Source organism: Micromonospora sp. DT31 (assembly GCF_049841795.1).
Lineage (GTDB): Bacteria > Actinomycetota > Actinomycetes > Mycobacteriales > Micromonosporaceae > Micromonospora.
The window spans coordinates 58,310-110,642 of record NZ_JBNCKZ010000009.1 but is presented as its reverse complement, the minus strand read 5'-3'; the positions used below and the strand labels follow the sequence as shown (position 1 = coordinate 110,642).

Genomic DNA, 52,333 nt, shown 5'->3' with positions numbered 1-52,333 from the left:
GGTGCGGGGCGCCGGGGGGGGGGGGGCCCCCCCGGCGCGGTTGGGGCGCCCCCCCCCCGGCGCGGACCCCATGATCGAGGCACTCCCCCCGCCCCCGGCCCCCGACCCCCCGGGGGGCCACGGCGTTCGCGCATCCGCTGCCGGTGACTCTCCGGTCGCGTAACGTCCGGGCCATGCCGAAGTCGCTCTTCTGGACCCGGACCGACACGGCCGGCTCCGAGCATGTCGTGCTCGACGACCGTCAGGGGCTGACCGCGCGGGGCGTGGCGCTGGCCGTGGACCCGATCCCCTACACCTGCCGCTACCACCTGACGCTCGCGCCGGACTGGTCGACCACCCGGTTCGAGGTCGAGGTCGACGGCGCCGGCTGGGCGCGGAGCGTACGCCTGGAACGGGGTGGTGACGGGTGGCGGGTGCGCACCGGTGAGGAGGGTGACCTGGACGCGGCGTTGCGGGCGGCCGGGCATCCGCCGGCTGGTCTGCCGGGCACGGACGACCCGGGCCGGCTGGCCGAGGCGCTCGACGTGGACCTGGGCGGTTCCCCGCTGACAAACACGCTGCCGATCCGCCGGATCGGGTTGGGGCGGCTCCCCGCCGACCTGGCCACCGGCGTGACGGTGGCCTGGGTGCTGTTGCCCGGCCTGGTCGTGGTGCCCGCCGAGCAGGTCTACACCTCACTCGGTCCGGGACGGGTCCGGTATGCCAGCGGCAGCTTCAGCGCCGACCTGGAGGTCGATCCGGAGGGTTTCGTGGTGCGCTACCCGGGGCTGGCCGAACGGGCCGAGCCGCGCTGACCGCTCAGGCCGGCCAGACGCCGTCGCTCAGGAACCGGTCGACGGTGGCGAGCGGCGGGGCGAGGTCGAGGCCCTGCGCGGCCACCCACTCGTCGGAGTAGTAGGTGTCCCCGTAGCGGTCGCCCGGGTCGCAGATCAGCGTGACCACCGAGCCGGTGCGGCCGGCGGCGAGCATCTGCGCGATCAGCCCGAAGGCCCCCCACAGGTTGGTGCCGGTGGAGCCGCCCACCAGGCGGCCGAGCACCGCCGAGCCGGCCCGCATGGCGGCCAGCGACGCGGCGTCGGGCACCTGGACCATCCGGTCGACCACGCTGGGCAGGAAGGACGGCTCGACGGTGGGCCGGCCGATACCCTCGATCCGGGAGCCGCGGCCGGTGTGCACCGACCAGTCGCCGGCCTGCCAGGCCGGGTAGAAGGCGGAGTTCTCCGGGTCCACCACGCACAGCTTGGTGGGCAGGCGGCGGTAGCGGATGTACCTGCCGATGGTGGCGCTGGTGCCGCCGGTGCCGGCGCCCACCACGACCCAGGCCGGCACCGGGTGCCGTTCCAGCGCCAACTGCGCGTAGATCGACTCGGCGATGTTGTTGTTGCCGCGCCAGTCGGTGGCCCGCTCGGCGTAGGTGAACTGGTCCATGTAGTGGCCGCCGGTGTCCTCGGCGAGCCAGCGCGCCTCGATCACCACCTTGGCCGGGTCCTGGACCAGGTGGCAGCGCCCGCCCTGGAACTCGATCTGGCTGATCTTCTCGGGTGAGGTGGACGCGGGCATGACCGCGATGAACGGCAGCCCGAGCATCCGGGCGAAGTAGGCCTCGGAGACCGCCGTCGACCCGGACGACGCCTCGATGATCGTGGTCTCCGGGCCGATCCAGCCGTTGCAGAGCCCGTAGAGGAACAGCGAGCGGGCCAGCCGGTGCTTGAGCGAGCCGGTCGGGTGCACCGACTCGTCCTTCAGGTAGAGGTCGATCCCCCACGCCCTGGGCAGCGGGAACGGCAGCAGGTGGGTGTCGGCGGACCGGTTGGCGTCCGCCTCGACCGCCGCGATCGCCTCGGTCACCCAGCGGCGGCTGGTCTCGTCGCACCGGTCGAGATGAGTCACGCCGGCAACGTTACAAGCGAGGATGGTTCGGGTTGCCCCGGACCTGCCGCGCCTGCCGGCGTTGCCCGGCCAACCCGGCGGCGCGGATCAGCGGCGTCAGTGCCAGGGCGAGCCGCGGATACGCGTCGAGGAGCCGCACCTGGGCGCCGCGCCAGCGCGGCAGGCTGACCACCGGGCGGGGCCGCCGGGCCAGCCGCGCGGCCCGCGCGGCCACCCGCTGCGGCGTGAGCAGCGAACCGGTGAAGGAGGCCAGCGCCCCGGGGTCGTCCAGCTTGTCGTGCAGCATCGGCGTCCAGATCCCGTCCGGGCACAGACACGACACGTGTACGCCCCGGAGCCCGGCCATCCGCAGGTCGGCCAGGGTGCCGAGGCTGAACGCGAGCAGGGCGTGCTTGCTGGCCGCGTAGACGGTCTCCCCGGGCGCGGCGATCAGCCCGGCCAGCGAGATGACGTTGAGCACGTGGCCGTGGCCCTGCTCCCGCATCACGTCCAGCGCGGCGAGGGTGCCGTTCATGGCGCCGAGCGTGTTCACCTCGACGACCCGGCGGCGGGCGGGGGCGTCGTGCGTCCAGGACGGGCCGGTGACCAGGATGCCGGCGTTGTTCACCCACAGCCCCAGCCCACCGGGGGTGCCGGCCGCCTCGGCGGCGACCGCCGCGCAGGCGGCTTCGTCGCGTACGTCCAGGGGGCGGGCCCAGCCACCGAGCGTAGCGGCTGCCGCGGTCACCGCCGCCGCGTCGACGTCGGTGAGCAGCACCGGCCACCCGTCGGCGTGCAGCGCGGCGGCGATTGCCCGGCCCAGCCCGCCGGCCGCCCCGGTCACCACGGCGGCACCCTTCTCCGCGCTCGTCATCGGCGCACGGTATCCGCCCGCGCGCTGCCGCGCGAGCCGGAGGCGGCGGGCGTCAGGTGGTGGGCGGTTCCAGCGGCTGGGGGCGGTTCTCCCACTTGGTCGACAGCGCGATGCTGGTGCGGGTGGACGCGACGCCCGGGGTCCGGTTCAGCCGGACGATCAGCTGTTCCAGCTCGGCGATCGTGCCCACCCGCGCCTTGAGCAGGAAGGATTCGACGCCGGCCATGAAGTAGCAGGACTCGATCTCGGCGATGCGGCGGAACGACTCCAGCACGTCGTCGGTGTCCGCGTCGGAGTCCTCGACGATGCCGATCAGCGCGGTGACCCCGAGGCCGATGGACTCCGGCTCGACCTCGGCCCGGTACGCGCGGATCACGCCGCTGGACTCCAGCTTGCCGACCCGCTCGTGCACGGCCGGCGCGGAGAGGCCGACCTGACGGGCCAGCTCGGCGTACGACAGGCGGGCGTTGCCCCGCAACAGCTCCACGAGGCTCAGGTCGATCGTGTCCACGGAGAGTGACCCTATCCGTTGCGCCGTGACCCGACACGGTGGGCACCGTTGGACATGGCGTCGCGCTTCCCAAAGGTGCGGTCGCGGGGTTTCTCCGCCGGTACCATTTACTAACTTCTCAGTGTGTGCGTTTTTCGCGTTTGGCGGACACGTCCGATCCTCGGTGCTGTAATTGCCATACGTCCCTCATGACGGCTCTGGGCTCGCACCGGCCGGGGGCAGTGTGTTCAGCCGGGGGCTTCGTCGACGCGAGGAGGGGGCTGTGGACACTGGAGATCGCCTGCTGACGCCGGGTGAGGTCGCTGCGCTGTTTCGGGTTGACCCGAAGACCGTGACCAGATGGGCAGCGGCCGGCCGGATCGGCAGTATCCGAACTCCAGGAGGGCACCGCCGGTTTCGGGAATCCGAGGTGCGGGCCCTGCTCGAGGGGGAGGGCATGTTGGACGAGGCGGAGGACATGGGCAAGGCCCGTAACGTGGGCTCGCCCGCTGCCTCCGGTTCGGGTCCGGCGAACGCCGGCATGTACTGAATCGGGTGGGGCGCGGTCCGGCTGACGGGCCGCGTCCCACCCGGCGCCGGGCGGCCCGTCAGCGGGGTTCCGTTTCCCGGCGGGCGACGGCCAGTTCGCCGGACCAGCGCCGGAACAGGGTGTGCGGCACGCCGAGCGCGTCGAGCACCTTGCCGGCCACGAAGTCGACAAGTTGTGCGGCGGACGCCGCCGCACCGGCGCCGTAGAACCCGGGGCTGGCCGGCAGCACCACGGCACCGGCGTCGTGCAGTGCGATGAGGTGTTCCAGGTGGCTGCGGGTCACCGGCGTCTCCCGGGGCACCACGACGACCGGCCGGCGCTCCTTGAGGTTCACCTCGGCGGCCCGCTGGAGCAGGTCCTTGGACAGCCCGATGGCGATGCCGGCGCAGGCCGCGGTGCTGGCCGGCACCACCGCCATGCCGCGTACCCGGTAGGAGCCGCTGCTCGGGCCGGCGGCCAGGTCGCCGGCGGGCCAGTGCCGCAGGTCCGCGTCGGTGAGGTCGCGGTCGAGCCAGGCGGCGAGGTCCTCGGTCCAGTGCGCGTCCCGGAACGGACGGCCGGTCTCGTCCAGGACGGTGAGCCGGGCCGCCCGGGACACGATCAGGTCCACCGCCTGGTCGGCGTCGAGCAGGCCCCGGACGACCGCCGCCGCGTACGGCGTGCCGGAGGCGCCGGAGACACCCACCACCCATGGTTCGCGCATGTCGTCAAGCCTGCCTGGTGGGCGGGGTGTACGGCCACGACCCCCGCAGGTGGGCCCCAAAGGCGGGGGTTTGTCCCTGATTACCGGAGTGTCCTGCACGGCGTGTCGGATCCGCCGGGGGTGTGCGATTCTGCGATCTCCACCCCACCTCCAGTGAAGGACCCGGCGATGACGGCGGTGTTGCGGGCGCTGCGCGCCGACTGCCCCATCGTGCCCCGGCTCTCCCCGCACGCCGACGCGGTGCAGGGCTGGCTCGTGGAGCAGGTCGACCGCCTCGGGCTGACGCCTGACCCGGCCGCCCGGCACCGGTTGGCACGCGCCGGTTTCGCCAGGTACGCCGGCCGGCTCTACCCGGCCGCCACCGAGCCCGACCTGCGGGTGCTGACCCTGCTGTTCACCTGGTTCTTCCTGGTCGACGACGCCTGTGACGGGCCGGACCGGCTCGCACCGCAACACATCCGCGCGGTGCGCGACGGCGCGCTCGCGCTGCTGCGCGACGGCCCCCGGGTCCGGCGCAGCGGCTTCTCCGGCCCGCTGCGCCGACTTCTGGTGCAGGCGTGGCGGGAGCCGCGCCGCCGGATGCCCGCCCGGTGGCGGCTGCGCTTCGCCGACGCGGTCGCCGACCACCTCGACGGGGTGGGCCGGGAGGCCGTCGCCACCTCCGCCGGACGCCCGCCCGGCGTCGCCGAGTACGTGCGGCTGCGCCGGGCCACCTCGGCGGCGTACGTGTCGTATCCGCTCATCGAGTTCGCGTCCGGCCGGCCGCTGCCCGAGGCGGTCTACCGGCACCCGGCACTGCGCCGGCTCGCCGACCTCGCCAACGACCTGCTCTCCTGGTTCAACGACATCGCCTCCCTGGAGCGGGACCACGCCACCGGCGGCGGGCACAACCTGGTGCTGGCGGTGGCCACCGAACGGGGTGTGCCGCTGCCCGTCGCGGTCGACCTGGTGGCCGGGCACTGGCGCACCGAGATGGCCCGCTTCGCGGCGCTGCACGCGACGGCGCCGTCATTCGGCCCGGCACTCGACGAGGCGGTCGCCGCCCACCTCGACGGGTTGGCCGCCGCCGTGCGGGGCACCGTCGACTGGACGCTGGAGAGCGCCCGCTACCCGGCCGCCGCCGCGTCCTGATCGGGTCGCCCGGCCCGACGCCGCGTCAGGGACGCAGGCCGAGCCGGGTCACCAGGTCGAGCAACGCGAGGACGAACAGCGCGATGCCGACGAAGCCGTTGGCGGTGAAGAACGCCCGGTTGACCTTGCTCAGGTCGGTGGGCGTGACCACCAGGTGCTGGTAGGCGAAGGCCACCCCGGTGAGCGCGAGCCCGACCCACCACAGCCAGCCGAACCCGACCCACGCGCCGAACCAGATGAACAGCGCGAACGTCACCACGTGCGCGACGGTGGAGGCGTGCAGGGCGAACCGCAGCCCGTACCGGGCGGGCACGCTGTGCACCCCGATCTCCCGGTCCACGTCGGCGTCCTGGCACGCGTAGATCAGGTCGAAGCCGCCGATCCACAGGCCGACCGCGGCGCCGAGCAGCCAGGCCGGGCCGGAGCCGTCGAGCGTGCCGGTGACCGCCAGCCAGGCGCCGACCGGGCCGACCGCCTGGGCCACCGCGAGGATGGCGTGCGGCCAGTTGGTGAACCGCTTGCCGTACGGGTAGACCACCAGCGGCACCACGGCCAGCGGCGCGAGCACCAGACAGAGCGGGTTGAGCAGGGCGGCGGCGGCCAGGAACACCACGAGCGCGACGGCCGCGCCGGTCCAGGCCGTCCGCACGCTCACCGCGCCGGTGACCAGTTCCCGGTTCGCGGTACGCGGGTTCCGCGCGTCGATCCGCCTGTCGAGGATGCGGTTGGCGGCCATCGCGAACGTCCGCGCCCCGACCATCGCCACGGTGATCAGCAGCAGGTCTCCCCAGCGCACCCGCCCGCCGTGGAGCTGCATGGCGGTCAGTGCCGACAGGTACGCGAACGGCAACGCGAAGACGGAGTGCTCGATGGCGACGAGTTTGAGGAAGGAGGTGACCCGGCCGGGCCGTTCCTGCACCGCCGTCATCAGATCCCGTACTCCTTCCACCGCTTGTCCACGAGCGACACCACCTCGGGCGACATCCGCATCTCCTCCGGCCAGCCCCGGGTGTAGCCCTCCTCGGGCAGCTTGCGGGTCGCGTCGATGCCGGCCTTGCCGCCCCAGAACTGCTGGTACGAGGCGTGGTCCAAATGGTCCACCGGCCCCTCGGTGAGCAGCAGGTCGCGGGCGTAGTCGACGTTGCCGAAGGCACGGAACGCGACCTCGTTGTAGTCGTGCACGTCGCAGTCCTCGTCCACGATCACGACCAACTTGGTCAGCGACATCATGTGCGCGCCCCAGATCGCGTTCATCACCTTCTGCGCGTGCTTCGGGTAGCGCTTGCGGATCGACACGATCGCGCAGTTGTGGAAGACCCCGGCGGCGGGCAGGTCGTAGTCGACGATGTCCGGGATCAGGAAGCGCAGCAGCGGTGCGAAGATCCGCTCGGTGGCCTTGCCGAGCCCGTGGTCCTCCTGCGGCGGCTGCGAGGTGACGATCGAGTGGTAGACCGGGTCGCGCTGCATGGTCATGCACTCGACGTGCATCACCGGGAACGGCTCGACCGGCGTGTAGAAGCCGGTGTGGTCGCCGAACGGCCCCTCGGGCAGCCGCTCGCCCGGCTCGATGTAGCCCTCCAGCACGATCTGCGCGTGCGCCGGCACCTGCAGCGGGACGGTCAGGCAGTCCACCATCTCGACCCGCTCACCGGCGAGGAAGCCGGCGAACAGGTATTCGTCGATGTCGGCGGGCAGCGGCGCGCTGGCCGAGTATGCCACCACCGGGTCGGCGCCGATCGCGATCGCCACCGGCAGCCGCTGCCCGAGCCGCTCGGCGACCGCGTGGTGCGCGGTGGAGTTCTTGTGGATCTGCCAGTGCATGCCGACGGCGTTGCGCGAGTGCTGCTGGAGCCGGTAGAGCCCGAGGTTGCGCTTGCCGGTCTCCGGGTGCTTGGTGTGGGTCAACCCGAAGTTGTGGAAGATCCCGCCGTCGCCCGGCCACACCTGCAACCCGGGCAGGCGGTTCAGGTCGACGTCGTCGCCCCGGTAGACCACCTGCTGGCAGGGGGCCGTCTTGACCTTCTTCGGCGGCATCGACTTGAGCTGCATGACCTTGCCGAGGCCGCCCATCATCCCGGAGAAGCCCTGCGGCAGCTCCGGCTTCAGCATGTCGCCGATCCGCGCGCCGATCTCGTCGAGGTGTTCCACCCCGAGTGCCATCGCCATCCGCTTCTCGGTGCCGAACAGGTTGATCGCCACCGGCATCTCGCCCCGGGTGGGCCGCTCGAACAGCAGCGCCGGCCCGCCCTCGCGGACCGTCCGGGTGACCACCTCGCTGATCTCCAGTGTGGGGTCGACCGGGACGGTGACCCGTCGCAACTCCCCGGCGCGTTCCAGCGCCTTGAGGAAGTCCTTCAGATCGGTGTACGGAAAGCGAGCCGCCATGCTCTCATCCTCCCGCACCCTCCTGCGCAGGTAAGGCCGGGCCCCCTGTTAACGCCTCCGGTAGTGAAGGGGCCCCTTCCTAACACCCGCAGCTCAGGCCGCGGGCTGCCACGCGTACGGGGCCAGGGGCGCGTCGAGCGGGGCGTCGGTGAGCCGGTTGGCGAACGTCGAGATCGTGTAGGTGCCGACGCCGAGCACCACGTCCAGCGCGTGCCGGGGCTGCCATCCGGCGGCGAGCAGGGCGTCCAGGTCGGCGTCGGGCACGGCACCCCGATGGTCGAGCACGGCGACGGTGAACCGCCGTAGCGCCTCCAGCCGGGCGTCGGGCAACGTCCCACCGGTCCGCAGCGCGTCGGTCAGCTCGGGCGCGGCGGCGTGCCTGACGAGCGTCGCGGTGTGCATGGCCACGCAGAGGTGGCAGCCGTTGCGGGTGGCGACGGTGAGCACGACCACCTCCCGGGCGATCGGGTCGAGGTCGGTGGCCTCGAAGGCGGCGTTGGCGGCGAGGAAGCCCGTGAGCAGTTGCGGCGAGCCGGCCATCAGGCCGACGGCGGCGGGCAGGTGGCCCAGCGCGCGGCGGACGCCGGCCATGACCGGGCGGGCGGCGGCCGGTGCGGTGTCCGGCTCGTACGCGGTGAAGCGGGACATGGCAGAACCCCTCTCGTAAGATAGTCAACGTGGTTGACCGAATAGTAAACATGGTTGTCGAAGATGGCAATGGCTGACCGCCCTGGCTTCGCGCTGCCCCTGCTCCTGCTCGCCGGCTTCCGGACGCTCGTGGACGACCTGCACGCCGAGCTGGCCCGCCGGGGGCACCCCGAGCTGCGCCCGGCCCACGGCTTCGTCCTGCAGGCCGTCGGCCCGGCCGGCACCACCGCCTCCGACCTCGGCCAACGCCTCGGGGTCTCCAAGCAGGCCGCAGGCAAGACCGTGGACCGGCTGGTCGCGCTCGGCTACCTGGAACGCGTGGACGACCCCGCCGACGCCCGCCGCAAGCTGGTCCGGATGACCGCGCGGGGGCACGACGGACTGCACCGCTCCGCCGTGGTCTTCGACGAGCTGCGCGACAGGTGGGCGGCCACGCTGGGCGCGGACCGGGTCGCGGCCATCGAGGACGACCTGCGGCGGATGGTTCCCGCCGACGTGTTCCGCCTCGACGTACCCGGCTGGTTCGGCGGCTGAGGTGCCCGCTCAGCGCCGGCCGGCCCGCTGATCTCCGACCCGCCTCCCACCGGGCCGCCGGGGATCACGTCCCGGACGGGGAAGCCGCCGACCGCGGCGGAGTCGACGCCGGCGTGGGCAGGGCGCGGATCGGCAGGAGGAAGGCGGTGGTGGGCAGGGCCGAGGCCCCGAAGCGGAAGTACGCGAAGAGGACCGCGTGCACCCAGGCGGTCGGCCCGGTCAGGCGCAGCGGTTCGGTGTCGCCGAACACGAGCACCACACCGTGCTGGTCGAGGTGGTATTCCAGGACGCCGCTGTGGTGGAACGACAACCACCGCCCGCCGGTCTGGCACCAGGTCCTGGTGGGTGTGAGGACGACCCGGGCGAGCTGGTGCTCGCGCCACTGCGGCCGGGCCATCCGCTCGGCCCGGGAGCGGGCGCTGCTGTTGCCGATGGCGTTGGCGACCAGGGCGCCGGTCACGAAGGCCGTCGACCCGAAAGCCACAGTCGAGGTCTGGGTGTAGGTGACCGCCGAGCCGTAGTGACGCGCGTAGTGCAGCCGGGCGTCCAGATGCACCGACTCGTCGGTGAGGAACCCCTGGGCGGGCACGGCGTCCGGCTCCCCACCCGCGGAGAGGAAGTCGAGGGTACGGCGCGCCGCGTCGCACCCGTCCGCCCACGTGGTGTCGACGGGAGGCGGCGGCACGAGCCGACCGATGCCGTAACCGGCGGCGTAGAGGAGCAACGCCCACGGGGCGGCGACCCCGACGACGACCACGGCGACCCGGCGCCGGTGGCCGAAGCCACGCCGGCGCTTCCCCTCCACCACACCCACGCACAGGCCGGTGACCGTCGTCGCGGCGACGTAGCCGATGGCGGCCAGCCCCAGCACACCCACCAGGGCGGTGACGTTCGAGCAGGCGTCGGGAAGCTCCGGATCGCTGAGCCGTGCTCCGTACGCGCCGAGGCAGCTCTGCATCGACCGGTAGGCCCGCTCAAGGCCGAACAGGAGGGCCGGGGTGGCCAGCCCGGTGGCAACGGCGGTGAAGGTCCAGTGCGGGCTCCTCGGTGCCGCGGGCACGAACGACATGACCGACCACCGCCCCCCGTGTCAGCGCCCCGACAGCTTCCGCCGGCAGAGCCTACCGGCCGATGATCCACGATGGAGGCCGGCCGCCGGGTGGACGAGGTGCTGAGCGCCCGCCCGGTCACTACACCCCGGCGTACGAGTGCATACCGGTGAAGAAGAAGTTCACGCCGAACAGGTTCATCATCACGGTCAGGAAGCCCACGATGGCGATCCAGGTCGCCACGTTGCGCTTCACGCTCGGGGTCGCCCGCGCGTGCAGGTAGCCCGCGTACACCACCCAGGAGATGAACGCCCAGGTCTCCTTCGGGTCCCAGCCCCAGGCGCGACCCCAGGCCGCCTCGGCCCAGATCGCCCCCGCGATCACCGCGAACGTGAAGATCGGGAACGAGAAGGCGTGCAGCGTGAAGGTCAGCCGTTCCAACCCGGCCGCCGGGGGCAGCCGACGGGCCAGGGTGTACGGGAAACTGCGCCGCCCCTGCTCCCAACCCGACCGCATCAGGTATGCGGCGGCGGGCACCACGCCCAGCAGGAAGATGCCCGACGAGAAGATGATCGTCGACACGTGGATGATGAACCACCACGACTGCAACGCCGGCATCAGCGGCTCGACCTGCACGTAGAGCTTCAGCTCGGCGAACGCCAGCAACAGCACCATCACCAGCGTCAGGAACAGCCCGAGCCGACGCAGCGACGGCTGCTTCCACAGCACCACGACCCAGGCGGCCATCGCGATCCAGGTGCCGGTCAGCACGAACTCGTACATGTTGCCCCAGGGCATCCGATCCGCGGCGAGACCCCGGGTGACCACGGCGCCCAGGTGCAGCGCGGCGGCGAGCAGGGTGAGCCAGGCGGCGATCACGCCGGCCAGCGCGGCCCGCGCTGCGGTGCGGTCCGGCCGCTCGGTGGCCTCCGGCGCGGCCGGCCCGTCGGTCGTCCCGCCGCCCCCGCCGACGCCCGCGCCGACCAGTTCCCGGGCCGGGGCTGCGGACGCCTTCCGGGCGTCGCCCAGCGCGTACTCCACGGCGTGGCTGATCATCGCGATCAGGTACGCCAGGATCGCGAACGTGACCAGCTGGTCGGAGAGTGCGGACATCACTCGTCTCCTTCTCGCGCCCGCCGCTGGTCCGGACCGCCGCCGCTGACCGCGGCGACGAGCTGCGCGAACTCGTCGGCGAACCCTGGGTGCTCGGTGCGCGGCAGCCCACCGGCCTCGACCAAACTACTACCGCTCGTCGGAGATCCACCCGCGGGGGGCGAAACCCGGAACCAGACCCGCCGCCGCCGGGCGAACAGCGAGCCCATCAGGCCGAGCAACAACGTACCGCTCGCCACCAGCAACAACGTCTGCCCCGGCGCGTGCCGCACCGAGATGGTGATGTACGGCTCGGTGCCGAGGAACTCCAGCGTGCCGCCGTCGTCGAGCGTCCACTTCTCGCCCGGCCGCAGGAGCTTGGTGCCGATCTCCTTGAGCTTGCCGTTGTCGACCTGCCGCCTGTCCAGCTCGTAGACCGAGCCGGGGATACCGGCGTCCATCCCCAGGTTGCCCCGGTAGGCGGTCAGGTTGACCGCCGGGTTCCGCTCGGCCGGGAACTGCGACGCGACGTACGGCGCGCTCTGCGGCGCGGTGGGCAGGTAGAGCCCGTCGAAGGCGACCTGCTGGTCCGGGGAGCGGGCGCCGGTCTTCGGGTCGACGTTCGTGTCGGGGAAGAACGCCACCCCTTCCTCGGTCGCGTTGGCGTCGCCGGTGCGCAGGAACGGTGCGGCGCTGGTCTGGCTCTTTCCGTACTTGTCGGTGTACCTGAGGATCGGCGCGTAGCCGTTGCCGAGCAGGTAGACGTTCGCCGGACCGAGCCGCAGCGGGGAGTTGACCGAGAAACCCGCGGTCCGCTCCGGGCCGTCTGGCTGTTCCACGGTCACGGTGGCCCAGAAGCGCGACGCCTGCCCGGACGGCAGGTAGTCCGCCTCGAACTTCTCCAGCGTCAGGCAGAACGGCGGCAGGTCGGCGCTGTCCACCCGCGGGCCGAGTGACGCCTCGGCGTACTGCTGGCGGGTGTTGCAGAACGCGTTGTCCTCGCCGGCGACCAGGATGCGGTTGCCGTGCCACCCGTACCAGGAACCGAGCGCGACCCCGAACAGGACGGCGACAAGCGAGACGTGGAACAGCAGGTTGCCGGTCTCCTTGAGGTAGCCCTTCTCGGCGGAGACCTCGTTGCCGCGCACGGTGACCCGCCACCGCCGGCGGCGCAGCACCGCCGCGATCGCCTCCGGGTCAGCGGCCGCCGGGGCTTCCAGCACCGCGTGCTGGGGCAGCCGGTTGAGCCGCTGCGGCGCGGCCGGCGGGCGCATCCGCAACGCGCGCACGTGGTCGCGGGCGCGGGGCAGGATGCAGCCGACGAGCGACGTGAACAGCAGCAGGTAGATCGCGGAGAACCAGACCGAGCCGAAGACCTCGAACGCGCCGATCCGGTCCAGTTGGGGGGCCAGGTCGGGGTGGTCGACGAACCACTGGTTGACCCGTTCCGGGCTGACCCCGCGCTGCGGCAGCACCGAACCGGGGATGGCGGCGACCGCGAGCAGGAACAGCAGGACCAACGCGGTACGCATGCTGGTGAGCTGCCGCCACGAGTTGCGCAGCAGGGCCAGCACCGGGTTGACCCGTCGCCGGGGTGCTTCGGGCGGGCTGGTCGGCCGGTCGTCAACGGTCGTCATCAGATGCTCACCTCGCCCACGCCCACGGTGGTCTGCAACCAGATCACCACGTTCACCCAGCCTCCGGTGACAAGCGCCAGGCCGATGGCGATCAGCAGTGCGCCGCCAAGACGGGTGACCCAGCGGCTGTTGCGCCGCACGGCGCGGAACACCCCGAGCAGGCGCTGGAAGCCCAGCCCGAAGACGACGAACGGTATCCCCAGCCCGAGGCAGTACGCCACGGCGAGCACCACGGCCCGGTCGGTGCCGCCCTCGGTGGCCGCCATGCCGAGCACCGCGCCGAGCGTGGGACCGGTGCAGGGCAGCCAGCTGAGCGCGAAGACCGCACCGAGCACGGGCGCGCCGAGCAGACCGGCGGCGGGTAGCCAGCGGATGCGGAACTCGCGCTGCATGCCGGGGATCACGCCGAGGTAGCCGAGCCCGAGCACCACCACGAGCGAGCCGATGACGATCTCCAGCGTGCGCTCGTACTGGAAGAAGAGCTTGCCGACGCCGGAGAAGAGGATCGCGGTGGCGACGAACACGATTGTGAAGCCGGCGATGAACAGCAGCGTCCCGGCGAGCACCCGCCCCTTGACGGCGGCGGTGGTCCACTCCGGTGCCGTCCGCTCCGCGACGTCCACGCCGCCGGCGCCTTCGCGCGTGCCGCCGGCGCCTTCGCGCGTGCCGCCGGCGCCTTCGCGCGTGCCGCCGGCGCCTTCGCGCGTGCCGCCGGTGTTAAGAAGGGGCCCTTCCGCTACCGGAGGCGTTAAGCGGGGGCCCTTCCTTGCACCCTCCAGGTCGCTGCCGGCCAGGCCGGTGACGTACGACAGGTAGCCGGGCATCAGCGGGAGCACGCAGGGGGACAGGAAGCTCACCAGGCCGGCCAGCGCCGCCGCACCGACCGCGAGCAGCAGCGGACCGGACTCGGCGAGCTGCCGGAACGTCTCGCCCATCAGCGCGGGCCGTCGGGCGGTGGCGCCTCGGCGGCGACCTTCGCCACGATCGGGCGCAGCTCGTCGCGGGTGACGGCCCGCCGGATCACCACGGCGATCCGGCCCTCCCGGTCCAGCACGACCGTGGCCGGGGTGCTGTTGGGCGGGATGTCGAAGTTCAGCGCCTGCCGGCTGGCCGGGTCGAAGATGCTCTGGTACGTGACCCGGCCCTCCTCGAAGGCGATGGCCTTGTCCCGGCTGTCCTGCACGTTGATGCCGAGGAACCGCACGCCCGAGTCCTTGGTGGCCTGGTAGGTGGCCTCCAGGTCGTCCGCCTCGGCGCGGCAGGGCGCGCACCAGGAACCCCAGAAGTTGACCACCACGACCTGGCCGCGGTCGCGGGAGATGTCGTAGTCACCACCGGCGAGCAGCTTCCCGCTGACCTTCGGGGTCGTCGACCGCTGGTCCGCCGCGCAGGTGACGGTGGAGCCGTCGGCGTCGCATCGGCTCTCCTGGTTCCCGGAGGAGCAGCCGACAAGCGCCGTGCCGGCGGTGACGGCGGCGAGCAGGGTGGCGGCGAGCCTCCGGGCGAGCATCAGGCCCCCTTGGCCGTTCGGGCGGTCGGCGAGATCGAGACCAGGTGGGCCGCCGGCTCGGAGTAGCCGATGCCGGCGATCTTGGCACCGTCGAAGTGGAACGAGGTGAGGCTGGCCAGGCCGCACTGCCGGCGACGCGGGTCGTGCCACAGCCGCTTGCGCTCGACGTGCCGGCGCAGCGTCCAGATCGGCAGCTGGTGCGACACCAGCACCGCCTCGCGGCCCTCCGCGGCGACCCGCGCGGCGTGCAACGCGGCGAACATCCGCTCCGCGATCACCCGGTAGGCCTCACCCCAGGACGGGGTCATCGGGTCGCGCAGCACCCACCAGTTGCGCGGGTCGCGGAACGACCCGTCGCCCGGGGAGACCTTCTTGCCCTCGAACCAGTTCGCGCTCTCGATCAGCCGCTCGTCGACACCGACGGAGAGGCCGAACTGCGCGGCGATCGGCTCGGCGGTCTGCTGGGCGCGCTCCAGCGGGCTGGCGACCACGTGCACGACGGTCCGCTCGGCGAGGGCCTGGGCTGCCGCCTTCGCCATCTGCACGCCCAGCTCGGAGAGGCGGAACCCGGGCAGGCGGCCGTAGAGGATGCCGTCCGGGTTGTGCACCTCGCCGTGCCGCAGCACGTGCACCACCGTCTCCGCCATGGTCAGGCCCCCCTCGTTCGCGACTGCGGGGCTCGCAAACCCGGCTCACTCCTCGCGTTCACCGTCACCCCAGTGTCCCCGCGGCTGCCGCTGCCCGCGCCGCCACCGGGAGGGCGGCGGCGATCTGCTCCCAGGCGGCGTCGTCGATGGCCGTCGAGACGAACCACGACTCGAACGCGCTCGGCGGCAGGTAGACGCCACCGGCGAGCATCGCGTGGAAGAACGCACTGAACGCCGGCACCACCTGGGTGCGGGCACTGTCGTAGTCGCGCACCTCGGCGTCGGTGAAGAAGATCGAGAACATGTTGCCCGCGGTGGAGAGGCGGTGCGGCACCCCGGCGGCGGACAACGCCTCGGTGGCGAGCTTGCCCAGCGTGGCGGAGGTCTCGTCGAGCCGCCGGTACAGCGCGTCGTCGGCCAGTCGCAGCGTGGCCAGCCCGGCCGCGCAGGCCAGCGGGTTACCGGAGAGCGTGCCGGCCTGGTAGACCGGCCCGGCCGGGGCCAGCCTCGCCATGATCTCCGCGCGCCCGCCGAACGCCGCCGCGGGCAGGCCACCGCCCATGACCTTCCCGTACGTCCACAGGTCGGCGTCGGTGGGGTCGAGGCCGTGCCAGCCGGCCCGGGAGACCCGGAACCCGGTCATCACCTCGTCGACGATGAGCAGCGCGCCGTTGGCGTGCGCGATCCGGGCCAGTTCGGCGTTGAAGCCGTCGCGCGGGGCGATCACGCCCATGTTGCCGGCCGCGGCCTCGGTGATGATCGCGGCGATGTGCGGGCCCTCGGCGGCGAAGGCCGCCTCGACCGCGCGCAGGTCGTTGTAGGGCAGCACGATGGTGTCCCCGGCCGCCGCCCCGGTAACGCCGGGCGAGTCGGGCAGGCCGAAGGTGGCCACGCCGGAGCCGGCGGCGGCGAGAAGTCCGTCGGAGTGGCCGTGGTAGCAGCCGGCGAACTTGATGATCTTGGCGCGACCGGTGAAGCCACGGGCCAACCGGATCGCCGACATGGTCGCCTCGGTGCCGGAGTTGACCAGGCGCACCTGCTCCACAGGCGTACGGGCGACGATCTCCTCGGCCAGGTCCACCTCACCCGGCGTGGGCGTGCCGAAGCTGGTGCCCAGCGCGGCGGCCGCACGCAGCGCCTCCACCACCGCGGGGTGCGCGTGGCCGAGGATCAGCGGCCCCCAGGAGCAGACCAGGTCGACGTAGCGACGACCGTCGGCGTCGTGGAGCCAGGGACCCTCCCCCCGGACCATGAAGCGCGGCGTGCCGCCGACGGCGCCGAACGCGCGCACGGGAGAGTTGACCCCGCCGGGCACGACGGCCCTGGCGCGGTCGAACAGGGCCTCGGAGGCCGGGGCGTCGGCCGGGTAACGGCCGGATCCGGCGGAAAAGGTCTCGGTCACGATGGGGCCATTGTGTCAGCGCCGGACGGCGGCCTGGCAGCCACCCCGCGACGTGGGTTACCAGGCTCACCCCCGTGACCGGCGCGGAAGCGTCCACGGCGGTCCGCTCGACGGGCCCGTGGGTCGAGATCGCGATAGGCTGGCCGGGTGGATCGTGCCGAACTGTCCATCACCGTGCACCGGACGGGGGACGAAGCCGTGCTTCGCCTGGCCGGTGAGATCGACATGCTCACGGCCGCCCAGCTCTCGACGGTGGTCAACGAGGTGCTGGCGGATCCGCCCCCACGGATCGTGCTCGACCTCGGTGGCGTCACGTTCTGCGACTCCCAGGGTCTCGGCACGTTGGTGGTGCTCAGCCGCAAGGCCAGTCACGCGCGGAGCCTGCTGATGCTGAGCAATGTGGGCGACTTCCTGCTCCGTGTGCTGGACATCACCGGCCTGCGCAGCGCCCTGATGATCCGCAACGCCCCCACCGGCTGACCCGGGCGGTCACAGCACCGGCACGTCCCGCCTCCGGAACGCCAGCAGACCGGTCGCGGTCAGCGCGGCGGCCAGCACGGCCAGCAGGTAGAGCGGAGTGGGACTCCAGGCGTCCCGCAGCACCTGCGGGGTGTGCGTGTACGGGGACAGGTCCAGCAACCACCGGTCGAGTTCCAGCACCGCGCCGAGCTGGCCGAGCAGCACACAGACCGCGAGCACCACCCAGGCGGCCGGCGCCAGCCGGGGCAGCAGCCCGTAGAGCAGCACGGCGAGCCCGGCCAGCACCCAGACGGCCGGCACCTGGGCCAGGCCCACCCCGAGCATCCGGCCCAGCTGTCGGGGCACGTCACCGGTGCTCAGGCCGTACGTCAGACCGGTGCCCAGCCCGGCCATCGCGAGCACCACCGCCGGGCCGAGCAACGCGAACACCACGTGCGAGAACAGCCAGGTCGAGCGGCGGGTGCCGGCGCCGAGCACCGGCTCCGCCCGGCCGGCGGACTCCTCCGTCCGCATGCGCAGCGCGGCCTGGATGCCGTACCCGGTGGCGGCCAGCCCGGCCAGGCTCAGCGTGACGCCGAGGTACGCGTCGGCCATCCCGGCGGCCCCGCCGACCCGGGCGATGATCTCCTCCATCCGCCCGTTGTCCCCGACCGCCCGGCCGGCCGCCTCGGCCGCGCCGCCGAGGATCAGCCCGAGCAGGCCGAACCCGACCGACCACCAGAGGATCTGCCCCCGGTGCAGCCGCCAGGCCAGGCCGAACGGGCCGGACAGCGCGGCGCCGGCGGTCGCCGGGCCGGGCCGCGGCGGCAGCACACCGGCGCCCAGGTCACGCCGGACCGAGATCGGGTACGCGAGCGCCGCGAGCAGCACCGTGGCGGCCAGTGGCAGCGCCAGGACCCACCACCGCTCCCCCTCGTACGGCCGGACCCGGGCGGCCCAGCCCAGCGGGGACAACCAGCTCGGCCAGTCGTTGCCGGCGGTGTCCCCGGCCAGGCGCAGCGCGAACGCGATGCCCAACGCGGCGAGGCCGACGCCCCGCGCCCCGCCGGCGGTGGTGGTGAGCTGGGCGGCCAGCCCGCCGAGCGTGGCGAAGGCCACGCCGGTCAGCACGGTGGCCAGACCGTACGCGACCGAGCCGGCGGCCGGCAGCCCGGTCGAGAGGAGCCCGGCGGTGGTGAGCAGCCCGAGCAGCAGGTCGGCCGCGTACGTGACGACAAGTGCCGCGGTCAGCCCGGCGTACCGCCCGAGCACGCTGCCGCCGAGCAGTTCCCGGCGGCCGGCTTCCTCCTCGGTGCGGGTGTGCCGGATGGCGGTGAGCAGGCTGGCCAGCGCGACGATGAGCAGCAGGAAGCCGCTGCGCTGGGCGGTGAGCGCGCCGACGCTGTCGCCGTAGGCCGGTCCGAGCAGCGCCACGATGGACGGGTTGCGGGCGGTGCCGTCGAGGTAGGCGGCCCGGTCGGCGGCGGTCGGGAACAGTTCGAGGAAACTGGCCGCGTACGTCATCGGCAGCACCGCGAGGACGACGAGCCACAGCGGCAGCAGGAGGCGGTCCCGGCGCAGGATCAGCCGAACCAGGTGGCGGGTGCCGGTGAGGGTGCTCATGACCGGTCGGCCCCCTGCGCCTCGTAGTGCCGCAGGAACAGTTCCTCAAGTGTCGGCGGCGTGCTGACCAGGCTGCGTACGCCCAGTTCGGTGAGGCAGCGCAGCGCGGCGTCGAGCGCGGCGGTGTCCACGTCGAAGCGCACCCGCCGCCCGTCCACCCGCAGGTCGTGCACGCCGGGCAGGCCGGCCAGTCCGTCGGCCGGCGCGGTGACCTCGGCGTCGATCGCGGTGCGGTGCAGGTGGCGCAGGTCGCCGAGGGTGCCGGACTCGACCGTGCGGCCGGCGCGGATGATCGTCACCCGGTCGCAGAGCGCCTCCACCTCGGCGAGGATGTGGCTGGACAGCAGCACGGTACGGCCGTCGTGCCGGGCCCGGCGGACCCACTGCTGGAAGACGTCTTCCATCAGCGGGTCGAGGCCGGAGGTCGGCTCGTCGAGGATGAGCAGTTCGACGTCGGAGGCGAGCGCGGCGACCAGCCCGACCTTCTGCCGGTTGCCCTTGGAGTAGGTGCGGCCCTTCTTGCGCGGGTCCAGCTCGAAGGACTCCAGCAACTCGGCGCGGCGTTTCGGGTCGAGCCCGCCGCGCAGCCGGCCGAGCAGGTCGATCACCTCGCCACCGCTCAGGTTGGGCCAGAGCGTCACGTCACCGGGGACGTACGCGAGGCGGCGGTGCAGTGCGACCGCGTCCCGCCACGGGTCGCCGGCCAGCAGTCGGACGGCCCCCGCGTCCGCCCGAAGCAGGCCGAGCAGCACCCGGATCGTGGTCGACTTGCCGGAGCCGTTCGGCCCGAGGAAGCCGTGCACCTCGCCGGTGCGGACGGTGAGGTCGAGCCCGTCGAGCGCCCGGCTGCGCCCGAATGTCTTCACCAGCCCGGACACCTCAATGGTGTTTTCCATGTTTCAGACGCTACGCTGATTTCATAATATTGTGAATACCGTGAAGCTGCGGCACCATCGCCGGATGAGCACCGAGGAGACGACCATGGGCGAGCCGGCCCACCGCGACGAGGAGGAGCTCCACCTCTTCATCGAGCGGATGGCGATGGCCTTCGCCGACGTCGGCTTCCCCCGGATGGCCGCCCGGGTCCTGTTCACCGTGATGAGCGCCGACGACCCGCTCACCGCCGGCGAGATCGCCGAACGACTCGGGGTCAGCGCCGCCGCCGTCTCCGGCGCGGTGCGCCACCTCACCCAGTTCGCCATGCTGGTCCGCGAGCCGGTCAAGGGCTCCCGGCGCGACCGCTACCGGATGCCCGACAACCCCTGGTACGAGGTGACGATCACCAAGACCACGTTCTACCGGAACTTCATCGACATCGCCGGCCGCGGGGTCCGCGCGCTCGACGGCCGGAACACCCCGGCCGGCGAACGGGTCACCGAGATGCGCGACTTCTTCGTCTTCGTCCAGGAGGAGCTGGAATCGCTCGGCGACCGCTGGCGGGCCCGGCGCGCCGCGACCGGCCACGGCGGCCCGGCCGGCGGCTGAACACTCAGCGGTTGCCCCAGCGGGCCTGCTCCAGCAGGTGCACCGCCCGGTCCCGAGCCGACGGGTCGTCGTCGGCCCGCAGCAACGCGGTCGCCTCGTCCACCGCGTCGGTCAGGTGCCGCCACTGCTGGTCCCGCTCCCGCACCAGATCCGACTGGGCGGCGAGCTGCCGCGTCTTCACCCACAGGTCGACGAAGACCGTCACCTTCGCCCGCAGCACCCACGGATCGAACGGCTTGGTCAGGTAGTCGACCGCGCCGGCCGCGTAGCCGCGCAACGCGAGCTGCGCGTCCCGGTCCGCCGCGGTGAGGAAGATGATCGGCACGTGCCGGGTGCGCTCCCGCCGCTTGATGTGGGTGGCGGTCTCGAAACCGTCCATGTCCGGCATCTGGGCGTCCAGCAGGATCACCGCGAAGTCGTCCACCAGCAACTGCTTCAGGGCCGCCTCGCCGCTCTCCACCGCGACCGACTGCACCGGGAGACCCTGGAGGATGGCCTCCAACGCCATCAGGTTCTCCCGCCGGTCGTCCACCAGCAGGGCCTTGGCCGTCTGTGTCACGCGTCCTCCTCGCCTCGGCTGCGGCCGATCCAGGACGCCATCAGCTCGATCAGTTCATCCAGGTCCACCGGCTTGGTGATGTAGTCACTGCCACCGGCGCCGAGCGCCGACTCCCGGTCGCCCGGCATCGCCTTGGCGGTCAGGAAGACGATAGGCAGGTCCGCGAAGCGGTGGTTGCGGCGGATCTGCCCGGTCGTCTCGTACCCGTCCTGGTCCGGCATCATGGCATCCATCAGGACGATGTCCACCTCCGGGTGCTCGGCGAGCTGGCGGACGCCGTCCACCCCGTTGTCCGAGTACAACACGGTCATCCCGTGCAACTCCAAGGCGGACGTCAACGCGAACACGTTCCGCACGTCGTCGTCGATGATCAGCACGGTGACCCCGTCCAGCCGCCGGGTCGTCGGCGTCTCCTGCGGCTGCGGCAGCTCCATCGGCATCAGCAGCGACGACGGCAGGCCCGCGCGGCTCGGCGACGGCGGTGACGGCGCCACCACCGCGTCCGGCGCCAGCACATCGGGTACGAACAGCGTGAACGTCGACCCCTGCCCGGGCGCGGACGACACGGTGATCGTGCCGCCGAGCAGGCGAGCCAGGTCCCGGCTGATGGACAGGCCGAGGCCGGTGCCTCCGTAGCGCCGGCTGGTCGTGCCGTCCGCCTGCTGGAACGCCTCGAAGATCAGCGACAGCTTGTCGTCGGAGACGCCGATCCCGGTGTCGATCACGGTGAACGCGATCACCCGCTGCGCGTTGACAAGTGCCGGCACGTCGAACACCGCGTTGTCCGCGGCCGGGCCGATCCGCAACGTCACCGCGCCGTTGTCGGTGAACTTCACCGCATTGGAGAGCAGGTTGCGCAGGATCTGCTGCAACCGCTGGGCGTCGGTGACAAGTGCCGGCGGCAGGTCCTGGCTCACCCGGACCTGGAAGTCCAGGCCCTTCTCCTCGGCCTGGGGCGCGAACGCCTGCTCGACGTAGCCGCGGATGTCGGAGAAGTGGACCGCGGTGGGCTCCACGTCCATCCGACCCGCCTCGATCTTGGACAGGTCGAGGATGTCGTCGATGAGCGACAACAGGTCGGAACCGGCGCTGTGGATCGTCCGGGCGAACTCGATCTGCTTCGCGCTGAGGTTCCGCTCCGGGTTCTCCGCCAGCAGTCGGGCCAGCAGCAGCAACGAGTTCAGCGGCGTACGCAGCTCGTGGCTCATGTTCGCCAGGAACTCCGACTTGTACGCCGACGCCCGGGTGAGCTGCTGCGCCTTCTCCTCCAGGCCGAGCCGGGCCAGCTCGATCTCCCGGTTCTGCGTCTCGATGTTGGCCTTCTGCTCCGACAGCAGCTTGGCCTTGTCCTCCAACTCGGCGTTGGTCCGCTGCAACTCCGCCGACTGGTCCTGCATCTCGTGCGCCAGCCGCTGCGACTGCGCCAGCAACTCCTCCGTACGCCGGTTGGCCTGGATGGTGTTGACCGCCACCCCGATGGTGAGCACCAACCGCTCCAGGAACGCCAGGTGCAGCTCGGAGAAGGTGGCCACGCCGGCGAACTCGATCACGGCGAGCAGTTCGCCCTCGAACAGCACCGGCAGCACCACCAGGTCGGCCGGCGGCGTGTCGGCCAGACCGGAGCGCACCATCAGCCGCCCGTCCGGCTGGGCCTTGACCCGGATGGTGCGCCGGGACAACGCGGCCTGCCCGACCAGCCCCTCACCGGGGCCGAACGTGACGTCGTGGCCGCGCGCCACGTACCCGTAGGAGGCGGTGAGCCGCAGCCGCATGCTGCCCTCGGAGCTGTCCGCCAGGAAGAACGCGCCGAGCTGCGCGTCCACCAGCGGGGTCACCTCCTGCATGATCATGCGGCACACCTCGCCCAGGTCCCGCTGGCCCTGGAGCAGTCCGCCGATCCGGGCCAGGTTGGAGTCGAGCCAGCCCTGCTCGGCGTTCTTCTTGGTCGTCTCCCGGAGGGTGACGATCATCTGGTTGATGTTGTCCTTCAGCTCGGCGACCTCGCCCTGCGCCTTGACGTTGATCCGCTGGGTCAGGTCGCCGCGGGTCACCGACGTGGAGACCTGCGCGATGGCGCGCAGCTGCGTGGTCAGGGTGGAGGCGAGCTGGTTGACGTTCTCGGTGAGGTCCCGCCAGGTGCCGGAGACGCCCTTGACCTGCGCCTGGCCGCCCAGCTTGCCCTCGGTGCCCACCTCGCGGGCCACCCGCGTCACCTCGTCGGCGAACGACGAGAGCTGGTCCACCATCGTGTTGACGGTGTTCTTCAGCTCCAGGATCTCGCCCTGCGCGTCCACAGTGATCTTCTGACCCAGGTCGCCGTTCGCCACCGCCGTGGTCACCGAGGCGATGTTGCGGACCTGACTGGTCAGGTTCGACGCCATCGAGTTCACGTTGTCCGTCAGGTCCCGCCAGGTGCCGGAGACGCCCTTGACCTGCGCCTGACCGCCCAGCTTGCCCTCGGTGCCCACCTCGCGGGCCACCCGCGTCACCTCATCGGCGAACGACGAGAGCTGATCCACCATCGTGTTCACGGTGGACTTCAACTCCAGGATCTCGCCCTGCGCGTCCACAGTGATCTTCTGGCTCAGGTCGCCCTTCGCCACCGCGGTCGACACCTGGGCGATGTTGCGCACCTGCGCGGTCAGGTTCGACGCCATCGAGTTCACGTTGTCCGTCAGGTCCCGCCAGGTGCCGGCCACGCCACGCACCTGCGCCTGCCCACCGAGCTTGCCCTCGGTGCCCACCTCGCGGGCCACCCGCGTCACCTCGTCGGCGAACGACGACAACTGGTCCACCATCGTGTTCACGGTGGACTTCAACTCCAGGATCTCGCCCCGGGCGTCCACGGTGATCTTCTGCGACAGGTCACCCTTCGCCACCGCCGTGGTCACCGAGGCGATGTTGCGCACCTGACTGGTCAGGTTCGACGCCATCGAGTTCACGTTGTCCGTCAGGTCCCGCCACGTACCGGACACGCCCTTGACCTGCGCCTGACCACCAAGCTTGCCCTCGGTGCCCACCTCGCGGGCCACCCGGGTCACCTCGTCGGCGAACGACGAGAGCTGGTCCACCATCGTGTTCACGGTGTTCTTCAGCTCCAGGATCTCGCCCTGCGCGTCCACCGTGATCTTCTGACCCAGGTCACCCTTGGCGACCGCCGTGGAGACCTGGGAGATGTTGCGGACCTGGCTCGTCAGGTTGCCGGCGAGCTGGTTGACGTTCTCGGTGAGGTCCCGCCAGGTGCCGGACACCCCGCGCACCTGCGCCTGACCGCCCAGCTTGCCCTCGATGCCCACCTCGCGGGCCACCCGGGTCACCTCGTCGGCGAACGACGACAACTGGTCCACCATCGTGTTGACGGTGTCCTTCAGCTCCAGTATCTCGCCCTGCGCCGCCACGGTGATCTTCTGCGACAGGTCGCCCTTCGCCACCGCCGTCGACACCTGGGCGATGTTGCGCACCTGCGCGGTCAGGTTCGACGCCATCGAGTTGACGTTGTCCGTCAGGTCCTTCCAGGTGCCGGCCACACCCGGCACCTCGGCCTGCCCGCCGAGCTTGCCCTCGGTGCCCACCTCGCGGGCCACCCGCGTCACCTGCTCGGCGAACAGCCGCAGCGTGTCGGTGAGCGAGTTCATCGTGTCGGCCAGCTCGGCCACCTCGCCGCGCGCCCCGACCGTGATCTTCTGCGACAGGTCGCCCTTCGCCACCGCCGTCGCCATCTGGGAGATCGAACGCACCTGGCCGGTCAGGTTCGACGCCATGGTGTTCACCGAGTCGGTGAGGTCCTTCCAGGTGCCGGCGACCCCGCGCACGTCGGCCTGGCCGCCCAGCTTGCCCTCGGTGCCCACCTCCCGGGCCACCCGGGTCACCTCGTCGGCGAACGACGACAGCTGATCCACCATCGTGTTCACGGTCCGGCCGATCCGCAGGTACTCGCCGCGCAGCGGGCGCCCGTCTATCTCCAGCGCCATGTGCTGGGAGAGGTCGCCGTCGGCCACCGCCACGATCACCCGGGCGATCTCCGTGGTCGGCCGGCCCAGGTCGTCGATGAGCGAGTTGACCGCCCGCTGCCCCTCCGCCCAGGAGCCGTCCAGGCCCTCGTCGTCCAGGCGCTCGGTCAGCCGCCCGTCCCGGCCGACGATCCGGCTGATCCGGCGCAGGTCGAGGTGCTGACGTTCCTGCAACGACACCACGTCGTTGAAGGCGTCCGCCACCTCGCCCGGCAGACCCGCCCGACGCGGCAGGCGTACCCGCAGGTCGCCGCGGGCCACCCGGTGCAACGCCTCGACCAGCTCGCCGAGCAGCACCTCGTGGTCGGACGCGGCCGGGTCCGCGGTCGCCGACTGTTTCGCCGTGGTCATCGTTCCTCGCTCAGCTCGGGCTCGTGCCGACACGCGGCCATCCCATCATTGTGCCGCGCCATCCGTCGAGGTCACCCCGCGCCGTGACGTGCCACCGCCGGTATCGGTCCGGATCGCCGGTTCTCCGGACCGCTTGGCACCGGGGGTGGGGGCAGTGGAGGATACGAGCGTGTCAGCGGAGGCGGGGCCGACCCGAAGCGGCGGCCGGACCGAGCACGTCCGGCGGATCCGCCTCCCCGCCGACCGCCGCACCCCGGCGGCGGCCCGCGCACTGGTCCGCACCATGCTGCTCGAGACCCGGCTGCCCGAACTCCTGAACGAGGCGCTGCTGCTCACCACCGAGCTGACCACCAACGCCGTCGAACACGCGCAGACCGAACTGGACATCGAGGTCGAAACCGACCGGGATGGCCTCACCGTCACCGTCACCGACTTCGCCTCCGGGCCGGTCGACGAACTGACCGTCGGCGTGCGCAACCTCACCTCCGACATCACCGAGGTCGCCGCGCGCGGCCGAGGGCTGCTCCTCGTCGACCACTTCGCCAGCCGCTGGGGCACCACCTACCTGCCCACCGGCAAGGGGGTCTGGTTCCGACTGGACCGTACCGACCCGAGCGGACCGGCCCGACCGTTGGCCCCGGTGCGGACGGTCGCCCCGGAGCCGGCCGCCGAGGGCACGCCGAGCGCCGCGGCGATGAGCGACCTGATGCAGATCACCCCCGAGGCGTACGCCGACGACCCGCTTCCGGAGTTCGCCACCGGCCTGCTGACCCGGGTCGCCGAGATGGTGGGCGCCGCCGGTGGCGCCGTCCGACTCGATCGCGGCGACGGGCTGGGCACCCAGGTGTTCGCCCGCTACGGCCGGCCGCCCCGGGAGGACAACGAGCTGCTCCGCGTGCCGCTCGCCGTGCACCGCCCGTACACCGGCGAGCTGGAGCTGGACGCGGCGCCCTCCACGTACGCCCGACCGCTCGCCGTGCTGGTCGCCGAGCGGCTCTCGCTGCACCTGGAGAACGACCGGCTCCGCCGGGCCGACGTCCGCCGCTCCACCTGGTTGACGTTCCTGGCCGAGGCGAGCGAACTTCTCGCCCAGTCGCTGGACGTCGAGCTGACCATGGCACTCGTCCCGCAGCTCGTGGTCCCCCGGCTCGGCCAGTGGTGCGCCGTGCACACCACCGACGAGTGGGGCCGGCTCCGCCTCGCCGCGTCCAGCCACGCCGACGAGGCGATGCTGCCCCAGCTGCACCGGATCCTGCAGGAGACCGGGCCGGACTCGGTCCAGTCCCGGCTGCGCGAGGCGTCCCGCAACCGCACCCAGGTGCTGTTGGGCGGCCCGATGGAGGGTTTCGCCGTGCCGCTGATCGCCCGCGGGCAACGACTCGGCACGCTCGCCGTCGGCCGGCACCAGCGGCAGCGGCACGACCCGGACGAGGTCTCGGTGCTGGAGGACGTAGCCCGCCGGGCCGCCCTCGCCATCGAGAACGCCCGCATCCACGCGGAGCGCCGCCGGGTGGCCCAGACGCTCCAGCAGTCGCTGCTGCCACCGGTGCTCCCGGTGGTCGACGGCATCGGCTTCGCCGCCGAGTACGTCCCGACCGGCGACGACGCCGAGGTCGGCGGCGACTTCTACGACGTGGTCCCGCTGCCGGACAGCCGTTGGCTGGTGGTGGTCGGCGACGTGTCCGGCAAGGGCGTGCAGGCCGCCGCCGTGACCGGGCTGGTCCGGGACGTGATCCGGGTCCTCGTCGGCGACGGCAAGCCGCTGCCCGAGGTGCTCAGCCGGCTCAACGAGACCCTCGTCGAACGCGGAGGCGGGCGCTACTGCACGCTGGCGCTCGCGGCCGTCGCACCCGGCGACGGCGACCAACTGGACGTCTCGCTGCACCTGGCCGGCCACGACCGGCCGGTGCTGCTGCACGGCGCCGGCGGCGCCACCTTCGTCGGCACCGGCGGCACCGCGCTCGGCCTGCTCGACACGATCACCACTCCCACCGCCGAACTGGCGCTCAAACCCGGGGACGCACTCATCTTCTATACCGACGGGGTCACCGAACGGCGGCGCGGACGCGAGCTGTTCGGCACCGAGCGGCTGCGCGACGCGGCGGCGCCGCTGGCCGGATATTCCGCCGACGTGGTGGCCGCCCGACTCCGCGCCGCCACCATCGCCTTCTCCGCCGAACGCCCGCGCGACGACATCGCCCTCCTGGTCCTGCGCAACGACACCCCCTGACGCGGTCCTTCCCCACGCCGCCGGCCGGCCACCCGGGCCTTCGAGTCCTGCGCCGCCGACAGCCCGGCCTCAGAGACCGCCGGGGAGGCGACCGGGGGCGAGGCGGTGGTGCGGGTCCAGGTGTGCCTTGGCGCTGCGCAGTCGCGGCAACGTCGGCAGGTCGCCCCACAGGTCGACGGTCCGGCGTACCGGGGTGGGCGCGGCCACCACCACGCACCGGCCCTGCCGGGCGATCAGCACGCCTCGGACCGCGCTGAGGATCGACGCGACCCGCTCGGGCGGCAGCGCGCCGGGCAGGGCGGCGTGCACCGAGCCCGAGCCGACCGAGCCGCGTACCGGCACGGGTGCGCCGGCGGCGTCACGCAACGCGTACACGGCCGCGTGCAGGTCGGTGATCGGCACCTCGATGCGCAGCGCCGTGTCGCCCGGGGCGAACGGGTAGCACCCCCACCACTGCGGCGCGTGGTGGTCGACCACCGCTTCGGCGCCGAGGACCTCGGTCAACCGCTCGGCGCGCTCCGCCACGTCGGCCGGGCCACCCTCCACCAGCGCCACCAGGCGGCCCGCCGCGGGCCGTCCGGTGACCGCGGGATGGTCGGGGCGGCCGGCCACCGAGGGATGCGACGCCGGAATCCGACGGCGGGGCAGCGGAAGCGGCACCGGCAGGTCGAGCTCGACCGCGGCGGGTTCGACGCCGGCGGCGAGCACGGCGCGGACCAGGTCGTGCACCTCGAGCGGGGTCCATACCGGGCGGGACACCCACAGTCGGCCCGCCGGCACGGCCTGCACCCGCATGGTGGCGGAGATCAGCACGCCGAGCCCGCCCTGCGAGCCGCAGAGGAGCCGGGCCACGTCCAGCCCCGGCGTACCGGCGGCCAGGTCGCCGGACCGGGCGTCGCCGAACAGGCCGCCGTTGCCGCCCGGAGCGGCCCGGCCGAGCCGCGCCGTGCCGGACTCGCCCACGCTGACCAGCTCGCCGTCGGCATCGAGGTAGCGCACGCCGACGAGTTGGGTGCACGGGTTGCCGTAGCGGTGGCGCAGCGGGCCGGCCTCGTCGGCGGCGAGGACCCCGCCGAGGGTGGCTCCGGGCGAGGGCGCGTCGACCGGGAGGCGTCGGTTGGTGCGGGCCAGGGTGGCCTGCACCGCCCGCAGGGGTGTGCCGGCGCCCACCTCGGCCACCGCGACCGCGTGCGGCTCGTGCCAGATCCCGGCCAGCCGGCCGGTGTCGAGCATGATGTCGACCTGCGCCGGGGCGGCACCCCAGTCGATCTTCGTGCCGGCGCCGCGGGGCACCACGGTCAGGTCGTACGCGGCAGCCAGGCGCACCACCTCGGCGGCGGCGTGCGGGCCGCCGGGCACGGCCACCCACCGGGCGGTGCGGCCCGCCACCTCGTCGGCGGGACCGGCGGACCGGGCGAACGGGCGACCGCAGATCGCGGCCAGCTCGCGGGTGACGTCGTGGGCTCCGGGACGATCGGGGGAACGCGCTGCAGCCGCCATGGCAGTTATCGTACACATGTTCGAAAGACCTGGCGGCGAGTCATCGATGTCGGGCGGCGGTGGCACCCGGCGGCGGCCCGGCGAACGGTAACGTGGCGCCGTGACCGAAACCCCACAGCCGGCCGCCAAGCGCGTCCCGACGGAGCGGATCCACCACGGCGACACCGTCCTCGACGAGTACGCCTGGCTCGCCACCAGGGACGACCCGGACACGATCGCCTACCTGGACGCCGAGAACGCGTACACCGAGGCGCGCACCGCGCACCTGGCCGGGCTGCGTACGGCACTGTTCGAGGAGACGCGGCAGCGCACCCAGGAGACCGACCTGTCGGTGCCCACCCGCAAGGGCGGCTACTGGTACTACACCCGGACGGTCGAGGGGCAGCAGTACGGCGTGCACTGCCGGCGCGCGGTCCGCGCGGGCGAGACCACGCCCCCGGTCAGTGCGGACGGCGCCCCGCTCGACGGCGAGGAGGTGCTGCTAGACGGCAACCAGCTCGCCCAGGGGCACGACTTCTTCTCCTTCGGCGCGTTCGACGTCAGCCCGGACGGGCGGTGGCTGGCCTACTCCACCGACTTCTCCGGCGACGAGCGCTTCAGCCTGCGGATCAAGGACCTGACCACCGGCGAGGTGCTGCCCGACGAGATCCCGGACACGTTCTACGGCACGGCCTGGTCACGCGACGCCACCACGCTGTTCTACGTCACCGTCGACGAGGCGTGGCGACCGAACCGGGTGTGGCGGCACACCATCGGCACCCGGTCGGGCGAGGACGTGGTGGTCCACCAGGAGGACGACGAGCGGTTCTGGGTGGGCGTCGAGCTGACCCGCTCGGAGCGCTTCGTGGTCATCGACATCAACAGCAAGATCACCAGCGAGGTCCGGGTGATCCCGGCGGCCAACCCGACCGGTGAGCCGGCCGTCGTGGCCCCGCGCCGCCAGGGCATCGAGTACGCGATCGAGCACCACGGCCACCGCTTCCTGATCCTGCACAACGACGGCGCGGAGGACTTCGCGCTCGCGTACACCTCGGCGGACGCGCCCGGCGAGTGGACGCCGCTGATCCCGCACACCCCCGGCACCCGGCTGGAAGCGGTCGACGCGTTCGAGAGCCACCTCGTGGTGTCGCTGCGCAGCAACGGGTTGACCGGGTTGCGGGTCCTGCCGGTGGGCAGCGACGACACGTGGGACATCGGCTTCCCCGAGCCGATCTACAGCGTCGGGCTGGACGCGAACCCGGAATACCGGACCGACCGGGTGCGGCTGCGTTACACCTCGCTCGTCACGCCCGACTCGATCTACGACTACGACCTGTCCACCCGGGAGTTGACGCTGCTGCGGCGCAAGCCGGTGCGTCCCGGGCCGGACGGGCGGGAGTACGACCCGGACGACTACGAGCAGCACCGGGACTGGGCGCTCGCCGACGACGGGACCCGGGTGCCGATCTCGCTCGTGTGCCGCCGAGGCACCCCGCGCGACGGCTCCGCGCCCGCGGTCATCTACGGCTACGGGTCGTACGAGGCCAGCATGGACCCGTGGTTCTCCATCACCCGGCTCAGCCTGCTCGACCGCGGCGTGATCTTCGCGGTCGCGCACATCCGGGGCGGCGGCGAGCTGGGCCGGCGCTGGTACGACGAGGGCAAGCTGCTGGCCAAGAAGAACACGTTCACCGACTTCGTGGCCTGCGCCCGGCACCTGGTGAAGGCCGGCTGGACGGCGAGCGACCGGCTGGTGGCCCGGGGCGCCTCGGCCGGCGGCCTGCTGATGGGCGCGGTGGCGAACCTCGCCCCGGACGCGTTCACCGGGATCGTCGCGCAGGTGCCGTTCGTGGACGCGCTGACCTCGATCCTCGACCCGTCGCTGCCGTTGACGGTCACCGAGTGGGAGGAGTGGGGCAACCCGCTGGATGACCCGGAGGTGTACGCGTACATGAAGTCGTACACCCCGTACGAGAACGTGACCACCGCCGAGTACCCGGCCATCCTGGCGGTTACCAGCCTCAACGACACCCGCGTGCTCTACCACGAGCCGGCCAAGTGGATCGCCCGGCTGCGGTCGCTCGCGCCGGCCGGCGACTACCTGCTCAAGACCGAGATGGGCGCGGGCCACGGCGGCCCGAGCGGCCGGTACGACGCCTGGCGCGAGGAGGCGTTCGTCACCGCCTGGATCCTGGATCGCCTCGACCGGGCTTAGGGGCCGCGGACAGCACCCTGCCTCCACCTAAACTGCCGGGATGACCGAGGAGGAGCAGCCGGCGGCGCGACGCGGACCGACCTGGCTGATCCTCCTGGCGGTGAGCGCCGCACTTGCCGTGTGCTGCTGCTCGACGGTGATCGGGTTGGCCGTCGCCGGCTCCAGCGGGCTGTTCGACGCCCGCTGAGCCGGCGACCCGCTCAGCGGGCCCGGTCCGCCGGCTGCGGCAGCGCGGTTTCGCCCGGTCAGCGCGCCCAGGCCGGGTCGCGGCCCGTCCGGCCGAGCAGTGCTTCCACTGTGTCGGGGTGCGCGTCGGTGGCCACCGGCGGGCCGAACGCGCCCATCTTCTGCCCCGTGTCGCCCATCCGGTCCATGAACTCGTGCCCCGCCGCCACCACCGCCGGGTCCACGGTCAGTTCCTGGCCGGTGGTCCGGGCCAGGTCCCACCCGTGCACGGTGAGATCGATCAGGGCCATCCACCCGAGCGTCTCCTGGGGCAGCCCCATCCCCGGCGAGATTCCCTCCAGCGCGGCCGGGTCGGACCATGCCTCGGTCAGCCGGGCGGCCTCGGTGGCGAACCGGGCCCGCCAGTCGCCGACCAGACGGTCTGCCTTGCGCGTCCAGTCGACCTCTTCCCGGCGGGCCAGCGCCTGGAAGTTGACCACCACGTCGAAGAGGTGGTTGAGCAGGTCGCGCACGGTGTAGTCGGCACAGGGCGTGGGCAGGCCGAGTTGGTCGTCGGCGATGCCGCGCACCACTGCGGCCGTGCGCGGCGCCGTGACGGCGAGGAGCTCGCTGGTCTTCGTGGTCATCGGGTCAGCGTATGAGGACGGCCCGACACATTCGCGATACGACCCGCAGTGGACGTCCGCTCGCCGGGCACACCCACAGTGACGGAAGCGTCTCGGCAGCACCGGGCATGATCCACCCGGAATGCCTGCTCAAGTGCCCGATGCGTGAATGGCTGCAGAGCAAAGGCGGCACGGAGTCGGCATGCCTTCCGGCAGTGCCGGTAACACTGGGTGAGACATGCGTTGTGGCACGTCAACGGCGACGGACGGCGACCACCGCGACGTCGTCGTTGATCTCCGGCGGGGCCAGCTCCACCAGCAGCCGCTGGCAGAACTCGTCCAGGTCGTCATCCACCCGCGCGGCGGCCACGCTGAGCGCCGCCATGCCGTCGTCGATGGTGGCGTCCCGCCGCTCGATCAACCCGTCGGTGTAGAGCACCAGCGTGGTCCCGGCGAGCAGCACGAACTCCAGGTCGGGCGGGCGCGGCGCGCGCACCCCGAGCAACGGCGCGGAATGGGTCACGAACTCGACCCGACCATCGCGGCTCAGCAGCGCCGGCAGATGCCCGGCGCTGGCCAGTCGCACCAGCCCGCTGGGCGGATGGAGCAGCAGCACGCAGATGGTGGCCAGTTCGTTCGGCAGCAGCGTACGCATCAACTCGTTGACCCGGTCCAGGATGACACCGGGCTGGTGCCCCTCGACCGCGTATGCCCGGACCGCGTGCCGCAACTCGGCCATCACGGTCGCGGCGTGCAGCGAGTGCCCCGCCACGTCCCCGATCGCCACCAGCAGGTGCCCGTCCAGCATCACCAGCTCGTAGAAGTCGCCGCCGACCTCGGTCTGCGCGCTCGCCGGTTCGTACCGGACGGCCAGGTCCAGGCCGACGACGTCGGGCAGCCGCTGCGGCAACAGGCTGCGCTGCAACGTCACCGCGATGCGGTGTTCCTCGTCGAAGGACCGCTGCGCCTCCACCGCCGACGCGACGGCCTGGGCGAGCTGCACCAGCACCGGCGTGCGGACGGTCTGGGTGGCTGTCGGCACCACCACGTAGAGCGGGGCCCGGTCCTCGCGCAGCCGGGACGCGGCGACGGTCACCGTGTCGCCGGCCGGCCAGTCCGCCAGCGGCCACTTGGCCGGCTCGTGCACCCACACCCGGGTGCCGAGCGGCACGCCTGTGTCGTCCACCACCCACGGCACGATCCTGGCCGGCGTGTGCGGGTCCGCCGCCACCCCGGCCAGGCAGTCCCCGTCGAACGTCTCCGCGACCACCGCCGCCGGCGCGTTGAAGATCCGCGCCGCCCCGCTCGCCGCCGCCTCCAGCAGCCGGACGAAGTTGGGCGTCGCGTGCATCTCCACGGTGGCGTCGGCGAGCGCGGCGAGCCGCTCCGCGAGCTGTTCGGCCCGCCGCCGCGCCTGGTAGTAGCGCAGCACCGCGTGCGCGGTGGCGACCAACTCCTCCGGCTCGATCGGCTCCGCCAGGTAGGCGTCCGCGCCCCGGGTCAGACCCTGCGCCCGGTCGACCACGTCGACCGCGTGCGCCGAGACGTGGATGACCGGGATCGAGGGGTGCACCTCCTTGATCCGCTCGCACACCTCGAAGCCGCTCATGTCCGGCAGCCGCACGTCGAGCACCACGAGGTCGATCGGCTCGCGGGCCACCCGGTCCAGCGCCGCCGTGCCGTTCTCGGCCTCGATGGTGGTGAAACCGGCCCGGGTCAGCCAGTTCACCAGCAGGTAGCGCTTCGGACCGCTGTCGTCGACCACCAGCACGGTCACCGGCCCGCTGTCCACCTTCACGCTCCGCCCACGGGAAGCAGCACGGTGAAGGTGCTGCCCTGGCCGGGTGCGCTGGACAGCTCCAGCGTCCCGCCGAGCAGCGTGACCAGCCGTCGCGCGTACGGCAGGCCGAGCCCGGTGCCACCCACCCGGGTCGTGCCGGGCACCTGGTAGAACTCCTCGAAGACCCGTTCGTGCAGCTCCGGCGGCACACCGACGCCGGTGTCGGTGACCGACAGCGACCACTGGTCGTCGTGGCGCTCGGCGCGCAGCCGCACCTCGCCCCGCTCGGTGAACTTCAGACCGTTGTGCAGCAGGTTGCGCAGCACCTGCGCGAGCAGCACCTGGTCCGAGCGGATCGTCGCCGGGGCCGGCGGCTCCTCCACCACCAGGTCCACCTCGGGGCGGGTGGCCAACGCCCGCAACGTGCCGCGCAACTGCCCGAACACCGCACGCAGGTCGACCTCGGACCAGTCCGGCTCGATCCGGCCCGACTCGGCCTTGGCCAGGTCGAGCAGCTCGTTGACCAGGCCAAGCAGGTCGCCCGCGGAGGAGCGGATCAGCCCCACCTGGCGGGCCTGCTCGCCGGTGAGCGGGTCGGAAGCGGAGTCGGCCAGCAGCCGGGCCAGGCCGATGATCGCGGTCACCGGGGCGCGCAGCTCATGGCTCACGTTCGCCAGGAACCGGCTCTTCGACTCGCTGGCGGCCCGCAGCTGGGCGGACTTCTCGTCCAGCTCGGCGTAGAGCGCCACCACACCGCGGTTGGTCTCCTCCAGCTCCTCGGTGAGCTGGTTGTAGAGCGCCATCACACCCTGGTTGGTGTCCTGGAGCTCGGCGTTGAGCACCGCCAGCTCGTCGCGCTGACTGCGCACCTCGTCGAGGGCGGCGATGAGCTGGGCGTTCTGCGCGGCCAACTCGTCAAGCGCCGAGCCCGGAGCGCGCTCGGCCAGCTCGTTGCGCAGCTCGGCGGCGCGTTCCGGCGTCAACTCGGCGGCGTGGTCCGGCACTCGTCGGGACATCCTCACGACCGTATCGCCCTCGACCGACACCGTCTGCAACGCGTCGACCAGACGCGCGACCGCGCCGGACTGTGGCTCGTAGCGTCCGCCGGGGAGCGGACGGACCGGGGACAGGTCGATCTGGAGGATCACCCGGCCGGCGGCGTCCCGGCCGAGGGCGAACGTCACGTCCGCCCCGTCGACCCCGTGCAGCAGTTCCCGGGCCACCTCGCTGAGCGCGGTGGCGATCCGTACCTGGTCCTGGTGTTCCAGGCCGACCGCGGCGGCGACCTCCCGGCCGCGCTGGCGGACCAGGAAGATGTCCTGCTCCACCCGGAGCGCGAGGTGCAGGAGCGGCCCGGTCACACCATCCCCCGGGCGACCAGGACACATGCGTCGTCGCGACGGGTACCGGCGTCGCGCAGCAGGGTCGCCGCGGCCAGCAGCGGGCTACGGCCGGCGAGTCCGGGATAGCCGTCGAGGTCCCAGCGGTCCACCACCCCGTCGCTGTGCATGACGAGCGTCGCGTCGGCGGAGAACGGGTAGTCGTATCCGCGGATCGACGGGCGCTGGTGCCCGGCGATGCCCGGCAGCGACACCAACCCGCGCCGCCGTTCGCCAGGTGCCACGATCATCGCGGAGATATTACCCAGGCCGGCGTAGCGGAGCAGGCCGGACGCGGGTTCCGGTTCGGCCACCGCGAGCGCCGCGCCGCGGGTGTGCGAGATCCCGGCGTGCAGGTGCCGCACCACCACGTCGGGCGGCCCGGCCGGTGCGGAGCGGAACGCGGACATGGCGGCCGTGGTGGCGGCGGCGGCCAGCGGACCGTGTCCGAGGCCGTCGCAGACCAGGACCTGCCGTCGCCCGTCGACCTCCCGGACGGCGTACCCGTCGCCGCTGCTCTCCTCCCCGGTGATCGGCCGGGTCAGCCCGGCGGCCCAGTCCGGCGGCGGCGGTGGCACGTCCCAGACCTGGGCGACCAGGACCGTGCCCCGGCCGGACAGGGAGTAGCCCTCGAACCGGGTGGCCTGCCGCGCGATCGCGCCGAGGCCGATGCCGAGCGTGCCGACCGTGGAGTGCCCGTCGGTCGAGGAGAGCGTCAGGTCGGCCATACCCGGGCCGGAGTCGATGGCCACCAGTTCCACCCCGGCCAGCCCGGTCCGTCGCACCGGACGCAGCAGGAGCGTGCCCTCGCGGGCGTGCTTGACCAGGTTGGTGACGAGTTCGGTGGCGACGATGGCCAGGTCGGCGATGCGTGGTGCGCTCAGTCCGAGCTGCCGGCCGAGACGCTCGGCGGCCCGCCGTACGCCGCCTGCGGTGGCGCCGCTCTCGACCCGGAACCACACGCCGTGGTCGGGGACCACCTCGTCGGTCATCGCGACCACTTGGTGACGGTGATCCGCGTACCCTCCCCGACCGCCGTCTGGATGTCGAAGGCGTCGACGAGCCGGCGGGCGCCGCTGAGCCCGAGGCCGAGCCCGCCGCCGGTGGTGTAGCCGTCGGTGAGTGCCAGGTCGAGGTCGACGATGCCCGGTCCCTCGTCCGCGAAGACGATCCGCACCCCGCGCCGGCGCCCGTCCTCGACGGTGCTCACCTCGGCGTGGCCCCCACCGCCGTAGATCAGGGTGTTCCGGGCCAGCTCGCTCGCGGCCGTCACCAGCTTGGTCTGGTCCACCAGGGAGAGCCGGACCGCGACCGCGGTGCTACGCACCAACTGCCGGACCCGCACCACGTCCTCGTCGCTGCGGATCAGCTGCGTCGCCGGCACTCCCAGGTCGACGCCCACGGTCATGCCTTCGCCGTCGTCTCGGTGTCCTCGTCGTAGGCCGCGTCGTCCCAGTCGTCGGCGCGGCTGGCCGCGACCAGTTCCATGCCCCGCTCGACGTTCAACGCGGTACGGATGCCGTTGAGGGACAGCCCCAGCTCGACCAGGGTGATGGCGACGGCGGGGCGCATGCCGACCACCACCGTTTCGGCGTCCAGCACCTTGGAGATGGACGCGATGGTGGAGAGCATCCGGCCGACGAACGAGTCGACGATGTCCAGCGCCGTGAGGTCGATGATCACACCGTGGCAGCCGGTGGCGACGATCCGCTCGGCCAGGTCCTCCTGGAGCTGGACCGCCGTCTGGTCGGACATGTCCACCTGGATGGAGACGAGCAGGATGTCGCCGATCTTGAGGATCGGCACCCGCTCCATCAGGACTCCCGGCGCGGGCGGCGAGCGGTGGTCTCGACCCCGGTCAGGCGCAGTACGTGCCGCAGCGCGTCGGCCAGGCTGGCCTTGGTCGCGATGTCGCCGAACTCGATGCCGAGGGCGACGATCGTCTGGGCGATCTGCGGCCGGATGCCGGAGATGATGCAGTCGGCGCCCATCAGCCGGGCGGCCACAACGGTCTTGAGGATGTGCTGGGCGACCTGGGTGTCCACCGCCGGTACGCCGGTGATGTCGATGATCGCGTACGGGGAGCCGGTGTCGACGAGCGTCTGCAGCAGCCGCTCCATCACCACCTGGGCACGGGCCGAGTCCAGCGTCCCGACCAGCGGGACGGCGACCACGCCCTCCCACAGTTTGACCACAGGCGTGGAGAGCTCCAGAAGCTGCTCCGCCTGGTCGGCGATCAGGCTCTCCCGGGCCCGGACGAACGTCTCGATGGTGAACAGGCCCATCTGGTCGACGAGCGCGGAGAAGGCGACGAAGTCGCGCAGCGTGTCCTCACCCCGCTCCTCCTCCATCAGCTCCAGCAGCGCCTCCTTGAAGGCGAACACGCTGATCGCGGTCTCGGTGGCGGAGAACCCCTGCCGGGCGCGGTTGGTGGACAGCTCGGACAACACCGCCCGCAACTCCCCGCCGTGCTCGCCGGACAGGTCGGCGATCCCCTGCTGGCCGGCGTCGACCAGAGCACGGTGCAGCTCCTGCGCCTGTCGGGCCAGTTCGGCCCGGCTCAACCGCCCGCGCACCGAGGCGGCGACGATCTCCGTCCAGCGGTTGGTCAGCCGGTCCGCGTGCTCACTGAGCAGGTGGGCGAGCCGACCACCCTGTTGTTCGCTCAACGCCATGGTGACCTCCCTGTTTTGAACGGGCGGACTCTATCACCGGCGGCTGACGGGCTACTTGTCCAGGAGCAAAGAAATGATCGACGGCGGCGGGGACCACTCCCGTTCTGCGCGGCGCGCCCTTCGTGGGATACCGTTCCTCCGAACACAGGAGGTCGACGAATGTCCTTGACGGTGCATACGGAACAGCGCGGCGACGTGGTCGTCGTGTCGGTCGCGGGCGAGCTGGACATGGCCACGGCACCGCAGTTGCAGGACCAGATCACGGATCTGCTGGACAAGGGGCGCAGCCGCCTCGTCTTCGACCTGGCCGAGGTGTCGTTCTGCGACTCGACCGGGCTCTCGGTGTTCGTCCGCGCCAAGAACAACTGCGACGAGGTGGGCGGCGTTGTCCGGCTGGCCGCCCCGCAGCGCGGGGTGCTGCGCATCCTCGAGGTCAGCGGGCTGGTCGAGGTGCTGCACACCTATCCGACGGTGGAGCAGGCCGTCGCGGGCGAACCCACCCCCACCGCCTCCTCCTGACCGACAGGCGTCATCGCTCGTCCTCGATGTAGCGGGGACGGGCGATCGCCATGCCCGCCGCCGTCTGCACGACGAGCGCGCCGAGCAGGAAGCCGATCGGGGCGGTCCAGCCGCCGGTCGCCTCGTAGAGGATGCCCACCAGCAGCGGGCCGAGCGCGGCGATGACGTACCCGGTGCTCTGCGCGAACGCGGACAGCGCCACGGTGCCCTCGGCGGTGCGGGCGCGCAGCCCGATCGTGGTCAGGATGAGCGGGAACGCGCCCTGGCCGAGCGCCAGCAGCAGCACCCACAGCGGCGCCAGGCCGCGCGGGGCGAGCGCCAGGCCGACGTACGCGGCGGTGGAGAACGCGGTGAGCGTCAGCACCAGCGGGCGCAGGGTGGCCAGCCGCCCGGCCAGCGTCGGCATCATCAGCGCCACCGGCACGCCCAGCGCGGTCACCCCGGCGAGCAGCAGTCCGGCCGTCTCCGGCCGGTAACCGGCGTCCCGGAAGAGCTGGGCCAGCCAGCCCATGATCGCGTACCCGCTGAGCGACTGCGCCCCGAAGTAGAGCGCCATGGCCCAGCCGAGCCGGGTCCGCGCCGGCTGCACCCGCCTCGGGGCGGCGGCGACCGTCGTCGCGGTGGCGGTCCGCCGGGCGGCACGGGCCCGCAGCGCCAGCGGCACCCACGGGAGTACGGCAAGCGCGGCCAGCCCGGCCCAGATGCCGAGCCCGGCCCGCCAGGAGCCGAAGGCGTGGGCCACCGGCACGGCGGAGGCGGCGGCGACCGTGGTGCCCACCGTCAAGGCCATCGTGTACGCCCCGGTGACCAGCCCGGTGCGGTGCGGGAAGTGCTGCTTGACCAGCATCGGCAGCATGATGTTCGCCACCGCGATGCCGGCCAGCGCGAGCGCGCTGGTGAGCACGAAGACGGCGGCGGAGTCGGTGACCGCCCGCAGCACCTGCCCGACGGTGAGCGCGAGCATGGCCAGCACCAGCAGCCGGGGCGCGGCCCAGCGGCGGACCAGCCAGGGGGTGAGCGCGCCCAGCGCGGCGAACGCGACGGTGGGCAGCGTGGTGACCAGGCCGGCCATGGCGCCGGAGAGGCCCAGTCCGACGCGGATCTCGTCGAGCAGGGCGCCGAGGCTGGTCACCGCGGCGCGCAGGTTCAGCGCGACCAGCAGCATCCCGGCCAGCACGAGCAGGCCGCCCCGGGCCGGGCCGACCGTCCGGCCACCGGCCGGTGTGGGTGTGACGGGAGGGGCCGGCACGGTCGCGGCGGGCGTCGGTGGCGGAGTCATGACCTCGAACCTACAATCATGGGATGAATTTCGGCAGCAGGTGTAACCGGTGACACCGGCCGTCAATTCCGTCGCCGTGCCTCCGCGCGGCCACCGGGTCCGGCAGACCATCGAGCAGCTCCGGGAACGCATCCTCGGCGGCGAGTGGCCGGTGGGCGGGCGCATCCCCACCGAGCCGCAACTGGTCGCCGCGCTCGGGGTGGGACGCAACACCGTCCGCGAGGCGGTCCGGGCCCTGGTGCACGCCGGGGTGCTGGAGTGCCGGCAGGGCTCCGGCACCTACGTGGTGTCGACCGACGAGCTGGCCCCGGTGGTGGCCCGCCGGCTCACCGACGACCGGATGGCCGAGGTGGTCGAGGTCCGGCGCGCGTTCGAGGTGGAGGCCGCCCGGCTCGCCGCGCTGCGGCGTACACCTGCGGACCTGGCGGCGCTCGACGGCGCGCTCGCGGCCCGGGAGGCCGCCTGGCGCACCGGCCGGGTCGACGAGTTCGTCGAGGCGGACGCCGCGCTGCACACGGTGGTGGTCGCCGCCGCGCACAACGCCATGCTCGCCGAGCTGTACGCCTCGGTCGGCGCCGCGCTGCGCAGCACCGTCGCGCAGGCCATGGGCGAGACGCTGACCCCCGAGCGGTACGTCGACCACGGCCGTCTGGTCGAGGCGATCCGGGCCGGCGACCCGCACCGGGCGGCGATCGAGGCCGGCGCTTTTCTCGAAGTGCCGGCCGGGGCATAGGTTGTCCCGGACGCAGACTCGGACAGCACGGGAGTACGGATGCTCAAGGGCTTCAAGGACTTCATCATGCGCGGCAACGTCGTCGACCTGGCGGTCGGCGTCGTCATCGGTGCCGCGTTCACCGGCGTGGTCACCCAACTCACCAAGTCGTTCCTGGAACCGCTGGTCCGGGCATTCATCGCCCTGATCACCGGCAGCAACGACGGGCTCACCGGCTCGACGCCGGAGTTCCGGGGCATCCCGTTCGACTGGGTGGCCTTCGTCAACGCGGTGATCACGTTCGCGCTCACCGCGGCGGCGCTCTACTTCCTGGTCGTCTACCCGATGAACCGGCTCGCCGAGCGGCGCAGGCGCGGCGAGGAGCCACCCCCCTCGGCCCCGAGCGAGGAGGTCAAGCTGCTCACCGAGATCCGGGACGCGCTCGTCGCCGGCGGCCACGGCACGCCGGGCCAGCGCGGCGCGCTCGACGACGTGCTCGGCCGCCGGCAGGAACCGCCAGCCCCGCGCTGACGCCATACCCGATCGGCCCCGGGGGATTTCCCTCGGGGGCCGACGCGTATCGTACACATGTTCGATAGGGTCCGGGCATGGAGCAGCGCAGGCACTTGTGGAACGGGAAGTGGGGGCGGCTCGCGCGGCGGGACGTCTTCCTCCGGGTGGACGGCGACCGCTGGCACGTGGAGCAGCGGGCCGGCGGCGCCGAAGGGGTCTCCCGCTTCTACGAGCACGCAAGTGTCGAGGAGGCCGAGGAGACGGTCCGCGCGCTGCTGGACGGGCCGGACACCTGGCGTGAGCTGTCCCCCCGACCGCCCGGCGGCTGGACTCCGTCCGTTTAGCGTCCGCGCGCACCGGGAACCGCTGCGGCATGAGCCAGCAGCAGGACACCGTCTCCCGGGTCGCGACCGGCATGCGGGTGGTCGACTCCACAGGCGTCGACGTGGGCACCGTGGATCTCGTCCAACGCGGCGACCCGGCCGCGGTGACCGTGCAGGCGTCCGCCCCGGTGGACCCGGGCAGCAGCCTCGACGAGCTGATCGAGTCGGCGGCCGTCGAGGAACCGGACGTACCGGCCGACCTGGCCGCCCGGTTGCTGCGCGACGGCTACCTCAAGGTCTCCACCGAGCTGGTCCGCACCGGCGCGGTCTACGTGCTGGCCGACCGGATCGCCACGGTGGCCGACGGCACGGTCCGCCTCACCGTCCCGGCCGCGGAGCTTCCCGCCGAGGAGTGACGGTCATCCGGTCCGGGCGGGAAGCGACGGGACGGTCCCCTCGGCTTCCTCCTTCGCCGGCGACCCGGCCACCGGACCGGCCGCCGCGCGGCGGCGGAACAGCAGCAGCATCAGGCAGCCGGCGACCAGCCCCCAGAACGCGCCGCCCACCCCGAGCAGGCTGACCCCCGAGGCGGTGACCACGAACGTGACCACGGCCGCCTCCCGCGCCTGCGGCCGGGCGACCGCCGCCGCCACCGCACCGGCCAGCGCGCCGAGCAGGGCCAGCCCGGCGACCGCCTCGACCAGCACCGGCGGGGAGAGCAGCACCAGCGCGGTGGCCACGCCGGCGCTCAGGCCGAGCAGCGCCAGACCGATCCCGGCGGTGACCGAGGCGATCCAGCGCCGCTGCGGGTCCGGGTGCGCGTCCGGGCCGGCGGCCAGGGCTGCGGTGATCGCGGCCAGGTTCACGGCGTGACCGCCGGCGGGGGCGCCGAGCGCGGTGGCGAGCCCGGTCACCCGCAACGCGGAACCGAGCGGGGCCCGGTAGCCGTAGCCGGCGAGCACGGCGGTGCCGGGCACGTTCTGCGCGGCCATGGTGACCAGGAACAGCGGCAGCGCGAGCCCGACGACGGCGGGCAGCGTCCACGTCGGCGCGGTCAGTGCCACGACCGGCGCGGCATCGAGCCGGGTCGGCCCGTCCGTGGTCAGCGCGATCGCCACCACGGCCACGGCGAGCGCCCCCGGCACCGCCCAGCGGCGGGCGAACCGGTGCAGCAGCAACCAGACCAGCACCACCGGCCCGGCCAGCCGGGGCACCTCGACCAGGGCACGTACCGGGGCGGTGCACAGCGGCAGCAGCACCCCGGCCAGCATGGCCGAGGCGATCGGCGCAGGGATCGCGGCGACCGCGCGACCGAGCGCGGGGATCAGCCCGGCCGCGACGATCAGCAGGCCGGTGAGCAGGAAGGCACCCACCGCCGCCGGCCAACCCCCGGGGACCGGCCCGGTGGCCACGAGCAGCGCCGCGCCCGGCGTGGACCAGGCGATGGCGAGCGGCAGCCGGTGCCGCAGGCCGAGCCAGACGGCGCAGCACCCGCTGGCCACACAGAGCGCCAGCAGGCCGGAGGCGGCCTGGGCCTGGTCGGCGCCGACCGCGCGTAACCCGGCCAGGACGACGGTGAACGAGCTGGCGAAGCCGACCAGCGCGGTCACCACCCCGGCCAGCACGGGTTGAAGTCGACCGGCTGTTGTTTCTCCCCCGCCGGGTGGGTTCCGGTCACGCAACGGCACGGTGTAGCACCATAGCCCTATGACAACCATCCCAGAGCCGTGTGACCGGACACCCCCGCGCCCACCGACTCCGTCCACAACGGACGGTGCCCGCGCGCCCGGGAGGCAGGCGGACGACATTTCTTTCCGCAGACCCGCTGGCGCGTGCAGACGCGAGGCCGTAGTTCTTGGCAAGCTTGTCCCATGACGCTCATCCTCCGCTCGGCCATCCTCAACGACGTCGGCCTCGTCCGGACCAACAACGAGGACTCCGCCCTCGCCGGTGACCGCCTCGTGGCGGTGGCCGACGGCATGGGCGGGCTCCCCGCCGGCGAGGTGGCCAGCGAGATCGTCATCCGCATCCTGGACGAGCTGACCCCGCCCACCGTCGCCGACGAAGCGGCCGACGCGCTGCGCGCCGTGGTCAGCACCGCCAACCAGCGCATCCGCGCGGCCATCACGGTGGACCCGGCCCGCGACGGCATGGGTACGACGCTGACCGCCGCCCTGCTCGCCGGCGACACCCTGGTCCTCGCCCAGGTCGGCGACTCCCGCTGCTATCTGCTGCGCGACCACGAGCTGACCCAGCTCACCCGGGACGACACGTTCGTGCAGGCGCTCGTCGACCAGGGGGCGCTCTCCCGCGACGAGGCCCGCCACCACCCGCAGCGTTCCCTGGTGACCCGCGCGGTGCAGGGCTCCGACGCGCCCCCGGCGGTCGGGGCGCTCACCGTCTTTCCCGGCGACCGGCTGCTGCTGTGCAGCGACGGCCTCTCCGACTACGTGGAGGACGCCGCCATCGCCGCCGCGCTCGCCACCTACGGCGACCGCCAGCAGTGCGGCGAGCAGTTGGTGAAGCTGGCCCACCAGGCCGGCGCGCCGGACAACGTGACGGTGGTCATCTCCGACGTCACCGATGCCTGACCCGCCGGCTTTCCGGTTGCGGACCGCGCCCGGGGCGGTTGGGATGAACGGATGCGTATTCGCCGGCTGGCCGCCGAGGAACGACTGACGACCAGCTTCCCCCTCCAGGCGTACGCCTTCGAGGCCTCACCGCTGGAGGCGGCGCGCACCGACGAGTTCCGCGCCTACCTGGCGTACAACGCCGGGAACACCACGCTGGTGGCCGAGGAGGACGGGATCACCGCCGCGGCCGTGTCGGCGATCCCGATGCGGCAGAACCTACGCGGCGCGGTGCTGCCGATGGCCGGGATCGCCGGCGTGGCCACCCACCCCCTGGCCCGTCGGCGCGGGCACGTCCGCACGCTGATGCACCAGGTCCTCGACGGTATGCGGGACGAGGGCCACCAGCTCAGCGCGCTGCACCCGTTCCGGGCCTCGTTCTACGAGCGCTTCGGCTACGTCGGGCTGCCCCGGCGGCGTACCGCGATCTTCACCCCCGCGGACCTGGCGCCGCTGGTGCGTGCCGAACTGCCCGACGAGGTGGTGTGGGAGCGGATCGGGGTGGGCTACGGACGGTGGCGCGCATACACCGAACGCTGCCTGCGCGAACGGCACGGCTTCGCGGTCTTCCCCGAGTTCCGGGCGGTCGGCCTGCGCGACCGCGACGACCGCTGGCTGGTCAGCGTGGTGCGCGACGGGGAGACAGTCGGCGCGGTCACCTACCGGATCGACAACCACGCCGGCACGCTGATCGCCGACGACCTGCTCGTCGACGACCCGTATGCCCGGACGTCGGTGCTCCAGTTCTTCGCCCGGCACGTCGACCAGGTGGCCCGGATCAGCGTCCACGTCCTCCCGGAGGAGCTGCCGGAGCTGTGGCTGACCGACCTGGACGTGCAGGTCGAGGCGCGGGTGGCCCGGCCGGACCCGACCGCGCCGATGGCCCGGCTGCTCAGCCTGGACGCGCTCGCCGACCAGCCGGTCGGGGGCGGGCGCGTCCTGGTCGAGGTGGTCGGTGACCGTTGGCTCGCCGGCCGCCACCTGTTCGACGGCACCTCCGGCAAGCTGGCCGTGGAGCCGGCGGGGGCCTCCGCCGAGGGCGCCGTACCGGCCGCCCGGCTCACCGCCGCCGGCCTGTCCGCACTGGCGTACGGGGTGCTGGACCCGGTCGAGGTGGGTGTACGCGGACTGGGCGAGGTGCCGGTGGACGCCGCCCGGGAGCTGCGTCGGCTGTTCCCGCGGGAACTGCCGCACCTGTTCGCCGACTTCTGACCCCCGGCGGCGGCGTGCGTCGTCAGGGGTGGGGCCGGATCGGGGAGCCGACGGTGTTGGCCTCCGTGTCGGTGGGATTGAGCGTCGCCCAGCGGGCCGTGCCCTGGGAGATGACCGTGATCTGGGAGGGGCCGATCCGGGTCATCCACGGCCCGGCTGTGGCACACCGCAGTGCGGTCGCGGCGATCGCCGCCTCGTCGGGGGTGAGGGGCTGCAGGACAGCGATGTCCGAGACCGAGAGGAGAGCCACGTCGGCCACCGTGACCTCCTGGCGTACGACAACCGTGCTCTGCCCCGGTGCCTGCCAGTTGGTGTGTCGCCAGTCGACCGGACCGGCGTCCACGACGACGACCCGGGGGCGTCCCGCCGCCGCGGGTGCCGCGGGCTCGCCGAGGGGGGCGAAGGAGATGATGCTCTGATCGACGCCGGCACGTCGCGCGAACGCCGACCACGGCTCTGGTCGGGTGGTCTGCAACGTGATCTTCACGCCGAGGGCAAGCCAGCGGTAGACGAGCAGCTGGGCGAAGGCGATGCCGCCGACGGCGACGATCCGGGTCGGGGAGGTCCGCGCCACCCGGAGGACCACCGGCTGGCCCTGACGGTCACGGCCGACGGTCAGGCCGGCGCCACCGGCCACCTGGGTCAGCGTGCCGACGTTCACCGGCCGGGTGGTCCCGCGACGCGCCGGAAGGGCCCGGCCCCGCTTCGGTGTCCAGCCCAGTGGCGCGGTCGCGGCGACGCCGGGGCGGTGCCGGGCGTCGAAGGGTTCGAGCGTCCCGCCGCAGGAGCCCATCAGCCGGTGCAGGGACGCACCGCTGGCGAGCAGGGTGCCCTGGTCGGCGGCGGACAGGCCGATCGTCGACTCCACCATGACCTCACCGTCGCGGCCCCCACGGGCGGGATCGGAGACTGCGAGGGCGGACACGGCGACGGTGCAGCCGGCGTGGGCGGGGTGTGGCCACCAGGGACGCCCCGGCCAGCCGGTTACCCGGAAAGCGGTGCGCAGCCGCGTGCCGGAGTGCCACCCACGCCACGTCTCCCGGGGTGCGCCGCCGTCGGCGAGGTCACGGGAGTCGATCTGGGACACGACCGAGGCGGCGGACAGGACCTGCGTGGCGGACAGTGGCGTGCTGCTCAGATGTTCGTCCCGCAGCCGCCTGCGGGTGCGGTTGACGACGTTGAGCAGCACCGGGCGAAGGGTCTCGTCCCGGAAGGCCGCCGGGGTGCGCAGCACCTGGATCGCGAGCCAGCAGTATCGCCCGGCCGGCACGTCGCCGCCGCTGACGAGGCGGTACGACGCCGCGATGGCCCCGGCGGGCCCGGGCAGGGCGGCCGGCGTGTCCGTCACCACAACGAGCTGGAGGCAGGTCGGCAGCGGGCTGGTCTCCGCCGAGGGCAGGAGGGTCAGCAGATTCGGCAGCGGTCGCCGTTGCGTGGCGAAGAAGGCGTGGTCGTCGGGTTGCACCTCCAGGATGGCGGTCACGCCGGCCGGCTGGCTGACCAACGCCATCGCATCGTCGGCCCGCCCTTGGGGCTCGACGTCGCGCAGGACCGCGCCGGGGGCGAGAAAGTCGAGGAGGTCCGCGCCGTCACCGGCCGGCCTCGACGGCTCGCGCCGTCGAAGGAGGTAGCGGACGCCGAGAGCCAGCCACTGGTACAGCCAACGGCCGCGCCATGGCAGGACGCTCACCGCCACGGCCACCACCGCGAGGGTCACGCCGGTGACGGCGAGGGCCAGCGGGCCACGCAGGGACAGCAGGGCCAGGCAGCAGGAGAACTGCCAGCAGATCACCTGGCCCAGCCCGATCCGCAGACCCGTCGTGCCCATGAGGCGTCCGGTCGGCTCGTCCGGGCGTGGCGGATGCGGAGGGAGAACGGTCACTGGGTTCCTCTCTGCTCACGGGGGATGGTACGGACACTTCCACCAACTACGCTGCACCGGATGGACGACAAAGACACCCACGACGATCCGTGGGCCGTTCCGGACGGTGGCGTCCCACCGGTGGTGGGGCGTCGCGACCCGGCCACGAGACAGCCCATGATGGCGTACGACACCCGCGGAGAGATCTCGGGACCGCCCGACGGCGAGCTCGTCGACCACTACCAGACCGATGACGGCGTCGACGTGAGCGTCACTTTTTGATCTCATCCACCCCCCGAATCCACACTGATCGTCCTAATTGCCTCCGCGAATTCTCCGACAGGGCCCGGTTGGGGCAGCCTTAGTGGACACATGGGGCTAGTGTCAGACATCGACAGCTCGGCGCGGTCTTGCTGACTGGCTGAGGCATCTATCCCGGCGGGGGTGACGTGTTTTGGCACTCAATGCGGTAACACCAGAGCTTCAGGCAGCGGCCAGGAAGGCCGATGATGCCGGTGGCCAGATCTCCCAGATGCTCAGCGCGCTGCTGGCCAATCTGGAGCCGATGGCACAGGGTCTGATCGGTCAGACCGGTGGGACGTTCCAGAAGGTCAAGGCTGACATCAACAGCGATCTCGTGATCATCACGAACAGTCTCGCCGAGGTGGCCGAGGGAATCCGGTCGTCCGGCCGCGACTTCGACGCCGCAGACTCCGAGTCGCAGAGTGAAGTGTCCAGGGCCGCTCAGGACGCGGGCAACATCGTCGGCCGCCTTCGCGGCTGATCGAGCGAGAGGACAACCGACCATGGCACCCGTTGACGGGCAGATCGTCTACAACTTCGGCACCATCAGCGAGGCGGTGGCCTCGATCGACACCGCCGTTCGATCCATGAACGGCACGCTCGACCAGCTCGCTCGCGACCTCAGCCCGCTGGAGAGCAGCGCGTGGAGTTCGGAGGCGCAGGCCGCGTACAAGATCCGTAAGGATCGCTGGACCACCGCTTCCAACCACATCGTCATGATTCTCGGGCAGGTCAAGGTGTCGCTCGCGGCCGGTGCGGACCGGATGCAGCAGACCGACCGCAGAGCGGTCAACTACTTCTGATCGGCCCGAACACCACGCTCCACGCAGGACAGTGGCCAGGGTCCCGCCGCAATCGGCTGGGTCCCTGGCTACTCTGTGTGCCAGGGCCGACCGGGTCGACGCACAGGCTCAGGTTGGCCGGCGCCTCCTACGGAACAGCATCGAAAACGTGAGGAGCACCCGTGCCGAGCCGCCGGGACCAACTGGTCAGCCACCAGTTCATGATGCAGCGGGTGGTGTCGGCGTTCGCCTACCGGGACGCGGATGCGGCACGGGTGCCGTTTCCCCGGGCCGCCAGCACCTTTTTCATCGGCACCATGGTCGCGGTCCTGGCCCTCGCCGCGGTCGGCATCTACGGCGTGCTGTTCCCCGGTGGCAAGAAGACGTGGCGCAGCGGCGAGGTGCTCATCCTCGAGAAGGAGACGGGCGCCCGCTACGTCTACCTCGACGACAAGCTGCATCCGGTGCTCAACTACACGTCTGCCCGCCTGATCCTGAAACGCCAGTCGTTCTCGGTGGTCAGCGTCGCGCGGACCTCGCTGCGCGGTGCCGCGCGCGGCGAGCCCCTCGGCATCGTGGACGCCCCCGACAGCCTGCCCGAGTCGAAGCGACTGCGCCGCGACGGGTGGTCGCTGTGCTCCCGGCCGGTGACGACCGCCACCGGCAACTCGCTGCCCGCGGCCGTCCTGCACGTGGCCTCGGACACCCGCCCGGGTCGTGACGTCGGCGACGAGGCTCTGCTGGTGCGCCACCCGGACAACTCGCTGCACCTGGTCTGGCAGAGCCGCCGGTTCCTCATCCGCCAGCCCCAGATGGTGCTCAGCGCCCTCGCGCTGACCCCGACGCAGGCGATCCCGGTGGCGGCCTCCTTCCTCAACGCCCTCCCCCAGGGGGCGGACATCGGCCCGATCGCGATCGCCGGGCGCGGTGGTCGCTCCGCCCTGCCCGATGCCCGGGTCGGCCAGGTCGTGGCGACGCGCTCGCAGAGCGGCGACCTGCAATACTCCGTCGTCCTCCGCGACGGCATCGCGGACATCACCCAGCTCCAAGCCGACCTGATCATCAACGACCCGGCCACCGCCACCGCCTACCGCGGCAAGAAGGTGGAGCCTCTCATCCGCAACGATCTCGGTGCCGCCAGGCGTTCGCCCCGCGGGCTGGAGACCTCGACAGGTCAGGAAGGCCACCCGCAGCGCCGCCCGCGCATCGTCGAGGGCCCCGCGGCACGCAACTCGCTCTGCCTGGTCTTCGGCGACATCACCACGCCGACGCGGCTGGTGGTCGGCGCGGCTCTCCCGCGACCCGGTGCCGGCGTGCGGTCCGCGCAGTCCGGCACGTCGGCCACCCCGGACGAGATCGTCGTCCCCTCCGGCGACGGCATCCTGGTCGAGTCGGTCTCCGGGCCGGAGGCACCGACGGGGACCTTCGCCCTCGTCACCGACATGGGCGTGCGCTACTCGCTCGCCTCCTCCGAGGTCATCGGCTACCTCGGCTACCGCCCGGACCAGGCGAAGCGACTGCCGTCCACCCTGGTCGCGATGCTGCGGGAAGGGCCGGCGCTCGACCCGAAGCAGGCGCGGACACCCGGCGGCCCCACGTGAGGGCGCTGATCCGCCGATCCGCCGTCGCGCTGCTGCTCGCGGCGGGTACGACGCTCGGCGCGGCAGTCGGCGGTGGCTCACCCGCGAGCGCGGTCCAGTGCCAGGAGCCGGGGGACGTCATCCGGCCGGTGCCGTGGGCCCAGCAGGCACTGCTACCCCAGCGCGCCTTCCCGCTCGCGACCGGCGCCGGCGTCGTCGTCGCGGTCCTGGACTCCGGTGTGGATGCGGTGCACCCGCAGCTCGCCGGGCAGGTGTCGACCGGGCGGGACTACCTGTACAGCAAGAACGGCCCCGGTAACCGGGACTGCGTCGGGCACGGCACCGCGGTAGGCAGCATCATCGCGGCGCGTCAGGTCGACGGGACTGGTTTCCACGGGGTGGCGCCCGGCGCCAGGCTCCTACCGATGACCGTGAGCGAGCGACGCGCCGATGGTGACCGGGCCTCGGGTGCCGCGGTCAGCCCGAACGAGTTCGCCGCGGTCGTCCGCGACTCGGTGCAGCGGGGCGCCAAGGTCATCAACATCTCCGCTGTCTTCACCACCGATCATCCGGCCGTCCGGGCGGCGATCAGGAACGCGGTCGAAGCGGACGTCGTGGTCGTGGCAGCGGTCGGCAACTCAGCCGAGGACGGCAATCCGACGCCCTATCCGGCCGCCTACCCGGATGTGCTCGGGGTGGGTGCGGTCGACCAGCAGGGCCGGGTGCTTCCCCAATCCGGCCGGGGCGCCTTCGTCGACCTGGTGGCCCCCGGTGACGGGATCACCGCGGCGACGCCCCGACGGGGGCACGCCACCTGGCGCGGCACGAGCTTCGCCGCACCGTTCGTGTCCGGCGCGGCGGCGCTCGTACGGCAGTACCACCCGAAACTGACGGCGCGCGAGGTGACGCAGCGCCTGACGGCGACGGCGAGTCCCAGCCCCGGCGGCGCGCGCAGCGACAGCTACGGCTTCGGCATGGTCGACCCGTACCGCGCGGTTGCCGAACGGTTCGTCCAGGCGGTCCCGACGGTCGCTCCGACACCCGTGGAGCCGGTGCTCGATCCCGCGGTGGTGGCCCGGGAGGCGGAGCGTCGCCGGTTGGCGACTGCCGCGCTGACAGTGGGCGGCACCGGGGCGGGGCTGGCCCTGGTCGTGGGGCTCGTGGCCATCGCCCGGCGGATCGGCCGACGTGGACGGTGGCGGCCGACCCGGGCGACCCGGATGCCCACGCCGACCCTCGCCCAGCTCGGTCCGCCGGTGGGTCTGCTCGACGACGTGACCAGCGGAGATCGGGAATGACGGTGGTGCGGGCAGCCTGGATCGCCCGGGGACGGTACGCTCTCCATAGATCTCAATCAGAGTGGATACGTCGTGCCGGATCGGGGAGGCGTGCGTGACGGACAGGCCGAATTTCCTCAATGACCAGCCGATCGAGGTGCAGATCGACTCGCTGCACGCGTTCGCGCAAGCGGTCCAGGCAGAGCTCGACACGAATGTCGTTCCCAACGCGTCGCGGTTGCGGGCCCAGTTGGGCGGCGGTCCCGCCCAGACGAAGTCGTTCGGCATCGACGACGGCTACGCGCAGGGCTACCGCATCGGCGACTACCACGTCGAGTGCACCGAGAAGGCGGCTGAGCTGCTGGACAAGCTCACCCTGGGAATGCAGGCGATCGCCTTTGCCGCGCAGAGCGTCGCCAACGACTACGCCAACTCCGATGAGCTCAACAGCATGGATCTCAAGCGCGTCGAGAGCTACTTCAACCCGAAGGACCGCTCCCGCTCGCTTGCCGAACTCGGGCTGCCGCAGCCTCCTGCCAACGATGCCAGTCTGTAGGCGAAGGGACGACAGGACATGGGGGAATTCGATCACCTGAGCCTGGATCAGCTGGTCTCCATCACCGCCAAGGACAAGCCCGCGGAGATCGCCCGCGAGGCGCTCGGTTGGCAGGGGATGGCCTGGCTGTTCGAGGCCCAGTTGGCGCGCCTCACCTCGGCCGTCAGCGCGCTCCAGAGCCAGTGGAGCTCCCCGGCCGGGGCGAAGTTCGTCGAAGAGGTCGGCAAGATCCGCGAAACGCTCAACGAGGGCAGCCGCAAGGCCAGCGGCAACCACAAGGCGTGGCAGGTCATCGGCGAGCAGGCCCGCGAGACGCAGAAGAAGCTCACCGAGCTCAAGGCCAAGCGGGACAAGCACCTCCAGACCGAGCAGGCCCAGTTCGAGGCCGCGAAGAAGGAGGACGCGGAGAACTACAACTGGGGTTGGCTCGGCATCAGTGACCTCACCGACGACCCCGAGGCACCCGATCTCGGCGCGATCCGCTCGGACTACGACCGGCAGGCCCGCGCGGTGATGACCCAGGCCGACTCGGTTTACACCGAGCAGTACTACAAGAACCTGTGGTGGCCGCCGCCCTATGAAGGCCCGCTCGACGCGAAGGTGCCGCAAGAGTACAAGGGTGGTGGCGGCGGCAGCACATACTCCGGCGGTGGCGGGGGCGGAGTTCCGGTCCCCGGGCCGCGGGGTGGCGGCTCGTCGGGTTCCCCGCCTCCGAACGGCGGTCCCCCGGGAGGAAGCCCACCGCCGACCTTCGGCCCGCCGGTGCTCGTCGAAGGGCCGATCCTGACCGGACCTCCGCCGATACCGCTGCCTCCGCCGCTCACGCAGCCCCCGCCTGTGGTCACGGTGCCGCCGCTCCCACCCGTGGTCACGGTGCCGCCGCTGCCACCCGTGGTACCGGTGCCGATTCCGCCGGTCATACCGCCGGTGACTTCTCTGCCCGGCGGGCCGCTGCCCGGTCGGGGTACGCCTCCGGGCGGCCGGCCGCCCCTGCTGCCGCCGAGGACCCCGACCACTCAACCGGTGATCGGCGGCAGGCCCGCACCGGGCGCTCCCACACCGGGCCGCGTGCCACCACCGGCCGGCGGACGCCCCACACCCGGCACACCCACCCCCGGCCGCACTCAACCGGTGGTCGGCGGGAGGCCTACACCGGGCGCTCCCACACCGGGCCGCGTGCCACCACCGGCCGGCGGACGCCCCACACCCGGCACACCCACCCCCGGCCG

The 52,333-nt window shown here is 72.5% G+C and carries 51 protein-coding genes and 1 pseudogene; 23 read left to right on the top strand and 29 right to left on the bottom strand.

Annotated features, from left to right (window positions below):
• Positions 1-173 precede the first annotated feature (173 nt).
• Positions 174-794 carry a putative glycolipid-binding domain-containing protein gene (locus ACLQ2X_RS17305; protein ID WP_425682059.1) on the top strand — a complete coding sequence of 207 codons (621 nt, stop codon included), beginning with the start codon at positions 174-176 and terminating at the stop codon, positions 792-794.
• A gap of 4 nt (positions 795-798) precedes the next feature.
• Here ACLQ2X_RS17305 and ACLQ2X_RS17300 read toward each other — a convergent pair whose 3' ends face one another.
• The 3 genes from ACLQ2X_RS17300 to ACLQ2X_RS17290 are packed head-to-tail and all read right to left on the bottom strand — an operon-like array spanning position 799 to position 3,254.
• Positions 799-1,890, bottom strand: a complete 1,092-nt coding sequence (locus ACLQ2X_RS17300) for a PLP-dependent cysteine synthase family protein (protein WP_425682058.1) — start codon at positions 1,888-1,890, stop codon at positions 799-801.
• 10 nt (positions 1,891-1,900) lie between these two features.
• Positions 1,901-2,743, bottom strand: a complete 843-nt coding sequence (locus ACLQ2X_RS17295; RefSeq protein ID WP_425682057.1) for an SDR family NAD(P)-dependent oxidoreductase — start codon at positions 2,741-2,743, stop codon at positions 1,901-1,903.
• Positions 2,744-2,795: 52 nt separating this feature from the next.
• Positions 2,796-3,254, bottom strand: coding sequence for an Lrp/AsnC family transcriptional regulator (locus ACLQ2X_RS17290; protein WP_425682056.1), 459 nt, complete (start codon positions 3,252-3,254; stop codon positions 2,796-2,798).
• A 262-nt stretch (positions 3,255-3,516) separates the two neighbouring features.
• Here ACLQ2X_RS17290 and ACLQ2X_RS17285 point away from each other — a divergent pair, with 262 nt between their 5' ends.
• The gene (locus ACLQ2X_RS17285) at positions 3,517-3,783 is read left to right on the top strand and encodes a BldC family transcriptional regulator (protein WP_425682055.1); all 267 of its coding nucleotides are present in this window, start codon (positions 3,517-3,519) and stop codon (positions 3,781-3,783) included.
• Positions 3,784-3,841: 58 nt separating this feature from the next.
• On the opposite strand, the gene ACLQ2X_RS17280 is transcribed toward ACLQ2X_RS17285, so the two are convergent.
• On the bottom strand, positions 3,842-4,486 hold the full coding sequence (locus ACLQ2X_RS17280; RefSeq protein WP_425682054.1) for a UbiX family flavin prenyltransferase: 645 nt from the start codon (positions 4,484-4,486) through the stop codon (positions 3,842-3,844).
• 168 nt (positions 4,487-4,654) lie between these two features.
• On the opposite strand from ACLQ2X_RS17280, the gene ACLQ2X_RS17275 reads away from it, so the two are divergent.
• Positions 4,655-5,617 carry a terpene synthase family protein gene (locus ACLQ2X_RS17275; RefSeq protein WP_425682053.1) on the top strand — a complete coding sequence of 321 codons (963 nt, stop codon included), beginning with the start codon at positions 4,655-4,657 and terminating at the stop codon, positions 5,615-5,617.
• 25 nt (positions 5,618-5,642) lie between these two features.
• On the opposite strand, the gene mqnP is transcribed toward ACLQ2X_RS17275, so the two are convergent.
• From mqnP to ACLQ2X_RS17260, 3 genes are all read right to left on the bottom strand, one after another.
• The gene (gene mqnP / locus ACLQ2X_RS17270; RefSeq protein WP_425682052.1) at positions 5,643-6,545 is read right to left on the bottom strand and encodes a menaquinone biosynthesis prenyltransferase MqnP; all 903 of its coding nucleotides are present in this window, start codon (positions 6,543-6,545) and stop codon (positions 5,643-5,645) included.
• Positions 6,545-8,002, bottom strand: a complete 1,458-nt coding sequence (locus ACLQ2X_RS17265; protein WP_425682051.1) for a menaquinone biosynthesis decarboxylase — start codon at positions 8,000-8,002, stop codon at positions 6,545-6,547. The genes mqnP and ACLQ2X_RS17265 overlap by 1 nt, the downstream gene beginning before the upstream one ends.
• Positions 8,003-8,095: 93 nt before the next feature.
• The gene (locus ACLQ2X_RS17260; RefSeq protein ID WP_425682050.1) at positions 8,096-8,650 is read right to left on the bottom strand and encodes a carboxymuconolactone decarboxylase family protein; all 555 of its coding nucleotides are present in this window, start codon (positions 8,648-8,650) and stop codon (positions 8,096-8,098) included.
• A 69-nt stretch (positions 8,651-8,719) separates the two neighbouring features.
• Between ACLQ2X_RS17260 and ACLQ2X_RS17255 the strand changes: the two genes are divergently transcribed.
• On the top strand, positions 8,720-9,184 hold the full coding sequence (locus ACLQ2X_RS17255; RefSeq protein WP_425682049.1) for a MarR family winged helix-turn-helix transcriptional regulator: 465 nt from the start codon (positions 8,720-8,722) through the stop codon (positions 9,182-9,184).
• 64 nt (positions 9,185-9,248) lie between these two features.
• Here ACLQ2X_RS17255 and ACLQ2X_RS17250 read toward each other — a convergent pair whose 3' ends face one another.
• The 7 genes from ACLQ2X_RS17250 to hemL all read right to left on the bottom strand — a co-directional run bounded on the left by ACLQ2X_RS17250 (position 9,249) and on the right by hemL (position 16,521).
• Positions 9,249-10,253, bottom strand: a complete 1,005-nt coding sequence (locus tag ACLQ2X_RS17250) for a hypothetical protein (protein ID WP_425682048.1) — start codon at positions 10,251-10,253, stop codon at positions 9,249-9,251.
• 121 nt (positions 10,254-10,374) lie between these two features.
• Positions 10,375-11,346, bottom strand: a complete 972-nt coding sequence (gene ccsB / locus ACLQ2X_RS17245) for a c-type cytochrome biogenesis protein CcsB (protein ID WP_425682047.1) — start codon at positions 11,344-11,346, stop codon at positions 10,375-10,377.
• Positions 11,346-12,962 (bottom strand): cytochrome c biogenesis protein ResB, encoded by a 1,617-nt coding sequence (locus tag ACLQ2X_RS17240; protein WP_425682046.1) that lies wholly within the window; start codon positions 12,960-12,962, stop codon positions 11,346-11,348. The genes ccsB and ACLQ2X_RS17240 overlap by 1 nt, the downstream gene beginning before the upstream one ends.
• Complete coding sequence (locus ACLQ2X_RS17235) at positions 12,962-13,897, bottom strand: cytochrome c biogenesis CcdA family protein (protein ID WP_425682045.1); 936 nt, start codon at positions 13,895-13,897, stop codon at positions 12,962-12,964. Before ACLQ2X_RS17235 ends, ACLQ2X_RS17240 begins: the two co-directional genes overlap by 1 nt.
• Positions 13,897-14,472 carry a TlpA family protein disulfide reductase gene (locus ACLQ2X_RS17230; protein WP_425682044.1) on the bottom strand — a complete coding sequence of 192 codons (576 nt, stop codon included), beginning with the start codon at positions 14,470-14,472 and terminating at the stop codon, positions 13,897-13,899. Before ACLQ2X_RS17230 ends, ACLQ2X_RS17235 begins: the two co-directional genes overlap by 1 nt.
• Positions 14,472-15,119 carry a histidine phosphatase family protein gene (locus ACLQ2X_RS17225; RefSeq protein WP_425682043.1) on the bottom strand — a complete coding sequence of 216 codons (648 nt, stop codon included), beginning with the start codon at positions 15,117-15,119 and terminating at the stop codon, positions 14,472-14,474. Before ACLQ2X_RS17225 ends, ACLQ2X_RS17230 begins: the two co-directional genes overlap by 1 nt.
• 64 nt (positions 15,120-15,183) lie before the next feature.
• Positions 15,184-16,521: a glutamate-1-semialdehyde 2,1-aminomutase gene (gene hemL / locus ACLQ2X_RS17220; protein WP_425682042.1), complete on the bottom strand. Its 1,338-nt coding sequence runs from the start codon at positions 16,519-16,521 to the stop codon at positions 15,184-15,186.
• A gap of 147 nt (positions 16,522-16,668) precedes the next feature.
• Between hemL and ACLQ2X_RS17215 the strand changes: the two genes are divergently transcribed.
• Positions 16,669-17,001, top strand: coding sequence for an STAS domain-containing protein (locus ACLQ2X_RS17215; protein WP_425682041.1), 333 nt, complete (start codon positions 16,669-16,671; stop codon positions 16,999-17,001).
• A 9-nt stretch (positions 17,002-17,010) separates the two neighbouring features.
• Here the strand turns inward: ACLQ2X_RS17215 and ACLQ2X_RS17210 are convergent, their stop codons facing one another.
• Together ACLQ2X_RS17210 and ACLQ2X_RS17205 are read right to left on the bottom strand one after the other, a co-directional pair.
• Positions 17,011-18,603 carry an ABC transporter permease gene (locus ACLQ2X_RS17210; RefSeq protein WP_425682040.1) on the bottom strand — a complete coding sequence of 531 codons (1,593 nt, stop codon included), beginning with the start codon at positions 18,601-18,603 and terminating at the stop codon, positions 17,011-17,013.
• Complete coding sequence (locus ACLQ2X_RS17205) at positions 18,600-19,499, bottom strand: ATP-binding cassette domain-containing protein (protein WP_425682039.1); 900 nt, start codon at positions 19,497-19,499, stop codon at positions 18,600-18,602. The genes ACLQ2X_RS17210 and ACLQ2X_RS17205 overlap by 4 nt, the downstream gene beginning before the upstream one ends.
• A gap of 64 nt (positions 19,500-19,563) precedes the next feature.
• Here ACLQ2X_RS17205 and ACLQ2X_RS17200 point away from each other — a divergent pair, with 64 nt between their 5' ends.
• Positions 19,564-20,088: a GbsR/MarR family transcriptional regulator gene (locus ACLQ2X_RS17200; RefSeq protein WP_425682038.1), complete on the top strand. Its 525-nt coding sequence runs from the start codon at positions 19,564-19,566 to the stop codon at positions 20,086-20,088.
• Between the two features lie 4 nt (positions 20,089-20,092).
• Here ACLQ2X_RS17200 and ACLQ2X_RS17195 read toward each other — a convergent pair whose 3' ends face one another.
• The gene (locus ACLQ2X_RS17195) at positions 20,093-20,647 is read right to left on the bottom strand and encodes a response regulator (RefSeq protein WP_425682037.1); all 555 of its coding nucleotides are present in this window, start codon (positions 20,645-20,647) and stop codon (positions 20,093-20,095) included.
• On the bottom strand, positions 20,644-25,008 hold the full coding sequence (locus tag ACLQ2X_RS17190) for a HAMP domain-containing protein (RefSeq protein ID WP_425682036.1): 4,365 nt from the start codon (positions 25,006-25,008) through the stop codon (positions 20,644-20,646). The genes ACLQ2X_RS17195 and ACLQ2X_RS17190 overlap by 4 nt, the downstream gene beginning before the upstream one ends.
• 169 nt (positions 25,009-25,177) lie before the next feature.
• On the opposite strand from ACLQ2X_RS17190, the gene ACLQ2X_RS17185 reads away from it, so the two are divergent.
• On the top strand, positions 25,178-27,238 hold the full coding sequence (locus ACLQ2X_RS17185) for a SpoIIE family protein phosphatase (RefSeq protein ID WP_425682035.1): 2,061 nt from the start codon (positions 25,178-25,180) through the stop codon (positions 27,236-27,238).
• 69 nt (positions 27,239-27,307) lie between these two features.
• Here ACLQ2X_RS17185 and ACLQ2X_RS17180 read toward each other — a convergent pair whose 3' ends face one another.
• The gene (locus ACLQ2X_RS17180) at positions 27,308-28,738 is read right to left on the bottom strand and encodes an FAD-binding oxidoreductase (RefSeq protein ID WP_425682034.1); all 1,431 of its coding nucleotides are present in this window, start codon (positions 28,736-28,738) and stop codon (positions 27,308-27,310) included.
• A 100-nt stretch (positions 28,739-28,838) separates the two neighbouring features.
• Here ACLQ2X_RS17180 and ACLQ2X_RS17175 point away from each other — a divergent pair, with 100 nt between their 5' ends.
• Positions 28,839-30,932 carry a S9 family peptidase gene (locus ACLQ2X_RS17175; RefSeq protein WP_425682033.1) on the top strand — a complete coding sequence of 698 codons (2,094 nt, stop codon included), beginning with the start codon at positions 28,839-28,841 and terminating at the stop codon, positions 30,930-30,932.
• 40 nt (positions 30,933-30,972) lie between these two features.
• Complete coding sequence (locus tag ACLQ2X_RS17170) at positions 30,973-31,119, top strand: hypothetical protein (protein ID WP_425682032.1); 147 nt, start codon at positions 30,973-30,975, stop codon at positions 31,117-31,119.
• Between the two features lie 58 nt (positions 31,120-31,177).
• Here ACLQ2X_RS17170 and ACLQ2X_RS17165 read toward each other — a convergent pair whose 3' ends face one another.
• The 7 genes from ACLQ2X_RS17165 to ACLQ2X_RS17135 all read right to left on the bottom strand — a co-directional run bounded on the left by ACLQ2X_RS17165 (position 31,178) and on the right by ACLQ2X_RS17135 (position 37,557).
• A complete protein-coding gene (locus ACLQ2X_RS17165; RefSeq protein ID WP_425682031.1) occupies positions 31,178-31,744 on the bottom strand; it encodes a TIGR03086 family metal-binding protein in 567 nt (188 codons plus the stop codon).
• 232 nt (positions 31,745-31,976) lie between these two features.
• Entirely contained in the window at positions 31,977-33,515 is a 1,539-nt protein-coding gene (locus ACLQ2X_RS17160) for a SpoIIE family protein phosphatase (RefSeq protein ID WP_425682030.1), read from the bottom strand.
• Positions 33,516-33,517: 2 nt separating this feature from the next.
• Positions 33,518-34,864, bottom strand: a complete 1,347-nt coding sequence (locus tag ACLQ2X_RS17155) for a sensor histidine kinase (protein ID WP_425682029.1) — start codon at positions 34,862-34,864, stop codon at positions 33,518-33,520.
• Positions 34,861-35,874 carry a SpoIIE family protein phosphatase gene (locus ACLQ2X_RS17150; RefSeq protein ID WP_425682028.1) on the bottom strand — a complete coding sequence of 338 codons (1,014 nt, stop codon included), beginning with the start codon at positions 35,872-35,874 and terminating at the stop codon, positions 34,861-34,863. The genes ACLQ2X_RS17155 and ACLQ2X_RS17150 overlap by 4 nt, the downstream gene beginning before the upstream one ends.
• The gene (locus tag ACLQ2X_RS17145) at positions 35,871-36,290 is read right to left on the bottom strand and encodes an ATP-binding protein (protein WP_425682027.1); all 420 of its coding nucleotides are present in this window, start codon (positions 36,288-36,290) and stop codon (positions 35,871-35,873) included. The genes ACLQ2X_RS17150 and ACLQ2X_RS17145 overlap by 4 nt, the downstream gene beginning before the upstream one ends.
• Positions 36,287-36,697 (bottom strand): STAS domain-containing protein, encoded by a 411-nt coding sequence (locus ACLQ2X_RS17140; RefSeq protein ID WP_425682026.1) that lies wholly within the window; start codon positions 36,695-36,697, stop codon positions 36,287-36,289. Before ACLQ2X_RS17140 ends, ACLQ2X_RS17145 begins: the two co-directional genes overlap by 4 nt.
• A complete protein-coding gene (locus tag ACLQ2X_RS17135; protein ID WP_425682025.1) occupies positions 36,697-37,557 on the bottom strand; it encodes an STAS domain-containing protein in 861 nt (286 codons plus the stop codon). The genes ACLQ2X_RS17140 and ACLQ2X_RS17135 overlap by 1 nt, the downstream gene beginning before the upstream one ends.
• 159 nt (positions 37,558-37,716) lie before the next feature.
• Between ACLQ2X_RS17135 and ACLQ2X_RS17130 the strand changes: the two genes are divergently transcribed.
• On the top strand, positions 37,717-38,076 hold the full coding sequence (locus tag ACLQ2X_RS17130; RefSeq protein WP_425682024.1) for an STAS domain-containing protein: 360 nt from the start codon (positions 37,717-37,719) through the stop codon (positions 38,074-38,076).
• 10 nt (positions 38,077-38,086) lie between these two features.
• Here ACLQ2X_RS17130 and ACLQ2X_RS17125 read toward each other — a convergent pair whose 3' ends face one another.
• Entirely contained in the window at positions 38,087-39,355 is a 1,269-nt protein-coding gene (locus tag ACLQ2X_RS17125; RefSeq protein ID WP_425682023.1) for an MFS transporter, read from the bottom strand.
• Positions 39,356-39,404: 49 nt separating this feature from the next.
• Here ACLQ2X_RS17125 and ACLQ2X_RS17120 point away from each other — a divergent pair, with 49 nt between their 5' ends.
• The 4 genes from ACLQ2X_RS17120 (at position 39,405) to ACLQ2X_RS17105 (ending at position 41,319) form a co-directional block, all read left to right on the top strand.
• The gene (locus ACLQ2X_RS17120; protein WP_425682022.1) at positions 39,405-40,088 is read left to right on the top strand and encodes a FadR/GntR family transcriptional regulator; all 684 of its coding nucleotides are present in this window, start codon (positions 39,405-39,407) and stop codon (positions 40,086-40,088) included.
• A gap of 39 nt (positions 40,089-40,127) precedes the next feature.
• Positions 40,128-40,598, top strand: coding sequence for a large conductance mechanosensitive channel protein MscL (gene mscL, locus ACLQ2X_RS17115; protein ID WP_425682021.1), 471 nt, complete (start codon positions 40,128-40,130; stop codon positions 40,596-40,598).
• 77 nt (positions 40,599-40,675) lie between these two features.
• Positions 40,676-40,924, top strand: coding sequence for a hypothetical protein (locus tag ACLQ2X_RS17110; RefSeq protein WP_425682020.1), 249 nt, complete (start codon positions 40,676-40,678; stop codon positions 40,922-40,924).
• Between the two features lie 29 nt (positions 40,925-40,953).
• The gene (locus tag ACLQ2X_RS17105; protein ID WP_425682019.1) at positions 40,954-41,319 is read left to right on the top strand and encodes a hypothetical protein; all 366 of its coding nucleotides are present in this window, start codon (positions 40,954-40,956) and stop codon (positions 41,317-41,319) included.
• Between the two features lie 3 nt (positions 41,320-41,322).
• Here the strand turns inward: ACLQ2X_RS17105 and ACLQ2X_RS17100 are convergent, their stop codons facing one another.
• On the bottom strand, positions 41,323-42,591 hold the full coding sequence (locus ACLQ2X_RS17100; RefSeq protein WP_425682018.1) for a benzoate/H(+) symporter BenE family transporter: 1,269 nt from the start codon (positions 42,589-42,591) through the stop codon (positions 41,323-41,325).
• 183 nt (positions 42,592-42,774) lie between these two features.
• Between ACLQ2X_RS17100 and ACLQ2X_RS17095 the strand changes: the two genes are divergently transcribed.
• Together ACLQ2X_RS17095 and ACLQ2X_RS17090 are read left to right on the top strand one after the other, a co-directional pair.
• The gene (locus ACLQ2X_RS17095; protein ID WP_425682017.1) at positions 42,775-43,494 is read left to right on the top strand and encodes a PP2C family protein-serine/threonine phosphatase; all 720 of its coding nucleotides are present in this window, start codon (positions 42,775-42,777) and stop codon (positions 43,492-43,494) included.
• A 51-nt stretch (positions 43,495-43,545) separates the two neighbouring features.
• Complete coding sequence (locus ACLQ2X_RS17090) at positions 43,546-44,745, top strand: GNAT family N-acetyltransferase (protein ID WP_425682016.1); 1,200 nt, start codon at positions 43,546-43,548, stop codon at positions 44,743-44,745.
• 22 nt (positions 44,746-44,767) lie between these two features.
• Here ACLQ2X_RS17090 and ACLQ2X_RS17085 read toward each other — a convergent pair whose 3' ends face one another.
• Positions 44,768-46,573 (bottom strand): type VII secretion protein EccE, encoded by a 1,806-nt coding sequence (locus ACLQ2X_RS17085; RefSeq protein ID WP_425682015.1) that lies wholly within the window; start codon positions 46,571-46,573, stop codon positions 44,768-44,770.
• Between the two features lie 114 nt (positions 46,574-46,687).
• Between ACLQ2X_RS17085 and ACLQ2X_RS17080 the strand changes: the two genes are divergently transcribed.
• The 7 genes and pseudogenes from ACLQ2X_RS17080 to ACLQ2X_RS17050 all read left to right on the top strand — a co-directional run.
• Positions 46,688-46,888 (top strand): hypothetical protein, encoded by a 201-nt coding sequence (locus tag ACLQ2X_RS17080; RefSeq protein ID WP_425682014.1) that lies wholly within the window; start codon positions 46,688-46,690, stop codon positions 46,886-46,888.
• 172 nt (positions 46,889-47,060) lie between these two features.
• On the top strand, positions 47,061-47,390 hold the full coding sequence (locus tag ACLQ2X_RS17075; RefSeq protein ID WP_425682013.1) for a WXG100 family type VII secretion target: 330 nt from the start codon (positions 47,061-47,063) through the stop codon (positions 47,388-47,390).
• 22 nt (positions 47,391-47,412) lie between these two features.
• Positions 47,413-47,712, top strand: a complete 300-nt coding sequence (locus ACLQ2X_RS17070) for a WXG100 family type VII secretion target (RefSeq protein ID WP_425682012.1) — start codon at positions 47,413-47,415, stop codon at positions 47,710-47,712.
• Positions 47,713-47,873: 161 nt separating this feature from the next.
• Positions 47,874-49,292, top strand: coding sequence for a type VII secretion protein EccB (eccB, locus tag ACLQ2X_RS17065; protein WP_425682011.1), 1,419 nt, complete (start codon positions 47,874-47,876; stop codon positions 49,290-49,292).
• Positions 49,289-50,569: a type VII secretion-associated serine protease mycosin gene (mycP, locus tag ACLQ2X_RS17060; protein ID WP_425682010.1), complete on the top strand. Its 1,281-nt coding sequence runs from the start codon at positions 49,289-49,291 to the stop codon at positions 50,567-50,569. Before eccB ends, mycP begins: the two co-directional genes overlap by 4 nt.
• 94 nt (positions 50,570-50,663) lie before the next feature.
• Positions 50,664-51,104 (top strand): hypothetical protein, encoded by a 441-nt coding sequence (locus ACLQ2X_RS17055; RefSeq protein WP_425682009.1) that lies wholly within the window; start codon positions 50,664-50,666, stop codon positions 51,102-51,104.
• A gap of 18 nt (positions 51,105-51,122) precedes the next feature.
• Positions 51,123-52,333 (top strand): annotated as a pseudogene (locus ACLQ2X_RS17050) (hypothetical protein); the annotation flags it as partial.

What these genes read in the sequence shown, in the direction of transcription:
- ACLQ2X_RS17305 (WP_425682059.1), top strand. Translation starts at nt 174, where the DNA reads ATGCCGAAGTCGCTCTTCTGGACCCGGACCGACACGGCCGGCTCCGAG.
- ACLQ2X_RS17295 (WP_425682057.1), bottom strand. Translation starts at nt 2,743, where the DNA reads ATGACGAGCGCGGAGAAGGGTGCCGCCGTGGTGACCGGGGCGGCCGGC.
- ACLQ2X_RS17280 (WP_425682054.1), bottom strand. Translation starts at nt 4,486, where the DNA reads ATGCGCGAACCATGGGTGGTGGGTGTCTCCGGCGCCTCCGGCACGCCG.
- ACLQ2X_RS17275 (WP_425682053.1), top strand. Translation starts at nt 4,655, where the DNA reads ATGACGGCGGTGTTGCGGGCGCTGCGCGCCGACTGCCCCATCGTGCCC.
- mqnP (WP_425682052.1), bottom strand. Translation starts at nt 6,545, where the DNA reads ATGACGGCGGTGCAGGAACGGCCCGGCCGGGTCACCTCCTTCCTCAAA.
- ACLQ2X_RS17265 (WP_425682051.1), bottom strand. Translation starts at nt 8,002, where the DNA reads ATGGCGGCTCGCTTTCCGTACACCGATCTGAAGGACTTCCTCAAGGCG.
- ACLQ2X_RS17260 (WP_425682050.1), bottom strand. Translation starts at nt 8,650, where the DNA reads ATGTCCCGCTTCACCGCGTACGAGCCGGACACCGCACCGGCCGCCGCC.
- ACLQ2X_RS17255 (WP_425682049.1), top strand. Translation starts at nt 8,720, where the DNA reads ATGGCTGACCGCCCTGGCTTCGCGCTGCCCCTGCTCCTGCTCGCCGGC.
- ACLQ2X_RS17250 (WP_425682048.1), bottom strand. Translation starts at nt 10,253, where the DNA reads ATGTCGTTCGTGCCCGCGGCACCGAGGAGCCCGCACTGGACCTTCACC.
- ccsB (WP_425682047.1), bottom strand. Translation starts at nt 11,346, where the DNA reads ATGTCCGCACTCTCCGACCAGCTGGTCACGTTCGCGATCCTGGCGTAC.
- ACLQ2X_RS17240 (WP_425682046.1), bottom strand. Translation starts at nt 12,962, where the DNA reads ATGACGACCGTTGACGACCGGCCGACCAGCCCGCCCGAAGCACCCCGG.
- ACLQ2X_RS17235 (WP_425682045.1), bottom strand. Translation starts at nt 13,897, where the DNA reads ATGGGCGAGACGTTCCGGCAGCTCGCCGAGTCCGGTCCGCTGCTGCTC.
- ACLQ2X_RS17230 (WP_425682044.1), bottom strand. Translation starts at nt 14,472, where the DNA reads ATGCTCGCCCGGAGGCTCGCCGCCACCCTGCTCGCCGCCGTCACCGCC.
- ACLQ2X_RS17225 (WP_425682043.1), bottom strand. Translation starts at nt 15,119, where the DNA reads ATGGCGGAGACGGTGGTGCACGTGCTGCGGCACGGCGAGGTGCACAAC.
- ACLQ2X_RS17210 (WP_425682040.1), bottom strand. Translation starts at nt 18,603, where the DNA reads ATGAGCACCCTCACCGGCACCCGCCACCTGGTTCGGCTGATCCTGCGC.
- ACLQ2X_RS17205 (WP_425682039.1), bottom strand. Translation starts at nt 19,499, where the DNA reads ATGGAAAACACCATTGAGGTGTCCGGGCTGGTGAAGACATTCGGGCGC.
- ACLQ2X_RS17200 (WP_425682038.1), top strand. Translation starts at nt 19,564, where the DNA reads ATGAGCACCGAGGAGACGACCATGGGCGAGCCGGCCCACCGCGACGAG.
- ACLQ2X_RS17190 (WP_425682036.1), bottom strand. Translation starts at nt 25,008, where the DNA reads ATGACCACGGCGAAACAGTCGGCGACCGCGGACCCGGCCGCGTCCGAC.
- ACLQ2X_RS17180 (WP_425682034.1), bottom strand. Translation starts at nt 28,738, where the DNA reads ATGGCGGCTGCAGCGCGTTCCCCCGATCGTCCCGGAGCCCACGACGTC.
- ACLQ2X_RS17170 (WP_425682032.1), top strand. Translation starts at nt 30,973, where the DNA reads ATGACCGAGGAGGAGCAGCCGGCGGCGCGACGCGGACCGACCTGGCTG.
- ACLQ2X_RS17165 (WP_425682031.1), bottom strand. Translation starts at nt 31,744, where the DNA reads ATGACCACGAAGACCAGCGAGCTCCTCGCCGTCACGGCGCCGCGCACG.
- ACLQ2X_RS17150 (WP_425682028.1), bottom strand. Translation starts at nt 35,874, where the DNA reads ATGACCGACGAGGTGGTCCCCGACCACGGCGTGTGGTTCCGGGTCGAG.
- ACLQ2X_RS17145 (WP_425682027.1), bottom strand. Translation starts at nt 36,290, where the DNA reads ATGACCGTGGGCGTCGACCTGGGAGTGCCGGCGACGCAGCTGATCCGC.
- ACLQ2X_RS17140 (WP_425682026.1), bottom strand. Translation starts at nt 36,697, where the DNA reads ATGGAGCGGGTGCCGATCCTCAAGATCGGCGACATCCTGCTCGTCTCC.
- ACLQ2X_RS17135 (WP_425682025.1), bottom strand. Translation starts at nt 37,557, where the DNA reads ATGGCGTTGAGCGAACAACAGGGTGGTCGGCTCGCCCACCTGCTCAGT.
- ACLQ2X_RS17130 (WP_425682024.1), top strand. Translation starts at nt 37,717, where the DNA reads ATGTCCTTGACGGTGCATACGGAACAGCGCGGCGACGTGGTCGTCGTG.
- ACLQ2X_RS17125 (WP_425682023.1), bottom strand. Translation starts at nt 39,355, where the DNA reads ATGACTCCGCCACCGACGCCCGCCGCGACCGTGCCGGCCCCTCCCGTC.
- mscL (WP_425682021.1), top strand. Translation starts at nt 40,128, where the DNA reads ATGCTCAAGGGCTTCAAGGACTTCATCATGCGCGGCAACGTCGTCGAC.
- ACLQ2X_RS17110 (WP_425682020.1), top strand. Translation starts at nt 40,676, where the DNA reads ATGGAGCAGCGCAGGCACTTGTGGAACGGGAAGTGGGGGCGGCTCGCG.
- ACLQ2X_RS17105 (WP_425682019.1), top strand. Translation starts at nt 40,954, where the DNA reads ATGAGCCAGCAGCAGGACACCGTCTCCCGGGTCGCGACCGGCATGCGG.
- ACLQ2X_RS17095 (WP_425682017.1), top strand. Translation starts at nt 42,775, where the DNA reads ATGACGCTCATCCTCCGCTCGGCCATCCTCAACGACGTCGGCCTCGTC.
- ACLQ2X_RS17090 (WP_425682016.1), top strand. Translation starts at nt 43,546, where the DNA reads ATGCGTATTCGCCGGCTGGCCGCCGAGGAACGACTGACGACCAGCTTC.
- ACLQ2X_RS17085 (WP_425682015.1), bottom strand. Translation starts at nt 46,573, where the DNA reads ATGGGCACGACGGGTCTGCGGATCGGGCTGGGCCAGGTGATCTGCTGG.
- ACLQ2X_RS17080 (WP_425682014.1), top strand. Translation starts at nt 46,688, where the DNA reads ATGGACGACAAAGACACCCACGACGATCCGTGGGCCGTTCCGGACGGT.
- ACLQ2X_RS17070 (WP_425682012.1), top strand. Translation starts at nt 47,413, where the DNA reads ATGGCACCCGTTGACGGGCAGATCGTCTACAACTTCGGCACCATCAGC.